Genomic DNA, 55719 nt, shown 5'->3' with positions numbered 1-55719 from the left:
CAAGAATCCCCTTCCTTCCCCGACTTGTCGGGCGCGAAGCGAGGTGGGGGAGCTTCAAAGATCTAATGATTAATCTATTATTTGGTTTAAGCGATGGCTTTTTTGGTTTAAGGAAATAATCAATTAAGCCAGCAATGGGATCTTTCAGGTAGAGAAACGATCGTTTCCAGCGCTGTTACAGCTAGCCCCACAACTGCTATGTACAATCTTTATTCTTTCAAACTCTCTCCCTATGAGCGGACGAATCCCATATCAAGCTCGTTTTCATCTAAGTCAACTAATGTCAGAACAATAGAACCATTACAAAACTAAATTTAAAGCGTTGATTTTTTTTACACCTTATTATGTTTTAACTATCTTGTGGGATTAATCCTTTGTATTTTAAGTATTTTTTTGATGGCATGGTAAATGCTTATATAGAATATGCACAGATGGCATAACTTAATAGGAATTTAAATATGAAATTTATACATAAATTAATTTTAACCTCCAGCCTCATTTTATCGGCTAACCAAGTAAGTGCGACTACAATTTCTGCAACCTTAAACTCTTGGGAAAATGGTTGGAGTGAGGGAGTTCTATATTCCGTTAACGGTGGCCTTGGTGCTGGCACCTCATCGGCAGGATTGTTTAATTTCACGAATAATACGACACAATCAGATTTTTTAGCTTTTTGTCTTGAGATAACCGAGCCAATTAACTTTGGTGATACAGCAGACTTTACTATTCACCCTGCCACAGATCCAGAACCTTTTGGAACAGGACCTGAAGTGGCAGAATACATAGGCCGCCTCTATACAAACAAATATGCCAGTGTTTCTGATGCCGCCACAGCTGCAGCCTTCCAGATTGCACTTTGGGAAATCGTGCATGAAGATTACAATACAAATGGTTTTGATCTAGGTGCTGGTGACTTTATTTTATTTCAACTCGGCGGTGGTGGTGCAGCCCTTGCCCAAGACTATCTTGACTCTTTAAATACGTGGACAAATGACGTTATTGTTGATGTCTATCATAACGATGGAGTACAAGACCTATTACAAGTATATCCAGAGCCACCCCCTATTAGTGTCAATGAACCAACCAGCTTATCGTTATTTGGATTTGGATTATTAGGGTTAGTATCAATACTTCGACGTAAAACTACTCATAAATCTAATAATTAACCTTAGATTGGCTTAGCCATCGCCATTAACTTATTTTCTGAATTGGTTATGTTAAGCGATGGTTTTTTGGTTTAAGGAAATAAGTAATTAAGCCACCAATGGGTAAAGAACCGACTGTTTCCAGCGCTGTTACAGCTAGCCCCACGACTGCTATGTGCAATCTTTATTCTTCCAAAATCGTCTTGTGTACAAACTTTACGGTCTATGTACAAACTATATTTTTCCAAAACAATCCAAGGATAAAAAATTGTAGTTTGCGATTATTCAGTTGGTCATGCAATTTTCGACTCGATCTTCTATGGGCGGAATAATAAAATGATTAACAAAAATTTATGATACATAACCAAACAAAACATTAAAGTATTGTTATAGTAATCGTATTAACACGTTTAAATTAAGGATATTCAATGAAGGATTTCATGAGCGTTGAGCTTACGCTTGCTCCCGCGGAAGATTTTTGGGGTAATAATGCATTAGTGAGCTTCGATGCCGGTGTCGCCTCTATTCACCTCAGTGATAATAGTGCCGATTACCCATTACAGGTACAACGTGCGGCACGTAAACTATCTAATCAAGGGATAGGTAAAGTGACCTTAAAGGGCGAGTTATGGAATACTGAATTACGTATTGCATTTGATCAAGGTTATTACACAGCAAAAGAAAATCAGCAAGCTTGTTTTGGTTTAGATCAAGCGAGCAGTGCTGAAAAGAAAGATTTCATTGCATTTCAACAAGCCAGTCATTGGGTGCGTAAAACCATTAATACCGATGCAGAAGAAATGTATCCGATTAAGTTAGCTCAAAGTGCTGCAGACTTATTATTACAATTGGCACCAGAATCGATTACGTACAAGATTATTGCGGGTGAAGAATTATTAACACACGGTTTTACAGGGATTCATACTGTGGGTCGTGGCAGTCAACATCCACCTGCAATGCTGCAATTGGATTTCAATCCAACGGGTAACGCTGATGCACCTGTGGCGACAGCATTAGTGGGTAAGGGCATTACCTTTGACTCTGGCGGTTACAGTATCAAACCATCAGAGCCGATGTCGGCCATGAAGAGTGATATGGGTGGCGCGGCGACATTGACTGGTGCGCTCGCATTAGCAATCAAGCAAGGCTTAAATCAACGTGTGCAGTTATTCTTATGCTGTGCAGAAAACATGATCAGCAGCAATGCATTTAAACTTGGCGATATTATTAAATACAAAAATGATATTACTGTAGAAGTGCTTAATACCGATGCTGAAGGCCGCTTAGTGCTAGCTGACGGTTTGCTTGCAGCAGAAGAAAACTCGCCACAACGTTTGATTGATGCAGCAACATTGACAGGTGCTGCTAAGATGGCGCTTGGCCGTGATTATAATGCGGTATTTGGTTTTGATCAGGGTTTTGTTAATTCGTTATTGGCGAATGCGAAAGCAGAAAATGAGTTTGCTTGGCAGTTACCATTAGAAAAATGGCATCAACAACAATTACCATCAAGCTTTGCCGATATGGCTAATATCCATGCTGGTGAAGGACGCGCTGGGGCATCTACAGCAGCTGCATTCTTATCGCGTTTTGTGCGTGAAGATGGGCAAGGTTGGTTACATTTAGATTTAGCGGGTTCGTATCAAAAAGCGGCCAATGATTTATGGGCAACAGGTGGGAAAGGCCATGGTATTCGTACTTTGGCTAAAACGCTATTAGACGCTTAGGCAATACAGGTTACGTAATAGATCACTACAGTAATTTGTGGTGAATAAAAAATCCCACTGTCATCAACGATAACAGTGGGATTTTTGTAGGTAACAACGATGAATTGTTACCTGTTATGAAGTAAAGACTAAGCTATCGCTTCCGTTTTTACTTTTTTATTTTTCGCTGGTTTAGCTGTGCCATTTGCACGTGCACGCCAGTCACCGTTTAGTTGGTTAACTAATGACTTATCTGCTGCAAGTACTTCAGGGTCAAAGTCATCAACGTTAATTGTACGTAAACGACCAACCTCTGCCTCTTTCAGTAGTTCCGCTTCATCTGCTGTGATCTGCTTGTTAGCCAGTGCTTCGTCAGCAAATTTGTCTAGATAGATAAATGGTAGTCTAACGCCATTCTCTTTACAAACACGGATGAAGATAGGTTCAGCAACAATGATGTCTCTCAAGGCTTTCTCTTGTAGGCCAACAGGGTTACCTTCTTCTTCAGTTAGGTACATGTCTGTTGCTAGACGGCTACGCGCTTCAGAAGGAACTTGTAGTAAACCTGCAACAATATGGTCTAACGTGTCAGTAGGGCGAGATAGACGCGTACCTGCTGGTAATACCATTGCACGAAGAGCGATACCTACAACACGAACAGGGAAGTTACGTAATAATTCATCAATTGCTTGCTCAGCTTTAAATAATGAATCTTGTAGTGCCCAATGAACGAATGGTAAATCATCTTTTTGACGCCCTTCATCTTCAAAACGTTTTAGCGTTGCAGATGATAAATATAGTTGACTTAAGATATCACCTAGACGTGCTGAAACACGTTCTTTACGTTTAAGCTCACCACCAAGTACACCCATCGCTACATCAGATAGGAAGGCTAAGTTGGCACTTAAACGGTTCATCTGTTGGTAATATTGTGCCGTTTCATCTTTAAATGGTGCAGCAGAACCTTTACCGTTAGTAATACCCATTACAAATGAACGGAAGAAGTTAGACATTGCAAAACCAACGTGACCGAATAATGCGGCATCAAAGTCTTGCAGCGCTTTCTTATTATCGTCAAGTGCAGCTGCATTTAATTCTGCTAATACGAACGGATGACAGCGGATAGCACCTTGACCATAAATAATCAGGTTACGCGTTAGAATGTTTGCACCTTCTACCGTAATTGCAATCGGTGCAGCTTGGTAACCACGACCTGCCATGTTATTTGGACCAAGGCAGATACCTTTACCACCTGAGATGTCCATTGCATCAATTGCACATTTCTGTGCGCGGTCGGTTAAATGCATTTTAATAATCGCAGTGATTACAGATGGTTTTTCACCTAAATCAATGGCACTTGTTGTTAACGTCGATGCCGCGCCCATTAGGTAAGCATTACCACCAATACGTGCTAGTGGCTCTTCGATACCTTCCATTTTACCAATCGCAACTTTAAATTGACGACGGATAGCAGTGTAAGAACCCATGCCTAGTGCGGCCATCTTAACTGCACCTGCAGAGCAAGATGGTAGCGTGATACCACGACCCACAGACAGACATTCAACCAGCATACGCCAGCCTTGACCAGCCATTTCTGGACCACCAATGATGTAATCTAATGGTACGAATACTTCGTTACCTTTAGTTGGACCATTTTGGAACGGTAAGTTAAGTGGGAAATGACGACGACCAGTTTCAACACCTGGGATATCCGTAGGGATAAGTGCACAAGTAATACCGATGTCTTCTTTATCACCAAGTAGGCCGTCTGGGTCGCGTAGTTTAATCGCCAGACCAAGTACAGTCGCAATAGGAGCTAAAGTAATATAACGTTTGTTCCAAGTCAGTTTCATACCGAGAACTTCTTTACCTTCGAATTCGCCTTTACATACGATACCGAAGTCAGGGATCGCACCTGCATCAGAACCAGCTTCAGGGCTTGTTAGTGCGAAACATGGAATTTCATCACCAGCAGCAAGACGAGGAAGGTAGTAATCTTGTTGCGCTTTAGTGCCGTAGTGTTGTAGTAGTTCACCAGGTCCTAATGAATTAGGTACACCAACTGTGCTCGCCATTACTGCGCTTGAGCCAGTTAATTTTTGTAGTACCATTGATTGTGCTAATGCAGAGAATTCTAGACCACCGTATTTTTTCTTGATGATCATGGCGAAGAAACCTTTCGTCTTAAGGAATTCCCATAATTCTGGAGGTAAATCGGCACGATTATGCGTGATATCAAATTCATCAGCCATGCGACATGCTTCTTCAACGGGGCCGTCAAGGAAAGCTCGCTCTTCAGCTGTTAATGCTGGCGCTGGCACATTGTGCAATTTTTCCCAATTTGGCTTACCGCTGAATAGATCAGCATCCCACCAAGTGGTACCAGCTTCTAATGCTTCAGTCTCGGTTTGAGACATTTCAGGCATGATTTTACGGAAGCCTTTTAAAATAGGCGTTGTTAAATAGCCTTGACGAATACTGGTGATATTTAATGGTATCGCAATTACAGCTGTTATTATCCAAATAGCTAATGGCACATCACCGAAATATGAAACGGCTGCAAGTGCAACAAAAAACGCACCGGTAAAAGCAGTTAATGATGCTCTTTGGTAAGATAATGTACCAAATATTGCCACTAAGGCTAATAGTGAAATTGTGGTTGCCATGATTTTCTCCTTTCATTAAGCAACTAAATAGCAAAGTCAGAGGTCAGACCAGAACGCTGGTTTGAGTATTAGTTCTAGTTGATAACTATTAAATTAGCAAGTTTTTTACATGTATTTTACATACTATTTATAGAACCTGCCGCTAAACGCTTGTTTTTAACCAATTGGGTTTACAAGTGTTCACTGATAATAGCGTTATTGAATTGATAATTTAATTGCCTATTTGCTTTTATTTTAGGTCAGTACGGTCAATAAATTGTGCACTTAAGTACTCACTATTGGGTATTAAGTGGATGTTAACTAAGCATTTTATCATGTCATTCGCTTATTTTTGGTTATGCTTAACCTTTTATTTATGTGGGTGATACAGGTACATTATTTTGTGAAACAATAGTACTATTATACAAATATATTTTAGGCATAGAGGCGATAATAAATGACAAGTTATCAAGGCTTAATTCAGCAAGAATTAGTCGAAGCAGCACAAGTTTTAAATGACTTTTTAGCTGACCCGAAAAATGGTGAAAATATCGAAGCAGCAGCAGCCTTATTAGCTGATTCATTTAAAGCCGGAGGTAAAGTATTATCTTGTGGTAATGGTGGCTCACATTGCGATGCGATGCATTTTGCGGAAGAGCTATCAGGCCGCTATCGTGAAAATCGTCCAGCAATGCCAGGAATTGCTATTTCTGATGTGAGTCATATGTCTTGTGTGAGCAATGATTTTGGTTATGAATATGTATTTTCACGTTACGTTGAAGGCATCGGCCAGAAAGGTGATGTGTTATTAGGGTTAAGTACCAGTGGTAATTCACAAAATGTAATAAATGCATTTGCGGCTGCGAAAGCAAAAGGTATGAAGACCATTGCATTAACAGGTAAAGATGGCGGTAAAATGGCGGGTATTGCTGATATTGAAATTCGCGTCCCGCATTTCGGTTATGCTGACCGTATCCAAGAGATCCACATTAAAGTGATCCACTTGTTGATTCAGTTAGTCGAGAAAATGATGGGTTATGCAGATTAAGCTATAGTCTTTCGTGAAATTAATTTAACCCTGTGTGGTTAATGTTAGTAAGCCATAAAAGTGAAGTTATCAGTATATGTGTGAATTATTAGGTATGAGCGCAAATGTGCCTACCGACATTTGTTTTAGTTTTTCTGGGCTGATGCAGCGTGGTGGTAAGACTGGACCACATTCTGATGGTTGGGGGATTACTTTTTATGAAGGCAAGGGTTGCCGTACTTTTCGTGATCCGAAACCAAGTTGCGAGTCAAAAGTCGCACAATTAGTCAAAGATTACCCGATTAAAAGCCAAGCGGTTATTTCGCATATTCGTCAAGCTAATCGTGGTGGTGTGGCATTAGAAAATACCCATCCTTTTACCCGTGAATTTTGGGGTAAAAACTGGACGTATGCGCATAATGGCCAGCTCACTGATTATCAAGGTTTAGCGACTGGGTTTTATACACCAATTGGTGAGACTGACAGTGAACTTGCGTTCTGTTGGATCTTACAAGAAGTAAGTAAACAGTTTCCTATTAAGCCTAATGATATGAAACCCGTGTTTCGTTTTATTGCGATCTTATGTGATCAGTTAAGAGCATTGGGTGTATTTAATCTGTTACTAACCGATGGCGATTTCGTATTTGCCTACTGTACTAATAACTTGCATCATATTATTCGCGAAGCACCGTTTGGTCATGCGCAGTTAATTGATGAAAATATTGAAGTTAACTTTGCGAATGAAACCTCAGATTCTGATGTTGTCGCGATTATAGCGACGCAACCGCTGACGGATAATGAAGTTTGGCACAAAATGCAGCCGGGGGAGTATTGTGTATTCTGTCGTGGTCATATTATGCTGACTAATGTTTAACGCATTAATCTCATTTCATTAATATGTCATGGAAGTCCCATAAAAAAAGCCTTTATGCAGTAATGCGATAAAGGCTTTTTATTATCTAGGATTAATGAATTAACTTAGTCTGCAGCGTAGCCGCTTTGTGCTAATTCTTTACCATCAAGTACGGCTTTACCGTCGATCATTGCTAAACGTTCAGCGCAGAACCATTGTATAACCATAGGGTAGATCATATGTTCTTGAGTATGTACTCGTGAACTTAAATCATCTAGGCTATCGTCAGAAAATACAGGTACTTTTGCTTGCAAGATCACGGGACCTGAGTCTAACTCTGGCGTTACAAAGTGCACTGAAGCACCGTGTTCTTCATCGCCATTATCAATTGCACGTTGATGTGTATCTAAACCTGGATATTTAGGGAGTAGAGATGGATGTATATTAAGCATCTTGCCAGCATAATGCTGTACAAAGTTATCACTCAGAATACGCATATAGCCTGCTAACACAATCAGATCGGGTTGATACTGGTCTATTTGTGTCATGAGTTCGGCATCAAATGCAGTGCGGTCAGAAAAATCACCTTGAGCCAGTGATATCGCGTCCACACCAGCAAGTTGTGCTCGTTCTAAGCCATAAGCAGTACTTTTGTTACTAAAAACAGCGGTTACTTTACCGTTAATAGAACCTTGTTCGCACTGATCTAGAATGGTTTGTAAATTACTTCCATTACCAGAAATTAATACTACGATAGATGCTTGTTTAGACATTATTTTATCTCTACTTGTTCTTCATTTTCTGCAGCGTCTGCAATATCACCGATTAGCCACGCATTTTCGCCGTGTTCAGTGAAGATTTCCAGTGCTTTTTCAACTTGTGATTCTGGTAGGGCAATGACCATACCAACACCACAGTTAAACGTACGGTACATTTCAGTACGTTCAACGTTACCTTTTTCTTGTAACCAGTTGAAAATTTCAGGCCACTGCCAGCTACTTTCATCAATGATAGCTTTTGTTAGCGCTGGTAGTACACGTGGGATATTTTCCCAGAAACCGCCACCAGTGATGTGTGATAAAGCATGAACTTCACACTCTTTCAACACAGCTAGCACAGACTTAACATAGATGTTAGTTGGTGTTAGAAGCGTATCACCTAGTGTTGAATCACCAAATGCTTGACTTGGATCTTCTTTTGAAACTTCAAGGATCTTACGAACTAAAGAATAGCCGTTTGAGTGAGGGCCACTCGATCCTAAAGCGATAAGTTTATCACCAGCCGCAACTTTCGTGCCGTCAATGATGTTTTCTTTATCAACAATACCAACACAGAAGCCAGCAATGTCAAAATCTTTACCATGGTACATACCTGGCATTTCAGCGGTTTCACCACCTGTTAATGCACAGCCAGATAATAGACAACCTTCACCGATACCGGTAACAACTGCTGTAGCTACATCTACATCCAGTTTACCTGTTGCGTAGTAATCTAAGAAGAAGAGTGGTTCAGCACCTTGTACAATAAGGTCATTTACACACATAGCAACTAGATCGATACCAACTGTATCGTATTTAGCTAAATCGATAGCGAGGCGTAGTTTCGTTCCTACACCGTCTGTTCCTGCGACCAACACTGGTTCTTTATAACCAGTAGGCAATTGGCAAAGTGCGCCGAAGCCACCTAGACCACCCATAACTTCAGGTCGTTTAGTCTTTTTTGCTACACCTTTAATGCGTTCTACTAATGCATTACCTGCGTCTATATCAACGCCTGCATCTTTATAACTTAGAGAAGTATTTTGGTTGCTCACTGGATCCCTCACAAACTAATCGTATCAATTGGATTAAAAAATCGCCGCCATGTTAACAATTTTAACCACAGAATAGAAACAAAATTATGCCTTGTTCGACCTGCAAATTGTTTTTATTCTTAACTCTGGCTTTTCCTTGGAATAAGCTATCATTATATGGCCATTATTGGTAATATTACGCCTTTTTGTATCGCACTTACTTTGATTTTATTAGGAGACTCCATGAAAGTTGTTGAGGTTAAGCACCCGTTAGTACGTCATAAATTAGGTTTAATGCGCGCTGCTGATATCAGCACTAAACGTTTTCGTGAACTAGCAACAGAAGTGGGTAGTCTACTGACTTATGAAGCAACGGCTGATTTAGAGCTAGAGCAGAAGACCATTGAAGGTTGGAATGGCGATGTTACCGTTGAGCAAATCAAAGGGAAAAAGGTCACTGTCGTACCGATTCTACGTGCTGGTTTAGGCATGATGGATGGTGTGCTAGAGCATATGCCGAGTGCACGTGTGAGCGTTGTTGGTATCTACCGAGATGAAGAAACTTTAGAAGCTATACCTTACTTTGAAAAAATTGTTCACAGTATTGATGAACGTTTAGCAATTGTGGTTGACCCGATGTTAGCAACAGGTGGCTCTATGATCGCAGCTTTAGATCTATTAAAAGCAAAAGGTTGTAAGCGCATTAAAGTGCTAGTCCTTGTTGCTGCACCAGAAGGCCTAAAAGCGTTAGAAGAAGCACACCCAGATATCGAACTTTACACTGCATCTGTAGATGAGCGTTTAGACGAAAAAGGTTACATCGTACCTGGTCTTGGTGATGCTGGTGATAAGATCTTTGGTACTAAATAACACCATTTATAAACAACTTAATTAGTTTGTATAATTGAATTCTATAGGCATCTGCATATTATGCTGATGCCTATATTTGACTACTCAACTTGACTACCCACTAAATACCCTCCCCAGACGAATAATATATTCAATAGATATATTTTTTCAATATCGATATCAAAATATCGCTCACTCTCGGTTTCTTTACTATCCATACAACTAATTCCTTCATTATAAAGACAACGCCTTGATACTTTAGTATGGTCAATGTTTATCTATACGGCTAATTAACCTGAGGCCATAGAATATGTTTGGACATAGTGGCTGGTTTGGTTATTATTTGAGGTAAATTAATAGCGTTGGCTATGGTACTATTCAAATAATTAATTTGAGTCATCACGTTACTCTTAAAAAGGATCGTATGAAGCGTTTATTTCCTATTTTATTATCATTGTTATCTCTTTTACCTTTGACTGCGCGTGCGGTTGAGGTTGAGCATCTTTATTCGGCATCTGTTATGGCTGTTAATAATCAGTCCAACCGTACGTTACAAAAAGTTGCTTTTGCAGAAGTATTGGTCAAGGTTTCTGGTAATGCGGAAATTGCGACTAATCCGGTGATCAAAAAAGCATTAATTAATGCGCGTGAATATTTAGTGAAGCAAGCTGAAGAGCGTGTTGATGGTGAGCGTTATTTACAAGCAAGCTTTAATGAGCAAAAGATAAATCGCTTATTACGCAGCAGTGAATTTGGTGTATGGAGTCAGAATCGCCCACAACAAGTAATATGGCTGGTGGTTGATGAAAACTTTAGTCGTAGCGTAAAAGGTGAAAATGATCGTGATTACGCTGATTTCATTGATGCGATTAAAGCACAAGCAAATAAACGTGGGATCCCGGTATTATTCCCTGTGATGGATCTTGATGATCAACTACAAGTAAGTAGTAGTGATTTATGGGGACAGTTTACAGATCCGGTTGAACTTGCTTCAACACGTTATGGTGCCGACAATTATATTATTGCTAAGATCATTAAGCAAAATGATGATTACCAACTAAATTGGAGTATGTATGGTCGTAACAATAATAATCAGCCGTATGAGGTTTGGTTAAATGGACAAGGCCAAGGTGAGCTTGCAGCCATAGGTACAAAACTAACAGATAGTCTTGCGAATCATCTGGGTGAACGTTATAGCGTGAAAGCATCGGGTAAAGATGAAGTGGTGTTCTTAAATGTAGATGCTGTCACTGACATTACTGATTATGCTAAATTGATTGCAATGTTTTCTGAATTATCCGCAGTTGCACAAGTTGATCTTGATACCGTGACAGGATCGAATGTGCAATTAAAACTAGTATTATTGGGTACGCAGCAAGATCTATTGACCGAGCTATCGTTAGATCAACGGATCCAAAGTACTGAAAATGCCTTTGGTGACACGAATTTTCAATGGAATGTGATAAATTAAGCAAATTTACATCGTGTTTTTTTACTAGTCGTTTTCTATCGGGCACTGAGGTGCTACAATGGCCTCACTAATCTTATGATTGTATGAAAGGGTGATATTGAACACTCCAGCACAACTTTCTTTATCTGTACAATTACCCGATGGTGAGACTTTCGCGAGTTTTTACCCCGGTGCTAATGTCCAACTACTGACAGCATTAAAAAATGCTGCTGTCGGCGACGGTGATCCATTTCTTTATTTATTTGGTAGCCGAAGTTCGGGTACCTCTCATTTACTCCACGCAACCTGTACCGAGTGTACGGACGCTGATCGTTCTGCCGCTTATTTACCGATGGCAATGTCTGCCATGATGTCTCCGTCTGTATTAGATGGCATGGAACATCTTGATATTGTTTGTATCGATAATATTGAATTGATCGCAGGGAACCGTGAATGGGAAGTCGCATTATTCAATTTTTATAATCGTTGGCGTGATAGTCATGATCAAGAAAATCCAGGATCACTCATTGTCACGGGCAATAGCGCGGCACGGCATTTAGGTATTCAATTACCGGATCTGCTTTCTCGATTAGATTGGGGCGTTAGCTACCAACTGCAGTTATTGGATGATGACGGCAAGCTAGCCGCGTTACAGCTACGTGCTGAATTTAGAGGACTGAAGCTACCCGTTGATGTTGGCCGTTTCTTATTAAATCGTTCATCTCGAGATATGGAAACCCTTATTTCGACATTAGATCGATTAGATAATGCGTCAATTAGTGCCCAGCGTCGTTTAACCATCCCGTTTGTGAAAGAAACCCTTTCTTTATAATGAACAAAGGTAAAACTACTTACAAGATATTGAAAAAGTAAAAGTAAAAGTAAAAAGGAAATAGGTTCGATGACACTATTTCCTTTTTTGTTATTTAAGTGATACGGTTAGCTTACACAAGGTTAATCTTTGTTTTGCGCTTTGTATGCTTCTTCTCGTTCTTTCTCTTCAGCCATCACTACTTTTAGCTTATCAAGACCTAGGCCTAACTCTTTGCCCTGCATACGGGCATAAATACCGTTACCAAACAACATGCAGTTGGCTAAGGCAAACTCTAGGATCGCAAGATAACGCTCATCTGGATCTGTATACATGATGGTTAATGAATGCATGTAATAGATCATGACAACAAAGTTACTCCAAGCTGCCGTGTAAGGTTTGCCTTTGATCAATCCGTAGAAGGGGAATAATAATGGCAAGATCCAAATAAAGGCTTTGGCTAATGGATTTGACTCGTGTGATGCCTGGCGCTCTAACCATTTCTGTTTTTCAGCTTCAACCTGCGGTAATAATTCTGGATTCACTTCTGCCATTGCTGTTAATTCAGCTAATGCTTGTGATTGGGTATGGTCTTGTAGTTTTTCTGGCGTTAGCCATAACTGCCATACGAACATGAGTATGATCAGGCCAAAGAAGCCAAACAGTCCCAGAAACCGGTACTGAGTAATACGTTTTTGTCTTTCTTGTGTTGTTTGCATTATTTGCTCGTTGTTAGAGAATGGCTAAAACATTTTCAGGTGGACGGCCAATCGTAGCTTTGCCATTTGCTAGTACAATTGGTCGTTCGATTAATTTCGGTGTTGCGATCATTGCTGCAATGAGTTCGTCATTAGACAAGCTTTCATCATCTAAACCAAGTGCTTTATATTCAGCTTCTTTAATACGCATTAATTGACGAGGTGTTAATGCGAGTAAGGTTAGGATTTCTTGCAGTTGTGCTGCTGACGGTGGCGTTTCGAGGTATTTTACGATGTTTGGTGTTACACCTTGTTCTTCTAATAAAGCAAGAGTTTGGCGGCTTTTAGAGCAACGTGGATTATGATAAATAGTGACACTAGTCATGCTTGGCCTTTTCCTTAAACAAGTCTTAAAACAAATGGGATCCTTAAAGTCCCCATTTTGCCTTGTTTCCTGTCCCTTGGCTAGTTTTGCAATGCCTGCATTTCTTGCTTTTCTAACTCAATTTGCTCCATATGCGCATCAATTCGAGCAATATCTGCTGAGCTTGTTGCAAGTGTTCGCGCTGATTGCAGTTCATTAAGGGCTTTTGGATAGTTAGCTTTAAGTTGTGCCAGATTTGCACGTTGGACATACATCTTTACCTTATCATCCGTTTGACGAAGTAAATCAATATAAATGCTCAAGGCAATCATATCTGTTTCATTGTCACGTAAGTAATTACGAATGAGCTTTTTAGCTTGGGTATACTGTTTCGCTTGTTGCAAGGCCACTGCTAAATTTATAGTGGTAACCGGGTTATTGGTGTATCTGTTATTGGCTTTTTGTAATCTCGCAATAGCTTCGTCATTATGCTTTAAGGCTAAATCAACATCGGTAAGGGTATCGAGGTAAAATAGGTTGTTTGGCTGTGTTTTAGCTAATTCGACAACGATCTTTTTTGCTTCTACATTTTTATCTAATTGCAGTAACGCTAATGCTTGGCCGTATTGTGCAGCTTCTTTGAGCTTGAAATTTTTGGTTTTAAGTTGATGCTGAAAAAATTGCAGTGCTTCTTTTGGTTTTAAGGTGCCATAACGGACTTGAATACGCGCTTTTGCTAATTGATAATCGAGACTTGGCGGATAATAACGATTTGGATATAGTGCTGCTCTATCACGTGCTTCGGTGATTCGGGTGGTTGGTAATGGGTGAGTGATCAGCATTTGTGGTGGTTTTGAGCTAAAACGGTATTGTGCAGATAATTTACCGAAGAAAGTCGACATTGCTGCAGGATCATAACCAGCATTCGCCAGCACTTGAATACCAATACGATCGGCTTCAAATTCATTGGCTCGGGTATAGTTAATGGCAGACTGCGCATTAATCGCTACTGTGGTTTGTAACATGGCGATGCCCGCAACTGGATTCGCAATACCTAATAATACTGCGCCAACTAACCCTGCAACAGTCAGTTGGGTATTACCTGCTTGCGCCTCTAAACTACGTGCAAGGTGGCGCTGAGTGATATGCGAGATTTCATGGGCGATAACCGATGCAAATTCAGATTCACTCTCGGCATATAAAAATAAGCCTGTATGCACTTTTACATAGCCACCAAGAAATGCCGCCGCATTAATTTCATCATCTTTAATGAGGAAAAAATTAAATGGAAAACGAACTGAATCGGTTTGATTAATGAGTTTTGCGCCAAGTTCGGCAATGTATTCTTGTAAAACTGGGTCGCTAACCATAGGGAAAGAACCACGCGCTATTTTAATAAAAGCGGCGCCGTATTGACGTTCTTGATCGATCGATAAAGCCGTCACACCCGCTGTGCCAATTTCGGGTAGTTTGTTGGTTGCTTGTACTGTGCTTACTAGACCTAACGTACCGAAAAATAATGCTGTACTGGTCAAGCGTAATACTTTTTTTAGATACAAATGGGTGACCTATGCGGTAATAACTAAGTAAATTTAGTTAACATAGTAGAACATAATATTAACCGATAACAGTGACAAATAGTAAGACGGCCTATATTAGTTATAGTTCCGTGGGATGTTTAGCCAATTTTTGTTGATGAAAGATAAGATATTTACGCTTTTGTGGAAAAAATGGTACTAATCCTGCTAAAATCGAGAAGTATTTATTTCAAATTTAAAATGAGAGTGAATTAAGATGGGCAGAGCGTTCCAAAACCGTAAATTATCGATGGCTAAAACAGCTGGCATGAAAACTAAGATCTACTCTAAATATGGTAAAGAGATCTACGTATGTGCAAAAACTGGTGGTGGCGACCCTGATAGCAACTTAAGTCTTCGCCGCATCATTGAAAAAGCGAAAAAAGATCAAGTTCCTAGTCACGTTATCGATCGTGCGATTGAAAAAGCATCTGGCGCTGGCGGTGAAGATTATGAACGCGCAAGTTATGAAGGCTTTGGCCCGGGTAACTGCATGGTTATTGTTGAGTGTCTAACTGACAACGGTAAGCGTACTTTCACTGAAGTTCGTCAAGCATTCGTTAAGAATGGCGCGAAATTAGGTGCGCAAGGTTCTGTATCACACATGTTTGATCATCAAGCTGTATTTGAATTCAAATTTGATGACGAGGATGCGGTATTAGAAACATTGATGGAAGCGGAAGTCGATGTAGCTGATGTTGAGAACGAAGACGGTACGATCACTGTTTATGTTCCACATACTGAATTCTACAAAACGAAAGTAGCATTATCAGAAGCGTTTTCTGGTATTGAATTTGATGCAGAAGACATTACATTCTTACCACAAGTTGAAATTGAAGTGACGGGTGATGACGTTGAAATGTTCGAACGTTTCCTTGCAGCATTAAACGACAGTGATGATGTACAAGATGTATATCACAATGCGATCATTGATTAATTAGTCAATGATGTGCGGTTATTAATACCGCGCATAAAAAAGGCCGATTACCGCTTCTTTATTAGAATGGGTAATCGGCCTTTTTTGATCTGCTAGCTGTCACGTATCTAAAGACGAGACAAACTAAGCAAATTACATTTTTTTGCAGTATGCAGAAATAATCACCATTGCAGTACCGTTAGCACGGCCTTGAATGTGTAATGGATTATCTGTTAAACCAATATTACGCACAGCTGTACCACGTTTGATCACTAAGCTTGAGCCTTTAACAGGTAAATCTTTGATGATGTTTACGTTGTCGCCAGCTTTTAAAATAGTACCGTTTACGTCACGCGCTGGTGAGTCTGTCATTGCTGCAATTAACACGCCTTTTTCAGCCCATGCTTTTACGTCTTCTTCTAGATACATCATATCAAGTAGATCACGTGACCAGTCTGCATCTAGGCGGCTTAACATGCGGTATGCAAGTACTTGTACTGCTGGTACTTGGCTCCACATGCTGTCGTTTAGGCAACGCCAGTGGTTTTCATCAAGAGTATCTGAGTTGTTGATTTGCTCAAGGCAAGTATCACAAAGCATTACTGCACAGTCAGAGCTTTTTTCTGGTGATTCAGGTAGCTCATAAGCGGATAGGTTAGATTCTGATGTGCACATTTCACATTTAGAACCACTGCGTTGTAATAGCGTTGTTTCGATAGTCATTGAATTAATCCTCTAAATTTTGTGGGGCTATTATGCCACAGCGTGAGTATTTTGGGTATCTTGCAATAGGTTTCAATCGGATGATGTAGGTTAAATGGATAGATGTGCTTGGCTAAATTCATAATCAATACCTTCGCGAGTTGAATTACCCCCCCGAATCTGGCTACACTGGTTTTTTATCAAGTCGGAGTTCACATGGAAGCAAGCGTATTATTTGATGAGTTAGCCACGGATGATGGTCATGTCATTGGTATTATTACCCTTAATAAAGCACGACAGTTGCATGCTCTGAGTGCGGATATGTTTCCATTATTACGTCAGCAGTTACTTGCTTGGCAATGTGATAACCGAGTGGTCAGCGTATTACTGACGAGTACTGGTGAGAAAGCATTTTGCGCCGGTGGTGATGTTAAATCATTACAACAAGCGTTAGTCGTCACTGAAGGCCATGAGGCTAAGCAGCAGGTTGCCAGTCAATATTTTATGGCCGAGTATCAAGTCGACTATTTATTGCATCATTTTGGCAAGCCACTGATCGTTTGGGGTGATGGCATTATTATGGGCGGTGGATTAGGGCTGTTTATGGGGGCTAGTCACCGTGTGGTTACTGAAACTGCACGTATTGCCATGCCAGAGATCACTATCGGTTTATTCCCAGATGTTGGCGCGACTTGGTTCTTAAATCGTTTACCACACCCAGGTGTCGGATTATTTTTAGGGTTAACAGGCGCCAGTATTAATGCCAAAGATGCGCAATATTTAGGGTTAAGCGAGTATTTAATTCCTGCTACAAAATATACGGATGTGCTGAATGCATTAACCACGCTTGATTGGCAAAGTGATACTGCGTTACATCACCAACAAGTTGATAAGTTACTAGCACAGTACTACGTGGATGCTGATTTCGCTAACTGTCATTTAGTCAATCATCAAGCTTTGTTTACTCAGCTGAGTGCTTATACAGAACTGACTGACGTGATGGCATGTATCCAAGCGCACGAAAGTGGTGATCCGTGGTTACAAACCAGCGTTAACAAATTGCTATTAGGTAGCCCAATATCAGCGCATATCTTATACCGACAGGTAAACCAATATTCTGAACTATCGTTAGCGGCCTGTTTTCAGCTGGAATTAGATTTAGCCGTGAATGTCTGTCTAAATGCTGATCTTGTTGAAGGTGTAAGGGCTTTGTTAGTCGATAAAGACAACCAGCCGAATTGGTTATTTAAACAGATTAAAGACGTATCTGTTGATTTTGTTGATGGTTTATTTGTATCGCCTTGGAAAATAGAATCGCACCCACTGCGTACGCTGTAATTGATATCTAAATTACTTAATTATGTGACTTGTATATCAAAGTGAGTAGATAATTTATTTTGATTTTATAAACCCCTTTATTTTGTAAGGTTTAAAGTTATAATCACCTCAAAGTGGTTAGTTTGTTGGTGGGTTGCGCTATCAAGTAACGACACTGAGATAATTATTACTTACAGTGAATTTTAAAAGTGTACTGCGGCAATAATTATTGATTTATTTTGGAGATATATTATGAGCACTGCATTCTTTATTCCTGCTTACAATCTAATGGGCGCTGGCTGTCTAATTCAAGCGGCTGACGCAATCAAATCTCATGGTTTCAAAAAAGCATTAATCGTGACCGATAAAGTGATTAATAGCATTGGCATGGTGAAACAAGTTCAAGACTTATTAGATGCGAGAGGCGTTGAATCAGCCGTTTTTGATGGTACTCAGCCGAATCCAACGACAGCGAATGTTGCTGCTGGTCTTGAGCTATTAAATTCAGAAGTGTGTGATTTTGTGATTTCATTAGGCGGTGGTTCCCCACATGATTGCGCTAAAGGTATTGCACTTGTGGCGACCAATGGTGGTCATATCGCGGATTATGAAGGCTTAGATCAATCAGAAAAAGCCCAGCTTCCACTTGTTGCAATTAATACCACGGCAGGCACAGCATCTGAAATGACGCGTTTCTGTATTATTACCAATGAAACAACACACATTAAAATGGCGATTGTGGATAAAAATACCACACCGCTCATGTCAGTGAACGATCCGGAATTAATGTTAGCTAAACCAGCGTCATTAACCGCTGCTACGGGTATGGATGCATTGACTCATGCGGTCGAAGCGTATGTATCTACAGCGGCAACGCCGATTACCGATGCCGTTGCGATTAAAGCGATGGAATTAATTCAAGCGCATTTACGCACAGCGGTAGCACACGGTGAGAATATCGAAGCGCGTGAGCAAATGGCGTATGCACAGTTCATGGCTGGTATGGCATTTAATAATGCTTCACTCGGTTATGTACATGCAATGGCGCATCAGTTGGGTGGTTTTTACGACTTACCACACGGTGTATGCAATGCGGTATTACTACCATATGTACAGGCGTATAACGCACAAGTTTGTCCAGCGCGTCTACGTGATGTAGCTAAAGCGATGGGGGTTGATGTGGCAGACATGACGCCAGAACAAGGTGCAGATGCAGCGATTGCGGCGATCAAAGAATTAGCGTTAGCGGTAGGTATTCCTGCAGGTTTAACAAGCTTAAAGGTAAAGGTTGAAGATATTCCTGAGCTGGCTAAAAATGCATTAAACGATGCATGCGGATTTACGAATCCAAAACAAGCGAGCCATGAAGAAATCTGCGCAATTTTTAACGCTGCCATGTAATCCATTTTAATCGTCAGTATAAAAATAACGCCAATAAAGTAATCTTATTAAGCCAAGCTATCAATATTGATAGCTTGGCTTTTGGTATTTAGGGCTACTTTTTATGTAAATTGAAGGCTAATTGGCTCTCCAGACTTGCTGACCTGTACGGCTAAAGTTATAACCACCTAGCTGATCTCCTTTAGCTTGGATCTTCATATCAGATAGCGACTGTAGCAATTGTTGTTGCAAGGTGCGAAAGTAGATATTTTTTGGGATCACCAATTCAAAAGCTTCGGTACTCAGTGGAATAAAGCCTAAACCAAATTCGCCTGCAGTGCTTTGACTTGCACAGCCCACATCTGCTTCTCCACGGGCAATGCAGGAAGCTAACTCTCGTTCACTGTGGCAGGTTTCCGCTGCGGTAAGCATATCGACGGTGTAAGCATGATTATGTAGCCATTCACCTAAGGCGCGCATACTTCCAGCACCTTCTTGGCGCAGTGCCCAGCGCCAGCGTGAAGTCAGTAACTCTTGTAAATTTAAAGAGCGTGAGTTTACTAAATCGGCCAACTCTTTATTGACTACTAACCCTTGTTTACGCTCAAAGGCGTGGATCAGTACCCAGTTTTTATGCCCTGGATATTGCTGTAATAATGCGGGATGACGTAAGCGTGCTTCTTCTGCATGTCCCCAATGGATAGCACAAATATCCACATGACCTTTACTGAGCATCGCTAAACCTTGGCGAGTGCCAGTTGAGGTATAACCAACCAGTGCGGTGCTGCCAAGCTTTTGTGCCATCTTCCCCACGACGAGTTGTAAGAGTGGATCATCAGAACCTGCGATGAGTAAGCGGTCATTCAGTACACCATTATGACAAGATTCCAGTAGCCATTTATCCAACATTGCTTTGGGAAATAACCATTTACCCGTTACTTTCGTTGCAGGTAAATGGCCATCGTTAGCCAGTGTGTAGACCTTTTTTTCATTCAGGTCTAAATACTCAGCGACTTGCTTTACATTCATAAAAGCAGGGAAGTGTTCGCTCATGCACTTTTACCGATTAGTGTTGATGACTGCTCTTGTGCGAGCGCTTCTGCGTCAGGGCCTTTGACATCTAAAATCAGGTTCGCCATACCGTTATATACTTGAAAGCGATTACCTTTGGCGCGAGCAACCATGGTTATACCCAGTTTTTTCGCTAAGTCGTAACCCATTTGTGTGGCACCCGAGCGAGACAATAATACCGGGATCCCCATTTGTGCTACTTTAATCACCATCTCAGACGTAAGGCGGCCTGTGGTATAGAAGATCTTATCTTCACCGGTTTGACCTTTTAGCCACATCTCTCCAGCCAAGGTATCAACTGCATTGTGACGGCCTACATCTTCGACAAACGATAAAATCGTGGTGTCTTTACACACTGCACAGCCATGTACTGCCCCGGCCGCTTTATAAGTTGCGTTGTGGTGAGTTAATGCTTCTAACAAACCATACAGTTTTGATTGACGTAATGTAGGTTGTGGCAGTGTGATACCTTCTAATTTTTTCATTACGTTGCCAAACATGGTGCCTTGACCACAGCCTGAGGTAACTGTTTTTTTCGATAACTTACCTTCTAAACCATCAGTATTTTCACGGGTGATCACGGCTGCAGAATTTGTATCCCAATCAATAATCACAGATTCAATCGCGGCAATGTCTTCAATGAAACTTTGGTTTTTTAAATATCCAAGCACGAGGTCGGCAGGGCGGGCACCGAGCGTCATCACTGTTACGATTTCTACCCAGTTTAAATAAATCGTTAACGGATGTTCACATGCGATCTCTTTGGTCATGGTATCGCCATATTCATCCATAATGTCGACGGTCATGGTGTGCTCAACTGAAGAATTAGTTCTAATTATTTTTGGTAATTGCGGCATCCGAAAGTCCTGCTGGTTTATATATCTATCGAGAGGTAAAGCAAAGTTCATTCCAACTTAACCATTTTATTTGTCACTTATCTTGAACTTGGTCTAAATTTTGCTGAGTAGGGTGAGTTATATAAGAAATTATAAAATACTAAATAATTATAAAAATAGAATAAAGGAGCATGTGTGCAACAAATTGATGAACATAAGCGCTTAGAAAAAGACGAATCAAGTTGGCCAATCAGGTTTCGTCTTCGCTCTGAAGAAAAGCAAATTGGACGCTGGACGACGCTATCTTGGTCTATTGATAATGTCGAATTATATGACCATAACCGCACACAAGGTGATGCCAGCACTGGCACCTGTTATGAGCGTGTATTAACGTTATACCGCGATGAACGGACAGATTATCGTTTTAACCTCAGTTCACAAGACCCGCATCTGTTTATTGTTTGTGAAGAAAATAATGAGCAGTTATCGCCGCTACTTATCACTGTCGCGCAAAGTGTCGCAAGCAGTTACATGGATGGCGACTACCAAGTGTTACATATTCAGATGCCCTTACCCGTGCAAGCTTGGATGGAAGCATTCATTGGGCGTCATGGCGAACTGATTGAATTTAAAAAGAAACGTTATAAAGATAAAAAAGGACGTTCAAGTGGCAACTAACTTTTTTCAACGTTGGTCTAGCCGTTCTCTGACGGCTAAAGAAAAAGCTTCAGCAACGTTATCGGAAACGAATGCTACCGTTGCAGAATTAACCGAAGCTGATCAAGTTTTTGAGCCGATTTATGATGCTAACACAGAACTAAATCAAGCCGTTACGCCGGATGACGTTGTTGATGATGCGGTAGATCGTGTTGTAGATCAGCAGAACGATATTGCAGACAAGAACAGTGATGACGTATTAACAATTACTGATGCAGATAGTGTGACATTTGACAGTGGCGTCGCTTCATTTCTAAAGCAGGGGGTTGATAAGTCAGTAAAAAAAGCCGCGCTGGCTAAATTATTTCATTCAGATGAATTCAACTATATCAGTGATATGGACGATCATACTGAAGACTTTTCTAATATCCCTAAACTCGACGATAGTATTGCAAAGCAGTTACGTGGTTGGGTTAAGACAGTATTAGAAGAACCTGATCAAGCAGAAGACACCGGTATTGAACGAACAGAAGAAGCAGAAATGTCAGCTGTTGAAGATGAAACAGTTGAACCCGTCACGGAAGATTTCAAATTATCGCAAGGCTGCGATGAGCCACATCACAAGATTATTCAGCAAGGTGAGACATAAAGGGACTAATAACCCTTATTTCAATTGGGACAATTTGATACAGGTGTGATCATTTGTAGCGACAAAATGTCTCAGTTGGAAATGGCTCAACTGTCCTTATCTGACTTTAGCTCTTTATAGGTCATTTTTTTCCGTTAAAAGTTGGTTCGGTTATTGCTCTATTAGCTACAGCATAAAGTACGGTAAAAATCGTACGGCAGAAAGAGCCGCGGGCACTAAACTCGCAGTTTAATCGGCACCAATTTTAGCGGTGACGAGTATACAGGAATAGCAATGTTAAAAAGTATTCTAGAAACATTTACAGATAGCAATGGTCAAGCACGTTTAAGTGCAATCGCTGGTACGGTTGAATTATCGAATTTGATCCCGCCAACGGTTTCTTATGAGAGCCGAGGGAATCTATTGATCATTGGTCCGCACGATACTATTACTGCGCTGGCCCCGCAATTTTCAACACTTAATTCAGTGACACTCCTTGCGACTTCGTGGGCAGCTGAAAACACGGCGAAAACAAGTCATGACATTAAGGTATTTTTTAGTAATGACGTGACAATAAAAGGTTATCTAGGCGCATTCGAAGTGAATTGCCGTGTCGCAGGTACGTTACTTGATACCTATATCAATCTAGCGGAAGTAACGATCGGGGGTGATAGCTTTGATTTAGTGGTTGATATGAGTGCCAAGAGCATCATCAACACCGAGATCCCGGCACCTGGTTATTACCCTGTCGGTAGTGGTAAAGCGGCGATTGCAGATGTGATTGAAACCTTACCTGACATGCTTGGCACGTTTGATAAGCCTAAGTATTTCCGTTTAAACAATGACATTTGTGCGCATTCATCCCGTGGTGTGAGTGGCTGTACGCGTTGTGTTGATGCGTGTCCAGCGGGTGCGTTATCAAGTAATGGCCATGCGATCGAGATTAACCCGTTCTTATGTCAAGGGGTTGGTACTTGTGCAACGGCTTGTCCGACAGAAGCGATCACGTATGCATTACCAGATCCAGAGAAAACCCAGAACTTCATTTACCGTTTGTTAAACAGTTATCAAATGGCGGGTGGTGTTAAGCCGACGATCTTATTCTTTGGTAACCGTGATGAAGAAAACGTTGCAGCACAATTACCGTCATTACCATCGAATGTGATCCCGATTGCATTGGAAGAGTTAGCGACTGTGGGTGTTGATACGTGGTTTAGTGCGCTGATTTATGGTGCGCATCAAGTACTGCTCGCCACGAATATAGCTTATATGCCTGCGACAATTGATCGCGTTTTAAAAGATGAGTTAGCCATTGCGAATAACTTCTTAACTGAACTTGGTTTTGAAGCAGATCGCATTTGCTTGTTTGAACTTAGCTCCGCGGCTGAATTCGTGGCGTTCCCTGCATCTTTGTTGCCTGTTGTAGATAACAAGATCGCTGTGATGGATAGCGGTGTATTGGCCGAGCAATTATCAGGGACTAAGCGTGAAAAACTGTTTAGTGCATTAGATAAGTTGCATGCGCAAAGCACAGTTAGACCAACAGTGTCTAGCGTACCTGAAAATGCACCTTACGGGAGTGTTGAATGTAAAACAGATGATTGCACGCTATGTATGGGGTGTGTGGCGGTATGTCCAACCCGTGCATTAAATGCTGTTGGTGGACGCCCCGGTTTGCAGTTTAGAGAGCAAGATTGCGTGCAATGTGGCTTATGTGAAAAAGCCTGCCCAGAGCAAGTGATTAGTCTTAAACCGGGTGTTAACTGGGATGCAGAAAGTCGCCAAAGTACCGTGATGATCCATGAAGAGGAGCCAGCTTGCTGTTTAAGTTGCGGTAAAGCATTTGCGCCAGCGTCGATGATTAAAATGCTGACCGAGAAATTACAAGGTCATTCACAATTTCAGGGTGATGCTATTCGCCGTTTATCTATGTGTGAAGACTGTCGTGTACGCGATATTTTTTCTGACATGGCTGATGATCCAACAAGTCAGTTGCGAGTGTAAAACGAAATGATGGAAACGCAAAAAATGTCACAGCCAGTTGCTGAAGAAACAACATTACGTATCGATATCTATAGTTTACTTGCTCATCTATTACGTAAGGCACCAGATGCTGACGTTATTGATTGGTTAGCGAATTTAGATGTGGATGCACCGAACGAACTCATTCAAACCACGGGTATGTCGGCGGCTTGGCCGTTATTAAAACTCGCGTCACAAAAGACCTTATTAACCGCGGTTGAAGATGAATACCAAGATCTGTTTATTGGTATTGGCCATGGTGAGATCGTGCCGTTTGGTTCTTGGTTCCTCACCGGTTCATTAATGGAAATGCCATTAGCGCATTTACGCCATGATTTGAAAAAGCTGGGTTTTCAACGCGATGAAGACGTGAAAGAACCGGAAGATCATATTGCTGCATTGCTCGAAGTCATGACGATGTTAGTCGCAGAAAGTAATCAAAAAGTACAAGCCGAATTCTTTAATCGCCATATCGATACCTGGTTTGAGCGTTTTTGTCAGGATTTAAAGGTAGCGAAAAACGCAGTGTTTTATAGCGCCGTCGCCGAGCTAGCTTTGCAATTTTTAAGTATTGAAAAAATACGTTTTATCGACGTAAAAAAATAATAACGATAGAGGATCAAACTGGATGAGTAAACAAAATAAGCCGGATAAAAACCGCCGCCAATTGTTAAAAAATATTGGTTTAGGAGCCGTTGCAGGTGCTATTGCAACAGGTGTATCGACCTCTGTTAATGCATCTGTCGACACGCGAGATCAGAAAGATAAGCAGGAAAAGACAAAAGGTTACCATGAAACTCAACACATTCGTGATTACTACGATTCTCTATAAGCGGAGCTCTAAATGAAATTAACTAAACGTTCCGATACGGTCAACAAGGACGAAAAACAACTCGGTATTTCGCGCCGTTCGTTTATGCGTAACTCTTCAATTGCTGCCGCTGGTGGTGTAGTCGGTGTTGGTATGTTCGCACCGGGTATGATGAAAAAAGCCGAAGCAAAATCTGTCGATCCAAAATCACCCGTTGAAATTAAACGTACGATTTGTTCTCACTGCTCTGTGGGCTGCGGTATTTATGCCGAAGTACAAGAAGGTGTATGGACAGGTCAAGAACCCGCATTTGATCATCCGTTTAATGCGGGTGGTCACTGTGCTAAAGGTGCCGCACTACGTGAACACGGCCATGGTGCTAAACGTCTAAAATATCCAATGAAGCTGGTTAACGGCAAATGGATAAAAATGAGCTGGGAAACTGCACTTGAAGAAGTCAGCCAGCAAGTACTTAAGATCCGTGAAGAATCAGGTCCAGATTCTGTTTATTGGTTAGGTTCTGCAAAACATAACAATGAGCAAGCGTATTTGTTCCGTAAAATGGTATCGATGTGGGGTACCAATAATGTCGATCACCAAGCCCGTATTTGTCATTCTACCACCGTAGCTGGTGTCGCAAATACCTGGGGTTATGGCGCGATGACGAACTCGCTAAATGACATGCATAACTGTAAATCTATCTTATTTATTGGCTCAAATCCAGCTGAAGCGCATCCAGTAGCGATGCAACATATCCTGATCGCCAAAGAAAAGAACAACTGTAAGATTGTGGTTGCCGATCCTCGCCGTACCCGTACCGCAGCAAAAGCGGATCATTACGTCTCATTACGTCCAGGCTCAGATGTTGCTTTCGTTTGGGGGGTGTTATATCACGTCTTTAAAAATGGTTGGGAAGATAAAGAATTTATTCACCAACGTGTTTACGGCATGGAAGATGTACGTGCAGAAGTCGATAAATGGACACCCGCCGAAGTTGAACGTGTATCAGGCGTACCAGAAGCGGAAGTTTATGAAACAGCAAAACTACTGTCTGAAAACCGTCCTGGCTGCGTAGTTTGGTGTATGGGTGGTACGCAACATACCACAGGTAATAACAATACCCGTGCTTATTGTATTCTGGAACTTGCGTTAGGTAACATAGGCAAGCCAGGTGGTGGTGCGAACATTTTTCGTGGCCACGATAACGTACAGGGTGCGACTGACTTTGGTGTATTATCAGATAACTTACCGGGTTATTACGGCCTTTCTGAAGGCGCATGGAAACATTGGGCTGGCGTTTGGGATGTGGATTATGAATGGTTGAAAAACCGCTTTGATCAAAATGCTTACCGCGGCAAAAAACCAATGAACCACGCGGGTATTCCGGTATCTCGTTGGATTGATGGTGTATTAGAAAATAAAGACAACATCGAGCAGAACGATAATATCCGCGCCATGTTCTATTGGGGGCATGCGGTTAATTCACAAACCCGTGGCCCAGAAATGCGCACGGCGATGGGCAAGCTGGACATGATGGTGATTGTTGACCCGTATCCGGGTGTTGCAGCCGTCATGAACGGTCGTACTGACAATGTTTATTTACTACCAGCGACGACGCAGTTTGAAACCACAGGTTCCGTCACCGCGACCAACCGTTCAATTCAATGGCGAGACCAAGTGATTGAGCCGCTGTTTGAGTCTAAACCTGATCACGAGATCATGTATTTACTCGCTAAGAAACTTGGCTTAGCCGATCAATTGTTCAAGCATATTGAAGTGAAGAACAACCAACCCGTGATCGAAGACATTACCCGCGAATATAACAAGGGGATGTGGACCATAGGTTATACCGGACAAAGTCCCGAGCGTCTTAAAGAACACCAGAAAAACTGGCATACATTCCACAAAACAACGCTTGAAGCTGAAGGCGGTGTTGCTCATGGTGAGACTTACGGTCTACCTTGGCCATGTTGGGGTACGCCAGAGATGAAACATCCAGGTACGCATATTCTTTATGATACATCGAAACCAGTGGCGCTCGGTGGCGGTAATTTCCGCGCACGTTTTGGTGTTGAACGGAATGGCGAAAGCTTGCTGGCTGTTGATAGCTACTCAAAAGATTGTGAGCTGGAAGGTGGCTTCCCAGAATTCAGTGACAAACTACTCAAGCAACTTGGCTGGTGGGATGAACTGACTGCTGACGAGAAAGTGAAAGCAGCAGGAAAAAACTGGAAAACTGACGTATCTGGCGGTATTCAACGTGTGGCAATTAAACACGGTTGTATCCCTTACGGTAACGCGAAAGCGCGTGCAGTGGTATGGACCTTCCCAGATGCCGTGCCGCTTCATCGTGAACCGTTATACACACCGCGTCGTGATTTAGTTACTGATTATCCGACTTGGGATGACAGTGAAGCGATGTTCCGTTTACCAACCTTATACAAATCAATCCAAGATAAAGATGTATCAGGTGAATACCCTATCGTGCTTACTTCCGGCCGTTTGGTTGAGTATGAAGGGGGTGGTGATGAAACCCGCTCAAACCCATGGTTAGCTGAATTACAACAAGAAATGTTTGTTGAAGTTAATCCAAAAGATGCTAACGATTTAGGTTTCAGAGATGGCGAAATGGTGTGGGTTGAAGGTGCTGAAAAAGGCCGTATTCATGTTAAAGCAATGGTTACACGTCGTGTTAAACCAGGTCTTGCCTTTATTCCGTTCCACTTTGGTGGTTATTTCCAAGGTGAAGATTTACGTGGCAATTACCCTGAAGGCTCAACGCCATATGTATCAGGCGAGTCAGCAAATACAGCAACAACCTATGGCTATGACCCTGTGACACAAATGCAGGAAACGAAAGTAACCCTCTGTAAAATATCTAAAGCGTAAGGAGTCATTCAAATGGCTAGTATGAAATTTCTATGTGACTCTAAACGTTGTATTGAATGCAATGGTTGTGTAACCGCATGTAAGAACGAAAATGATGATGCACTTGAATGGGGTATCCAACGTCGCCGCGTCGTTACTCTGAATGATGGTGAGCCGGGTGAAAGCTCAATCTCAGTGGCATGTATGCATTGTACCGATGCGCCGTGCATGGCCGTTTGTCCTGCTGATTGCTTTGAGCGTACTGAAGATGGCATTGTGCTGCACGATAAAGACTTGTGTATCGGTTGTGGTTATTGCTTGTTTGCCTGCCCATTTGGCGCACCGCAATTTCCAAAACAAGATGCCTTTGCTGAACGTGGCAAGATGGATAAATGTACCTTCTGTGCAGGTGGACCGAATGTAGAAGACGGCTCTGAAGAAGAGAAGAAAAAGTACGGTGCCAACCGTATTGCAGAAGGCAAATTACCTATGTGTGCATCGCTTTGTTCGACTAAAGCCTTGCTTGCTGGTGATGCGGCGAAGATCTCTGATATTTACAGTGAACGTGTTGTTGCACGTGGCGCTAAAAATGCGGGTTGGGCAAGTACTGTCGACCTTGCTTATGATGCGAGTAAACCGCAAGAAAGCTAATGCTGGCAGGCTGGTTAATGTAAATTAGCCAGCTGTCAGGACTTGGTTACGAACCTACAATAATTATTTTTTAATATAAATATAGGTTAGCTGTAATATAAACATAGACTGTTTGTTTAGTGATAATCAGGCGTCTATTTAGCGCTGTGGTTTAAACACAGTGAGGAGATTTAATGACTAAGCGAATTCAACATTGGTTCACTTTGTTAGTGAGTGTATTAATGCTGAGCTTTACCTTGTCGGCATTTGCTAGTGAAACCGCGGATAACAATACAACCAGTGAACGCTTAGGTGAGTCAGCGGTGGAAGGTGAGCTTACCGGTTTTGCTGGCGCTGATTATTGGCGTGCAGTACGAGATGGGCAAGAGGGTTACACTACATCAAAATCCGCAGAGCACGGTATCTTAATTAGTTCATCTGGACAGGCGTGGTCGATTCTTAAAGAAAAGTGGATATCACCATTAGGTGCATTGGCGATATTGGGTTGTATTGGGTTAGTGATATTAGCTTACTTTACCATAGGTCCATTAAGATTAAGTAAGCAGCGAACTGGGCGTAAAATTAAGCGTTGGAGTCTCATAGATCGCACATTGCATTGGAGTATGGCGTTTACCTTCTTAAGTCTTGCGTTGACTGGGTTAACACTGGTATATGGTAAACATTTGATTAAGCCAATTATCCCTCGTGATATCTGGGCAATGCTAATTTATGGCGCGAAACAGTACCATAACTATGTTAGTCCATTATTTGCGGTTTTACTGTTCACGGTAATGATCAAATGGTGGCGTAAGAGTTTATTTACCAAAGTGGATATTAATTGGTTTAAGAAAATGGGCGGCATGGCCGGCAAACATAAAGGGTCGCATCCATCAGCTGATTTTTCTAACGGTGGTGAAAAAGCGCTGTTTTGGTTACTGATATTTGGTGGTGTGTTTATTGTCTTTAGTGGTTTTATTCTCGATTTTCCGATCTTCGGACAAACTCGTCTTGATATGAAGTTATCTAACTTAGTTCATATATTAGCATCACTGATGCTTATTTGTGGTTTTGTATTTCACATTTATGTCGGTCTAGTGGGTATTGAAGCGTCACTAGAAGGTATGGTGACGGGTGAAGTTGATGAAACATGGGCAAAAGAACACCATGATATTTGGTATGAAAAAGTAAAAGACTTACCAGAGAATCAACCAAAAAGTGAGTCATCATCAACGTTAGATGATAAGTAATAAAAAGTAAGAATAGGCGTAAAATAAGAGTCGACGTGATAGGGGAATAGTGGCGTGATGTGAGCACACCACTATTTTTTAATCCTATCTCGTTGCTAAAATAGGATTAAATGAGTTACGAGTACTAAACGCGACCTTGTAATGGGATCACGCGAACCGAATCACCAATTTCTGCATTCGCCTGTTCAGGTAATATTTCAACTAAACAATTAGCCTCACTCATCGAGCGTAAGATACCTGAGCCTTGTTGCCCGGTACTTTTCACTGTTAATCGACCGTTAGCATTAAAACCAAAAATACCGCGGGTATACTCAGTACGATTAGGACGAGAGCGGAAGCGTTCTGTGGCAACAGCATTGAATATTTGTGGCTGCCAATTTTCCATACCTTGTAGCTTACGGATCGCTGGTTCAACAAATTGTAAGAACACCACCATTACCGCAACTGGGTTGCCCGGTAAACCAAAGAATGGTGTTTCGTTTATTTGACCAAATGCCAAAGGTCGGCCCGGACGCATATTAATACGCCAGAAGTTAATTTTTCCGAGTTTATCCAATACCGTTTTGATGTAATCGGCATCACCAACAGAGACGCCGCCTGAGGACAGGATCAAGTCAGCTTGTTCACTACCCTGTAGTAATGTAGCTTCTAATGCGGCTTCACTGTCTTCGATAATGCCTAAGTCGATCACGTCACAACCTGCTTGGGTTAACATCGCGTGCAGGGTGTAACGATTAGAATCGTAAATACAGTTATTCTTTTGTGCTTCGCCTGGATGTTGCACTTCATCACCGGTTGAAAAGATAGCAACACGTACCTTACTTTTCACGGTAACTTGGTTAATGCCGAGTGAAGCAATCATGCCTAACTCTGGCGCCGAAATCTTGCTACCTGCGGCCACGGCTGTTTGACCTAACGCTAAATCTTCGCCTGCTTGACGTACATTTTGACCGGGGTGGATGGCTGCCATTGTCAGATCAAAACGCACCGTACTGTTTACCATATTATCTACTGCACTATCTGTCTGTTCAGCTTGTTCGCGCATGACGACTGTGTCGGCACACTCAGGAACCGCAGCACCTGTCATGATCCGTACTGCTTGGCCTTTTTCAAGTGGTAAGTCGTAACTGTGTCCCGCCATCACGTGGTCGACAACGTTATAGCATTCACATTCTAAATCATCACCGCGGATTGCATAACCATCCATTGCTGAATTAGTGTGTTGCGGTACATTCACTGGTGAAAGTACGTCATGTGCGACAATTTGACCCAAAGCTGCTTTTAAATCAACAGTCTGTGATTGATCAAGTGGTACAATATGACTAAGAATACGATCACGACCTTCTGCGACAGACAGCATACCCTGTGGTGTTAGGTCGCCACACTGTAACCCCTGAGGTTGTTCAGGCTTTACAGCACCTACTTCGCCTTGAATAAAGCTGATCACAAACTCGGTTATCTGCTCAAGATCGTTAATATCGAGCTTAGGTAATGGCGTCTTTTCTGCTAAAGGTGCTGGCGCAGATACATTCGCTGCGATAGCAATAATGTTATTGTCCGTTGGATGTAACCAAGGCTTACCGACTTCAGTGCGGTGTAATTCAATTTTAGGGAAATTCAGTTGTTTAAAACCTTCCACCAAAATTAGGTCGAGCTGAGTTTGATCTAACTGTGCGATCAAGTGCGGTAGCGTCGCTTCTTCATCCGGCGTTTCAGTCACTAATGCACGGCGACAACGGGATGAAATCAGCATCTGGCTAGCACCCGCTTTACGCAGGCGGTAGCTGTCTTTTCCCGGAAGGTCGATATCAAAATCATGATGCGCATGCTTAATCACGGCAACACGAATACCACGCGCAACTAACTTAGGCAGTATTGCCTCGAGCAATGTCGTTTTGCCTGTACCGCTGAATGCAGCAAAGCCGAGTAAAGGGAGTGACGCGTAGATTTTATTCATAGATGTTGACTCATAGATGTAGACTCATTGTTGTTGACTCATTCTGTTTGTCCAAACTGGTGTAATTCTGCTGGGGTATTTAAGTTTATAAAAGCGTTGGGTTGATCACTAAAGTCGACTGTGAGCATGTTACATTGACGGTATAATAGAATGATCTTGCGGTCCCCGTTCGCTAAAAAGGCTTCTAGTTTTGGCAAAATACGACGGTGTAATAGCGTCACCACTGGCTGAATATGCTCACCATCATGGGCTACCACAATATCAGTGTTGGTTTCACACGCGGCAGCCATACGGACGACTAAATCGCTTGGTAGCTGTGGGCAATCACAGGGGACAAAACCAATCCATTCTGCATCGTTTAAATGTAAAATAGCAGCATGCATACCACCTAAAGGCCCCGGATAACCTTGTAGCTGATCGCCAAATACAGAACCATATTGGCTATAAACGTCTTGATTTCGATTTGCGTTAATGGCGATTTTGTTGGTTTGTGGCGAAAGTGTATCGATGACATGTTCGATCATGGCTTTATCGGCTAATTTAACTAAACCTTTGTCATTACCGCCCATACGGCTGGCCTGTCCGCCCGCTAAAATTACCCAACTTGTTTGTTCCGCCGAAGGCATAAGTATCCTTATCTTTTTTGATGAGCTGTAGATCTGCTCGTTCGATTAGTTTGCTATTGCTAATGCACCATTGACGGCGACAAAGTGCGGTAAGCGCATTTTGCTGGTGGCTGGTGATGACTAAGGTTGAACCGCGCTCGAGTAAATCTTTGGCTAGCACCACCTGGCGCTCAATGGATTCTGTATCCATGCTGGCGCTTGATTCATCCATTAATAATACACTGGGTTTGAGTACCCAAGCTCTTGCCATTGCGACGCGTTGGCGTTCACCACCAGACAATACCGAAATATGTTCATTAGCGAGAGTTTCTAACCCTATCATACGTAGCGCTGTTATCGCTTCACTTCGTTGCTCTTGGCGGCCTTTTCGGGTGAATTTTAATCCATAACGAACGTTATCAAGTACGCTTCCGTCAAACATGTAGGGGGTTTGGTGCATATAAATAACACCATTTTTGGCGTTACTTTTAAATAAACGGCGAAACCAAGTATTGCACTGTAAGTTTACTTTACCCGTGGTTGGGCTTTGTAAACCAGATAATATTTTTAATAACGTGGTCTTACCTACGCCATTAGCACCAGTGAGATAAATGGCTTCTTGCGGACCGAACTTAAGATGAGGAATATGAAATAGCAGACGATCTTTAAATCGAATCGAGATATCTTCTGCTTGAATAGTAATTTGCGACACTATCTATTCCTTAGCTAATTGGTGCGCAAGTGGGCTTTACCACGAGCGAAGGATAATAAGACATTAAGTCCTAGCGCAAGGATCAATAAGACCATGCCTAAGGCTACACCTTGTGCAAACGCGCCTTTCGAGCTTTCTAATGCGATTGCCGTGGGAATATTCCGCGTTGAATTTAAAATATTACCGCCAACCATCATAGAGCAACCAACTTCAGTAATAATACGACTAAATGCGGCGATAATGGCGGCAAGGAGTGGGAAACGACATTCCCACATCAAACTTAATAATGCTCGGGGTAGACTTGCACCTAAGGTTAATGCTGTTTCCCAAGCACGGCGATCGCTGTTTTGAAACGCGGCGTGCATCATGGATACTAAAATTGGAAAACAAACCATCATTTGTCCCAAGATCATCGCCTTTTGGGTAAATAGCATTTGCCAATTACCGAGCGGACCTGCACGAGATAGCATCATGTAAAGTAATAAGCCAATCACTACCGTCGGGATGGATTGACAGGTATTGAATAATGATAGCAATAGCCAACGACCTGGGAACTTCCCGTAGGCGAGAGCAAATGCGATCAACAATGCTGGTATTAATACCAACGCAATCGCCAGTAAAGACACTGAAAATGACACACCGACAATTCCCCACAGTGCCATATCGCCGTTGAAGAGAAGTTGTACGGCTTGTTGGGTGGTTTGCCAAATATCCATTAAGTATCTAGGTTTCTAATTCGGTTATTAAGACTTGGCATTCGCAACAAACAATTGCTCGCCGCTACGTTTATAACTGTTGATCATGGTTTGTGCTTTTGGATTGACTAACCAATCACTGAATATTTTTGCACCTCGGTAATTGATATCTGGATAACGGCTTGGGTTCACTAAGATCACTTGGTATGGGTTAAATAAACGTTTATCACCTTGTACAACAATCTTAAGGTCTAGTTTATTTTGGTAAGCTAACCAAGTTCCACGGTCTGTTAACGTGTACGCTTGCAGCTCAGATGCCATGTTCAGCGTTGGTCCCATGCCTTGACCTATCGCTTTGTAGCCAGCAAAGTTTGGTTCCATTTTAGTTTGAGCCCAAAGGCTAAGTTCTTTTTTGTTGGTGCCTGAATCATCACCACGAGAAATGAAGGTTGCGTTGTAAGATGCAATGCCAGCTAATGCTTTCACAACATCTGTTCCAGCATTGATTTTTGCTGGGTCAGCTTTGGGGCCAACAAGGACAAAATCGTTATACATGAGTTGACGTGGTAGTACACCGTAACCCGCTTCAACAAATTTCGCTTCTGATTTTGCTGCGTGCGTCATGACCAAATCAACATCGCCATTTTGACCCATGCGTAGTGATTTACCCGTACCAGCTGCAAGTACGTCAACCGTATAACCTGTGTCTTTTTTGAATTCAGGTAACAAAAAATCAAGCAGCCCTGAATGATAAGTACTGGTTGTGGTGGCCAAACGGATTTTCATGTCGTCTGCGGCATTGACTCCGGCTGCCGTTGCAAGTGCGAATAAGGCAAGCGATGTTTGGATAAATTTCATCGGTTTTACAGTCATTAGGTCTTCCTGACGTTAAAGTTATTTATATAAGTTAGTTGAAAAGTCACCGTATTTCTCGTTATGTAGCAAATTAGATGCCAAATTAAAAATAAACCAGATAAAACACTATAAATACCAGTAAGTGGTTAATTTAAAAGGTAAATAATATTTTGATTAAATTGAGCGTAAATAAAGGGTTGAAACAGTTTTGACTTTGTTAGTCGATATGGGACAAAATGTCGCAACTTAAAAATTACGGTAGTTATTTATATTTATGTCAGAATTTACTTCTTCTCCCTCTTGGGCTGCGGTCTCTGTACTTGTTGTTGATGATGAACCGGGTATGCGCGCGATCTTAAAGAAAGCGTTAAGCAAAAAATTTGCCCAAGTTGATACTGCTGGTAGCATCGAAGAAGCAGAAGAACTCCGTAAGCGCTGCCATTTCGATTTACTTATTGTTGATATTAATTTACCTGGGCGATCTGGTATTGAGTGGCACGAAGCATTTGATCCGCAAACGCGTCGTAGTGATGTGATCTTTATGACTGGCTATGCCGATTTAGATACCGCGATTAAAGCGTTACGGGCTGGTGCTTCAGACTTTATTTTAAAACCGTTCAACCTCGAACAAATGATGCAATCGGTAAGTCGTTGTATCGAACGCCGTTTAGTGGAACGTCAGAACTTTGCGCTGCAACGTGATATTGAACGTACATTTCCTATCGATATTATCGGTGATGCCGCTAAAACCTTATCAATGAAAAAGCTGATAACCCAGATTGCCCCATCCATGGCAGCTGTATTAATTGAGGGTGAATCGGGTACCGGTAAAGAATTAGTGGCGCGGGCTTTACATCAACTTAGTTTACGTAATGGTCCTTTTGTACCATTAAACTGTGGTTCGATTGCACCTGACCTATTAGAAAGTGAATTGTTTGGTCATATTCAAGGCGCGTTTACGGGCGCTAAAAAAAGCCGAGAAGGGCTATTTCGCGTTGCCAACGGCGGTACCTTATTCCTCGACGAGATTGGTGAAATGCCACTTGCCATGCAATCGTCGTTATTACGGGTATTAGAGCAAAAAGCGATTAGACCTGTTGGTGGTGAGCGTGAAATTCCCATTGACGTGCGCATTGTCGCGGCAACCAATCGTAATTTAAAAGTGGAAGTCGAAGCGGGGCGTTTTCGTCAGGACCTGTATTACCGTCTAAATGTATTAACGGTAGACTTACCACCCTTGCGTGATCGTGTTGAAGATATTCCAGCATTAGCTCATCATTTTACACTCAAATTATCTAATGATTTAGGCATGAAAAGTGTCAGTTGGACACATGAAGATATACTTGCGATGCAAGCATATGATTGGCCAGGTAATATTCGTGAATTACGGAATATGATGGAACGTTGTATTTTGCTCGGTAAACCGCCTGCTGAATATTGGCGAGAGCTGCAAGGTGATGCGGTCCCACTGCCAAGAGCGGCTATTACGCGATTTGACCAAATACGTATGGATGAAGCGAATCTCGAGAGCCCTTGTCGTTGCTCGTCTGAGGTCATCGGTGATGAAGATCAATATTGTTATCCAACGACATGGACATTAAAAGAAGTAGAAAAAGCACATATCATGCAGGTAGTTGACTCTCACGAAGGGAATAAGTCAGCGGCTGCGCGTAAGCTTGGCGTGGCACGTAAAACGTTAGAGCGTAAATATAAAGAATGGATTGATGAAGCCGCCTTATGAAAATGAAGCAATTTATACTGTTATGGATTAAGCGTTTTAGAACCATGGTACGTTATCGTTTGCTAGTGCTTACATCGGTGCCCATAGTGATCACGCTGTTTGCTTTATTTGTACTGACCATGTATTGGACAATGACGTATACATGGCAAAACGCATTAATGAATGTGAAATCGGATCTGGCTGTTGCGCATAACAGTATAGAGTTATTGCAAAAAGAACAACGGATGAAGTTGACATCACTGTCTTCATCTTATGATTTCCAACATTTACTACGCACAAATGAAAATAAGTTACCAGAATGGGTTAAACGCCAAGCTGAAAATTACGCATTAGATTTTGTGGTATTACATCCTGCGTCAGCATTAGATTCGTTCCCGTTGGTGAATCAACAGTTATTACTTACCGCTAAACCACAAACGTTTTTTCAAGTACTTAATCATGATGAATTGTTGGCATTAAATAGTACGCTGCCTTTGTCAGCTCAGATCCCGTTATTACGAGAAAATAAATTGGAGTATCGAGGGCTTATTAGCCGTAATTTGCTCCCTATTTTTAATCGTGATAATCAATTAGAGTGGATTATTGATGGTGGCATATTACTGAATAATAGCACCCAACTTGTTGACCGTATTCGAGACCTTGTTTACAGCGATGGGACATTGCCGCTAGACAGTATTGGGACGGTGACACTCTTTATGGATGATATCCGAGTCAGTACCAATGTCCTGCTTGATAGTGACCAGCTTAATAGCCGTGCAATTGGCACCCGCGTTTCTCTAGAAGTAAAACAGCAGGTGCTTATTGGAGGAGATAATTGGGTTGGTCGGGCATTCGTTTACGATGATTGGTACATCTCCGCTTATGAGCCGTTACGAGACTATGGTGGTCATGTGATCGGTATGCTCTACACCGGTTATTTAGAGTGGCCATTATTGGAAACGTTTCTAACCAATATTGCTGAATTTAGCGTGGGTATTATAGCGGTATTGTTACTTTCTGGTGGCTTGGTATATCGTGGCGCACGGGATTTATTCATACCGATTGAAAAGATCCATAATGTGGTGAGAGTAGTGCCATTAGGGTTAAATCGTCGTATTGGTGATCTGGGGTTATGTCAGGATCATGAATTAGCGATCTTTGGTCAGCAATTTGATTCGATGTTAGATCAGTTGCAACAGCGTAATGATGTAATTAAACGGGCTTCGCTGGAGCTTGAAGATAAGGTTCATAGTCGAACGCAGAGCTTACATGATAAAACCCAAGAGTTAGAGCAATACATTAAGTTGCTAAATCAAACGCGCAGTAAGCTAGTGATGAGTGAAAAGTTGGCTGCTCTTGGTGAGTTAACCGCCGGTATTGCTCACGAGATTAACAATCCAACCGCGGTGATTCTAGGCAATGTGGAATTGTTGCAACTCGAACTTGGAGAAGACAGTCAACGAGTCACTGAAGAGCTTGAGGCGATACATGAGCAGATTGATCGAATTCGTAATATTACTCGAAGTTTACTGCAGTATAGCCGTCAAGGTGGGGTACAAGACGAGATCACTTGGCAGCACTTAAATTTGATTGTAAAAGAGAGTTTAACTTTGGTCGGTTCAGGCACTAAATCTGCCGATGTGCAAATTGAATCGCAACTTGATGCTAAATGTTGTGTCGAAGTGAACCGTCATCAACTTTTACAAGTATTAGTTAACCTGCAAATGAATGGCGTACATGCCATGGGTGACAAAGGGTTGTTGAAGATTAAAACTGAGGACTGGCATGATAATAACGGTAATATTATTGGTGCGGCAGTACATATTAGTGATCATGGGTGTGGTATCAGTGAAGACAATTTAGCGCGTATTTTTGACCCGTTTTTCACTACACGTCGTAGTGGTACAGGGTTAGGTTTATCTGTGAGTCAAAGTATTATTAGCGAAGTTGGCGGCAAAATAACGGTAAAATCTGATCTTGGCATCGGGTCGACATTCTCTATTTATTTACACGAAAAAGCCGTCGTTCATAATGATTTATTACTGCCTGTTGAGGTGTATTAGCACGGTGAGTTTATCTGTAATTGAAGGGAAATATAATTATTTTAGCTGTTTATACGGTTGATTATAAAAACTGTCATATTTCTGAAATAGAAAATACATAATTGCTTGCTAGTTTATATCGGTCTTAAATAATTATTGAGTAGATAGAAGCATGAGCAAAGATACATTTGACCCAACTAAATATAATAATAGTAATAATGAACCATTTGCAGCAGTAATGGAGAGAGAATTATCTCGCCGCAGTATATTAAGAGCAGGCGTGGGGATGGCTGCTGTTGGTATGTTAAGTGGTATTGGTTTAACAGGTTGTTCAAATACTGGGAATGATAAAAATCTGACGACTACACCAAAAGTAGAATTAGGGTTCGACTCTATTTCGGGGGCTAAGCTAGACGCTGTTGTTGTGCCTAAAGGTTACAGTGCACAAGTACTTGCACCTTGGGGTACGCCGCTTAATGACTTTGCTCAAGAGTGGCAAGCAGATGGTTCAAATACCGCATTAGATCAAGCTAATTCACTGGGTATGCATCATGACGGCATGCATTATTTTCCACTAAATGGCAGCTCTACTGATGGTTTATTATGTATTAATCACGAGTATATAGATCAAAAGGCATTACACCCTGCAGGACCGACTAACGATTCGAATAGCTTACGTACAATTCTTGACGAGGTACGTAAAGAAATTAATGCGCATGGTGTTACCGTTGTACGTATTAAGCAAACTAATGGTATTTGGGATGTAGTTAAAAATGATAGCCATAATCGTCGCTTTACAGGTGCTACTATTATGGATATTAGCGGCCCTGTTGCTGATAAGGAATTACTCGTAACGGCTTTCGCTACAGATGGCGATAAAGTACGTGGTACGCTTAATAACTGTGGTAATGGTTATACGCCATGGGGTACCTACCTGACTTGTGAAGAAAACTGGCCGGGTTACTTTGTTAATACTGGCACGCAAACCGCAGATCAATTACGTATCGGCATTGACGATAAGAATACCCGTTATGGTTGGGATAATTTAGCGGGAAATATTGATGAAGTTGCTGATGAATTTAGCCGTTTTGATATTACGATTAAAGGCGCGAGTGCGACTGATGACTACCGTAATGAAGCTAATGGTTATGGTTATATTGTTGAAATAGACCCTTATGATAATCAATCGAATGCGATTAAACGTACCGCATTAGGGCGTTTCCGCCATGAAGATTGTGTTTATGGAAAAGTGACTGCAGGTAAACCGATAGTATTTTATTCTGGCCATGATTCTCGTTTTGAATATATTTATAAATTCGTTTCTGATGCGTTGTGGGATCCTGCTGACGCCAGTCGTACTGACCGTTTAACGGTGGGTGATAAGTATATGGATCAAGGTACTTTGTATGTCGCACGTTTTGACGATAATGGGGTCGGTGTATGGTTACCACTAACGATGACTGCGGTTACGAAAGATAAAGGTGTGTTAGCAGATCACTTCGCTAATCTTGCTGATATGATTTTAAATACAGCAGGGGCTGCGGATCTTGTTGGTGCGACGCCAATGGATCGTCCTGAGTGGGCGGCCGTTGATCCTGTTAATGGTGCGGTATACATGACCTTGACGAATAATACCAAACGTACAGATACAACCAATCCTGCTAACCCAAGATTAAATAATAGCACTGGGCATATTATTCGTTGGCAAGAAGGTGATGATGTTGAGCAATTTAGCTGGGATATCTTTGTATTTGGTGCCGCAGAAGATGCAGCACCAGAAATTAATATCTCTGGATTAGACGAGCGAAATCAGTTTGCAAGTCCAGATGGTCTTACATTTGATTCACGCGGTATCATGTGGATCCAGACGGATAATGGCGCACCAGAATTAACTGAGTACACAAATGATCAAATGCTCGCTGTCGTGCCAAGTCAGCTAACGACTGATACTGAAGAATTAGAGACAATTAACAGCGAGAATCAAACTGCGCTAAAACGTTTCTTTGTTGGCCCTAATGGTGCAGAGGTTACAGGCTTAGCTTTTAGTCCTGCTCAAACGGACCTGTTTTTGAATATCCAACACCCTAAAAATTGGCCGTACAGTAATGACGCGTCGATGGAAACACCGAGTAATCAAACTGTTCGACCACGGGCTGCAACGGTTATTATTCGTAAAAACGACGGTGGTGAAGTTGGTGTTTAGTTAACCCCTATATTTGTTATTGATAGCCAGCCTTCGGGTTGGCTTTATTGTTTATAGGGGATGATTTACGGTAGGATAGCGCTATAAATACTCAGAAGATAACAGCTGGCAGAATATGACCAAAACAGAAAAGAAGATTGATAACACTTTATGCAAAGTGCTTACTGGTGTTTGTGAAGATGCAAAAGATGAAATTCAAGGGTTTCAATGGTTAACACATACAGTTAATTACAATAATTTTCCGGCATCTTTAAAAATAACCTGTGTGTTTGATAGCAATGCTGATATTGCGCAATTAACGGCATCGCAGCAAGATCAGCGTTTACATGGTTTATTGACTCAAGCACTTAATGCTGTTGATGTGAGACTCAAAAATATCAACAAGCAAGTGAAGTTTGATAGTGAAGAAAATTGTACTCGTGACAATGCGGGTAATTGGGCGAAGCGCTTAGGTTAATGTCCTCTCATTTGATGACAAGGTGCATTCATACGTTAGCGTTAGTTTGTAAAGAGCTAAAATTAGTATATGTTCAACTACTATGATAAAAGTTAGGACTTGTTTCAGGGTAACGTGGAGATATAAACTATGATGAAATGCGATCAGTATGACTATATTGAAATAGTGTGTATGCACAAATATCCGGTTAAGTTAACGCTTAAATCGGGTGCTGAAATATACGGTATTGGGCTCGATACGCAACGTAACGAAAATCGCGACGAATGTATTAAGATGACGGTTGATGATGTTATTCGTTTGATTGTACTCGATACGATCTTAACGCTCGATGTGACAGTCGATAACCCTCATTTTCAGAGTGTTACTTTTGATTATGATTAAAGATAAAAAGCCTTGTCTGCGATAAACAAACAAGGCTGATATTCAGTGATTGCTGTCGTTATAAATTAAATTTACTTACAACGTCTTTTAATTCGGTATTCATGGTACCGAGTTCTTGAGTTGTCGCTGTAGTATGTTCTGCATTATTTGATAGTTCATTCACGATAAGTTGTATTTCATTCATATTTCGCGTTACTTCGGCACTTACTGTACTTTGTTCTTCTGCCGCAGACGCTATTTGAATGGTAAGCTCACTGATGGTTGAAATCGCCACTTCCATATTATCTAGATCTTGGTTTACTTCTTGGGTATCCGTTGCAGTGGTAATACAGCGCTCTTTGGTTTTATCCATCGCACTGACTACCGCATTTACCCCAGAATTAAGCTTCGTCAACATGGCATTAATTTCAGATGTACTGTTTTGTGTGCGTGCTGCTAATGCTCTGACTTCATCGGCTACCACGGCAAAACCACGCCCTTGTTCACCAGCGCGCGCTGCTTCAATTGCCGCATTTAATGCTAACAAATTGGTTTGTTCGGCAATCTCACCAATTACGGTTAATACTGCACTGATTTGCTGGGTATGCTGCGCCATATTTTCGATATTGACAACTGTGTCTTCCACATCATCGAGTAAAGTCTGTACATTATTTGACGCGCGAACCACGGTCAATTTAGATTGTGAAACGGAGTCATGTACTTGTTGTGTTGCGGCCGCTGCTTCTGCCGCGTTCGTTGCCACAATATTTGCTGTGGTACTCATTTCTTCCATCGCAGTAACGGCTTGCTCCGTTTCTTTCGCATGACCGAGAATAATGCAGTGTGTGAGTTTAGTTTGTTCTTCGACCTGTATTAACGAGTCCGAAATTTTTACTGATGAATTATTCACTGACAGCATTAGCGTATGTAAGTAGTTAATAAAATTATTCACTGAGTTGCCAATATCACCAACTTCATCATTTGCTTTGATTTGCACACGTGTTGTTAGATCTGCATTACCTTGTGAAAGTAGGTCAATGCTTTCACGTAATACAATTAAGCGTTGTGACAGGCGTTTAAAGGTGATGTAACAAAAACAAATGATAGCCAGCATGAGTGGTAATTGGATTGCTGCAATAATCGATAAAATAACTGACTCATTTTCATGTAAAGATACCACTGGCACTGCTAATGCAATGGACCATGGTGTACCTTCTAATGGTTCAAAATACAGCGCGTACTCTTCGCCATTCTCTGCATCATAACTAATATATTGTTTGTTATTTTGATTGTTTAAATTGCTATTTACGGCATTAATAAATGCAGAGCGTGATGCCAGAGATGCGGTGGTTTTTAATAATAAATCTCCCGAGGTTGCTGCTGTATTATTCAGGATCTTACCATCTTGTTCGACAACCAGAATGTAGCCACCGAACTCTCGCTCTAAGTCTTTAGCAAGTTGATTAAAGAAACCGAGTGTTACGTCAATCGTCGCCGCACCATATAGACGACCGTCTTTATAGATACCCATACTACAGTTGGTACGTGCTTCGGTACTGGCGGAATCTTTGTATGCAGGTGCCCAGGCACAGGTGCCTCTTGGGGCATTTTGTCCGGCTCTGTGCCAAGACTGTTCAAAATAATTTGGCGCTGCAGCGGTATTCCAATAATCATTGCTGATCAATTGGTTGTTACTATCACGATGCACAAAAGAACTGAATTTACGCGTGCCTTCTTGACGCTGATCAGGTAATGGCCAAATACCACCACCGAATACGTTGCTATCACCATATTGGTCGACTAATGCTGGCAGTAATTTATCAATTTGTTCACTCGATAATTCAGGGATAACTTGCGTGATATTTTTTTGTTGAGCTTCTACTTTATTCAGTTTATTAAAAATGTTTGCAGATACGTTTTGTAATGACTTGTGAATGATGTCTTCTGAAGATTCAAGTAACTGTGGCGAGACAAACGTTTTAATACCGATGGTTGTTAAGACCAAGATTGCGAGCATAAACGCAATGAAGTAGGAAGAGTAAATATTTTTAATCGAACTCATGACTGAATTACCTTGTGATGACCATAAATTAAAGCTATTTAGGGTATCGGCCGAATGATCGGTATCACAAGGTTTTTTATTTATTATTTTTATTAACCCGATCTTAATTTGTGACGGACTGTCATTTAAATCAGTTGTTTATCTAAATTTAATCGATGGTTGAACGTATTTCTCCATCGGTAAAACGGGTGACTAGCTTGTCGCCAGATTTTAGTTTGGCCACTGAGGTAATCACTTGGTGTTTGTCATTCTGCGTAATGGAATAACCACGGGTTAATGTGGCTAATGGGCTCACAGTCTGGAGTTGTTGTACAAGGTTTTGTAAGTGGTTTTGTTCTTGTTGTAAACGGCGTTGCATTGCACTGTGTAAGCGAGTTTGTAAATTGGCTTGTTGTTGCTTCATCGCGGTTAATTTATGCACTGGAGAGTGAGACTGTAAGCGACCCGTTAGTTGGGTTAGATGTAATTTTTGCTTACCAATATGGCTATTAACTGCTTGGTTTAAACGTAGGCTCAGTTCATCGAGCTTTTGACTTTGTTGCTGCAATTTACGCTGGGGGTGTTGGTTCATCAACGCTTGTTGTAAGTAACGCTGTTGATGTTGCTTTTTCGCTAACTGTGTTTGTATGGCTTTGTTTAAACGTCGGCTCAGGTTAGTCACCTGTTGTTGCAGGTGTGCTTGATCCTGACTCACGAGTTCGGCTGCGGCAGAAGGGGTTGGTGCGCGCATATCGGCGACGAAATCGGCGATAGTGACGTCTATCTCGTGGCCAACAGCGCTGATAATCGGTAATTGACTGTTAAAAATAGCATGGGCAACAGAGGCTTCATTAAAGCACCATAAGTCTTCTAATGAACCGCCACCGCGGCCGACAATCAACAAATCAACTTCATTACGTTGATTGGCAATATTAATGGCATTAACAATCGCGGGTGCTGCTTGTGCGCCCTGCACCAGTGTTGGGTAGATGATCACGGGCAGATTTGGGCTACGGCGTTCTAGTACGGTAAGGATATCGTGTACCGCCGCACCGGTTGCCGAAGTCACAATACCAATGCGTTTGGCGTGTAAGGGCAGGGGTTTTTTATGCGCTTGGGCAAAATAACCTTGTGCATCTAACGATGCTTTTAACTGCTCATATTGCTGTTGTAATAAACCGTCGCCTGCCGGGCTTAATGATTCAATGATTAACTGGTATTCACCCCGCGGTTCGTACATGGTGACGCGTACTTTGGCTAATACTTGCTGGCCGTTGGCTGGACGGAATGTTACTCGACGGTTGCTGCCTTTGAACATTGCACAGCGAACTTGTGAGCGGCTATCTTTAAGCGATAAGTACCAATGTCCAGATGCCGGTGCGACAAAGTTGGAGATTTCACCCGTTAACCACAGCGTCCCCATCTCTGATTCAAGCAATTGCCTAACGCTGGCATTTAAGTGAGTCACTGTATAAATATTGGTATTGTTCAAAATAAGGCTCTCTAAGCGTTAAGCTGTTAAAAGTAGGTGTAATTGCGTCGGTACATTGTAGCAGATTTGCTTTTTAATGGGGATTAAGATCAATGACAACTAAAAAAAGTTGAAATATAGTTTGCTTTTACCCTCAACCATCAATATACTTCGTCCGCAATATTTATACCAATTATGTCGTCCATTTTATACCTTTAACAAGGTGAGATATTGCCCATGCTAAGAATTGCCAAAGAAGCCCTTACCTTTGATGACGTACTACTTGTACCTGCTCATTCAACTATTTTACCGAACGATGCTGACCTAAAAACTCAACTAACAAAAAATATCCAACTAAATATCCCTATGCTTGCTGCTGCGATGGACACAGTAACTGAAGGCCGTTTAGCGATCGCGTTAGCTGAAGAAGGTGGTATTGGTTTCGTTCACAAAAACATGTCTATTGAACGCCAAGCAGCTGAAGTACGTTTAGTTAAAAAATATGTAAGTGGTATTGTTGCTGAGCCCGTTACTGTAAAACCTGATATGACTATTGCTGATGTAGCTGAACTAGCTAAGCAATACGGTTTTGCTGGCTTTCCTGTAGTAACCGAAGCCAATGACCTAGTGGGTATCATTACTGGTCGTGATGTACGTTTTGTTGATGATTTAACTACCCTAGTTGAATCTGTGATGACACCGAAAGATCGTTTAGTGACTGTTGGAAAGAAAGCTTCTCGTGAAGAAGTTCTTGGCCTAATGCACAAACACCGTATTGAAAAAGTACTTGCAGTAAATACAGACTTCAAACTAACGGGTATGATCACGGTTAAAGATTTTAAACAAGCAGAGAAAAAACCAAATGCATGTAAAGACGAATTAGGTCGTTTACGTGTAGGTGCTGCTGTTGGTGCAGGTGGTTCTACTGCAGAACGTATCGACGCATTAGTAGAAGCCGGTGTTGATGTATTATTAATTGATTCATCTCACGGTCACTCTCAAGGTGTTTTAAACCGAATTAAAGAAACACGCGCGGCATACCCTGATTTAGAAATTATCGGTGGTAACGTTGCAACTGGCTCTGGTGCACTAGCATTAGTTGACGCTGGCGTTAGCTGTGTGAAAGTAGGTATCGGCCCTGGTTCAATCTGTACTACCCGTATCGTTACTGGTGTAGGCGTACCACAAATTACTGCAATCAACGACGCAGTAACAGCATTAGAAGGTACTGGTATTCCAGTTATCGCTGATGGTGGTATCCGTTTCTCAGGTGATATCGCGAAAGCACTTGCTGCTGGTGCATCATGTGTGATGGTTGGTTCTATGTTCGCTGGTACTGAAGAAGCACCGGGTGAAGTTGAACTTTACCAAGGTCGCGCATACAAATCTTACCGTGGTATGGGTTCATTAGGCGCTATGTCTAAGGGTTCATCTGACCGTTACTTCCAATCAGAAAACGCAGCTGACAAATTAGTACCAGAAGGTATTGAAGGCCGTGTTCCTTATAAAGGCAAATTGAAAGAAATCATCCATCAACAAATGGGTGGTATTCGTTCTTCAATGGGTCTAACTGGTTGTGCAACGATTCATGAAATGAACACCAAAGCTGAATTTGTTCGTATCACTGGCTCTGGTATCACAGAAAGCCATGTGCATGATGTTATTATGACTAAAGAAGCGCCAAACTACCGTTCAAACTAAGCTTAGCTGAACAGATAGTTAGAAACTGATAATGTAAGAGGAGACAAGTGTCTCCTCTACTATTATTACAACCACTACTAAATATATTTACAGGAATATCTTTAATGACCACAAATATTCATGAGCAAAAAATCCTAATCTTGGACTTTGGTTCTCAATATACGCAGTTAATCGCTCGTCGTATCCGTGAAATCGGTGTTTACTGTGAATTATGGACATGGGATGTAGATGAAGCGGCAATCCGTGAATTCAATCCAAACGGTATTATCCTTGCTGGTGGCCCAGAAAGTGTAACTGAAGCGGGCTCACCTCGAGCACCTGAATATGTATTCAACGCAGGCGTTCCTGTATTGGGTATCTGCTACGGTATGCAAACTATGTCTGAGCAACTTGGTGGCAAAGTCATCAAAGGTACTGGCGAAGGCGAATTTGGTTATGCACAAATCGAAATGCAAGCACAGTCTGCGCTATTCAACTCTATCGAAGATGCAGTATCTGAATCAGGTAAAGCACTATTAGACGTATGGATGAGCCACGGTGATAAAGTTTCTGCTATTCCAGAAGGCTTTGTAACAGTTGCTAATACAGCGACTTGTCAGTTTGCTGCGATGGCAAACGAAGAAAAACGTTTTTATGGCGTTCAATTCCACCCAGAAGTAACACATACTCGTCAAGGTGAGCGTATGCTTGCTCACTTTGCAAAAGATATCTGTGGCTGTGACGGACTTTGGACTTCAAGCTCAATCATCGATGATGCAATTGCCCGTATGAAAGCGCAAATCGGTGATGATGAAGTTATCTTAGGTCTATCTGGTGGTGTTGATTCATCTGTTGTTGCGATGTTATTACAACGTGCAATCGGTGATAAGCTGACTTGTGTGTTTGTTGATAACGGTTTACTTCGTTTAAACGAAGGTCAGCAAGTAATGGACATGTTTGGTGATCGTTTTGGTCTGAAAATTGTGCATGTTAAAGCTGAAAACCGTTTCCTAGAGCAAATGGCTGGTGAAAGTGATCCAGAAGCTAAACGTAAAATTATCGGTCGTGTATTTGTTGAAATTTTTGATGAAGAATCAAAGAAATTAACCAATGCAAGATGGTTAGCACAAGGTACTATCTACCCTGATGTTATCGAATCTGCAGCGACTAAAAATGGTAAAGCACACGTGATTAAATCACACCATAACGTAGGTGGTTTACCTGACGATATGGAAATGGGTCTAGTTGAACCATTACGTGAATTATTTAAAGATGAAGTGCGTAAGATTGGTCTTGAATTAGGTCTTCCATACGACATGCTTTACCGTCACCCATTCCCTGGGCCAGGCCTAGGTGTGCGTGTACTTGGCGAAGTGAAGAAAGAATATTGCGACCTATTACGTCGTGCTGACGCTATCTTCATTGAAGAGTTACACAAAGCGGAACTTTACCATAAAGTAAGCCAAGCATTTGTGGTATTCCTACCTGTACGCTCTGTTGGCGTAATGGGCGATTGCCGTAAATATGATTGGGTTGTATCACTACGTTGTGTTGAAACAATTGACTTTATGACAGCTCGTTGGTCACATCTTCCATATGATTTAATCGGTCATGTATCAAACCGTATTATTAATGAAATTGATGGTATTTCCCGTGTTGTTTACGATGTATCTGGTAAACCACCTGCAACAATTGAGTGGGAATAATCCTCATTGATTAAGCAGTAAATACGGATATAAATATGAAAAGCAGCTCTTGAGCTGCTTTTTTGTGCGTGTTTAAAGTGCCTTAATTGGAACTAATCTCTTCTATACTTGATATTCTTCTTGTTGATAACTAGACTAGCGGACTATTTCAATTTTAAGTTCGATTTTAAGGTACCTTCATGCAGGTTTCAGATTTCAATTTTAGTCTCCCTGACGAGTTAATTGCCCGTTATCCGAAAGCGGATCGCCGTTCAAGCCGTCTGCTCCAACTAAATGGTAATAGCGGAGAGCTGGCTGATAAGCAGTTTGTTGATATCCTCGATTTAGTGGAAGCTGGCGACCTGATGGTATTTAATAATACGCGTGTTATTCCTGCGCGTATGTACGGTCAAAAAGCTTCAGGTGGTAAAATTGAAGTACTTGTTGAACGTGTTATCAGTGAGCACTCTGTACTTGCGCATGTACGTTCTTCTAAGTCACCAAAAGTAGGTGCTCAACTTATCTTAGAAGGCACTGTTAATGCCGAGATGGTTGCGCGCCACGATGCGTTATTTGAACTTAAATTTTTAGATGAACGCCATGTATTAGAAATATTGGAAGACATTGGTCATATGCCATTGCCGCCTTATATCGATCGCCCTGACGAAGATTCAGATAAAGAACGCTACCAAACGGTTTATAATGAAAAACCCGGTGCTGTAGCGGCGCCAACCGCGGGCTTACACTTTGATGAAGCATTGTTAGCTGAACTCGCCGAGAAAGGTGTAAACACGGCATTTGTGACGCTACACGTTGGTGCGGGTACTTTCCAGCCAGTCCGTGTGGATAATATTCTTGATCACCATATGCATTCAGAATATGCCGAAGTATCTGAAGAAGTTGTCGCCAAAATTGCTGAAACAAAAGCGAAAGGTGGTCGCGTGATTGCTGTAGGGACAACGTCAGTGCGTTCTTTAGAAAGTGCAGCGCAAGCAACAATGGCGAAGGGCTTACCGCTTGCGCCATTCTTTGAAGACACCGAGATCTTCATCTATCCGGGTTACAAATTCCAGCTTGTTGATGCCATGGTCACTAATTTTCACTTACCAGAATCAACGTTGATTATGTTGTTATCTGCATTCGCGGGTTATGACCATGTGATGTCTGCTTATCAACATGCTATTGCTGAGAAATACCGTTTCTTCAGTTATGGCGACGCCATGTTTGTCACTAAACAAACGGTAAAATAAATTCGATTAGTCGTGAGTTGATACGTATCCGTTCAGGGCTAGTTTGTTAACGATCAACAATTGCTATTGAAGTACGTTGTTTGAATTTTTTGAGATAAGTAATGTCAGACTGTTTCTCTGACTTGAGGTTTATATGAAGTTAAAATACGAATTAGATAAAACGAATGGTAACGCACGTCGTGGTCGTTTAATCTTTGAACGTGGTGTAGTTGAAACACCAGCATTCATGCCAGTAGGTACTTACGGTACGGTAAAAGGCATGACACCTGAAGAAGTTGATGCAACCGGCGCTGATATCCTATTAGGTAATACTTTCCATTTATGGCTACGTCCTGGTCAAGAAGTGATGAAGCTACACGGTGGTTTACACAATTTCATGAACTGGCAGGGTCCTATCCTGACTGATTCAGGCGGTTTCCAAGTATTCAGCCTAGGTAAAACGCGTAAAATTACCGAAGCCGGTGTGCATTTCCGTCATCCTGTAAACGGTAGCAAGATCTTCTTAGATCCAGAAATCTCAATGGAAATCCAAGATGACTTGGGTTCTGACGTAGTGATGATTTTTGATGAATGTACGCCATACCCAGCGACAGAATCAGAAGCTGACAAATCAATGCGTATGTCATTACGTTGGGCACAACGCTCACGTGATCACTTCGATAAGTTAGAAAACAAAAATAACTTATTCGGTATTATTCAAGGTGGTGTTTACGAGCATTTACGTGATATTTCGGTAAAAGGCTTATTAGACATTGGCTTTGACGGTTATGCAGTTGGTGGCCTAGCAGTAGGTGAACCAAAAGAAGACATGCACCGTATTCTGGAGCACACTTGCCCACAACTACCTGAAGACAAACCACGCTACTTAATGGGCGTTGGTAAACCTGAAGATTTGATTGAAGGTGTGCGTCGCGGTGTGGATATGTTTGACTGTGTAATGCCAACGCGTAATGCACGTAATGGTCATTTGTTCACAAGTGAAGGCGTTATTAAGATCCGTAATGCTAAGCATAAAACCGATACCGGTACACTTGATCCTGAATGTGATTGCTACACATGTAAGAACTACTCGCGTTCATACCTGAACCATTTAGACAAATGTAATGAGATTTTAGGTGCGCGTTTAAATACAATGCATAACTTGCGTTACTACCAAAACCTGATGCAAGGTATCCGTGACGCGATTGATTCTGATACGTTTGAAGCGTTTGTTACAGATTTCTATACTAAACAAGGCCGTGAAGTGCCACCTTTAGCGAAGTCTGACGCTTAATTATTAAGCAAACACTAATCTGATTGTCGATCAAAGTTTGGTAAACCTTTCTCATTAGTAGTAATGTAATGTGATTGGTTTATGATATCAATATCAAAATTTATAAAGGAAAATAAAAATGAGTCTTTTCATTGCAAATGCAGTTGCTGCTGAAGGTGTTTCTGCTCCAGCTGGTGGTGGTTACGAAATGTTGATCATGTTAGGTATTTTCGGTGTGATCTTTTACTTCATGATCTATCGCCCACAAGCGAAACGTCAAAAAGAACAGAAGAACTTAATGTCATCGTTGTCAAAAGGTGAAGAAGTACTTACTGTTGGTGGCATCGTAGGTAAGATCACAAAGATTTCTGACGGTAATGATTATGTTGTGATCAGTATTGCTGAAGCAACTAACGTTACTATTAAGCGTGACTACATTGCCGCTGTATTACCAAAAGGCAGCATGAAGTCGCTTTAATCTTTTCCGTATCCCAGTAAGGTAATATTGTGTTAAACAAATATCCTCTGTGGAAGTATCTAATGGTGATCGCTACGATCGCCATTTGTTTACTCTATGCCACACCGAATCTATACGGGGAAGACCCCGCTGTTCAAGTCTCTGCTGCACGTGGTGCTGTTATTGAAGTATCAACACTCGATAAAGTTAAAGCAGAACTCGATAAACAAGAAATCAGTTATAAAAGTGTTTCATTAGAAAAAAACCAAGTGTTAATTCGTTTAAATGACAGCGAACAACAACTCCTTGCTAGTGAAATATTAAAAGAACAACTTGGTCAGAAATTTATTGTTGCTTTAAACCTTGCCCCTGCTACGCCTGAATGGTTACAAGCCGTTGGTGCTGGACCACTAAAACTGGGTCTGGACTTACGTGGTGGTGTTCACTTCTTACTCGAAGTTGATATGGAAGAAGCGTTAGTTAAAGCACAAGATCAAATGTTGCAAGATTTCCGTACCGATTTACGTGAAGAAAAACTGCGTTATACCGCAATACGTAAAAACAGTAACGGTGTCACAGCGCGTTTTCGTGATGCTGAAACACGTGACCAAGCAGAGCAATTTCTTAAGTCTAAATATGCCGACCTACTGTTAACCGACAGTGAAAATAATGGTCAATTTAGTCTAACGGCAAAAATGTCAGAAGCTAAACTTGCCGAAATAAAAGAATATGCCCTTCAACAAAATATCACTATTATCCGTAACCGTGTAAACCAATTAGGTGTTGCTGAGCCGCTAGTACAGCGTCAAGGTGCAGACCGCATTGTGGTAGAATTACCGGGTGTTCAGGATACCGCTGGTGCGAAAGAAATTTTAGGCGCAACAGCAACGTTAGAATTCCGTTTAGTTGATAATAAAGCAGACCCTTACAGCAGCCGAGTACCTGCTGGTAGCCAAAAATATACCACACGTGACGGCCGTCCAGTTGTGCTGAAGAAACAAGTTATCTTAACAGGTAACCACATCACAGGTGCAACATCGAGCTTAGATGAGTTTAGTCGTGCACAGGTTAATATCGATCTTGATTCGCAAGGTGGCAGTAAAATGTCTCGTGCGACGAAGAAAGCAATCGGTACATCAATGGCAACTGTATTCATTGAATACAAGCCAACGGGTGAGAAAACGGCTGATGGCAAATCGAAACTGAAAAAAGTTGAAGAAGTCATTAACGTGGCGACAATTCAAGCACAGTTAGGCCGTAGCTTCCGTATTACAGGCTTAGACAGTAGCAGCGAAGCTAAAAATCTGGCGTTGTTATTACGAGCAGGTGCATTAGTAGCGCCAGTTCAAATCGTTGAAGAACGTACCATCGGTCCTAGCTTAGGTAAGCAAAATATTGAAAACGGCTTAGCTGCGATGATTTATGGCATGATCGCTATTGTTATCTTTATGGCTATCTACTACCGTAAATTTGGTCTTGTTGCCAATGTTGCATTATCTGCAAACATCATCATGATCATTGGTATCATGTCGATGATCCCGGGCGCGACAATGACGCTACCTGGTATTGCCGGTATCGTATTAACAATCGGTATGGCGGTTGATGCAAACGTACTGATATTTGAACGTATTCGTGAAGAGCTAAGGGACGGTCGTAGCATTCAACAAGCGATTCATTGTGGTTATGATAATGCGTTATCAACTATTGCTGATGCGAATATTACTACGTTATTAACGGCGATCATTTTGTTTGCAGTTGGTACTGGTGCGATCAAAGGTTTCGCTATTACGCTAGCAATTGGTATTGCTGCTTCTATGTTTACTTCCATCATAGGTACACGTGCGATCGTGAATTTCCTTTGGGGTAATAAAAAAATCGATAAACTTTCAATCTAAGGGGATTAATTATGTTTGAAATTATTAAAACAAAACGCACGATCCACTTTATGAAAATGGCGAAGCCCGCGTTTATTTTATCAGCGCTGTTAGTTATTTTATCGATATCTTCTATTGCGATTAAAGGTATTAATTGGGGGCTTGATTTCACTGGTGGTACGGTGATTGAAGTGGGTTATGATAAACCTGCTGATCTTGAGGTTATCCGTCCGCTGTTATCTGCGGAAGGATTTGGTGATGCGGTGATCCAACATTTCGGCTCTAGTCGTGATGTTTTGATCCGTCTTGCCCCACGTGAAGGTTTGGACAATGAGCACCTTGGTAGCCAAATTATCAGTGCATTACAGGTCTACGATAAGAGTGTAGAAATGCGCCGTATCGAGTTTGTTGGTCCAAATGTAGGTGATGAATTAGCCGAGCAAGGTGGCCTAGCGCTACTTGCTGCGTTAATTTGTATCTTGCTTTATGTTGGCGTACGTTTTGAATGGCGTTTAGCATCGGGTGCGGTATTGGCACTGGCGCATGACGTTATTATCACGTTGGGTATCTTCTCGGTATTACAGATTGAATTTGATTTAACTATTTTAGCGGCGCTATTGACCGTTATTGGTTATTCATTGAATGATACTATCGTTGTATTTGACCGTATCCGTGAAAACTTCCGCCGCATGCGTACTGATGACTCTGTGGAAATCATGGACGTATCATTAACGCAGACATTGTCACGTACGTTAATCACGTCAGGTACAACATTAATGGTATTAGTATCATTATTCCTGAAAGGTGGCGCACTGATCCACGGCTTTGCACTCGCATTGCTGATTGGTATCGTGGTTGGTACATATTCTTCGATTTACGTAGCAAGTGCATTAGCACTACGCTTAGGCGTAAGTCGTGAAACGATGTTACCACCAGTGGTAGAAAAAGAAGGCGCAGACCAAGACCCAATGATGTAAGCCTTAGGGAAACCTAGCTAACTTATTGGTCTTTGGACTGTCATAAAACCCGCCTAGTGCGGGTTTTTGTTGTTTTATGCGTTGTATGATTTAATTATAAGATATAAAGTGAAATTGTAGTTCGGTAAGCATTTGCTATTAAACAAAAAAGGATAACAACATGGCTCATAGTCAGCGATTTTTAGATTTATGTAATGAAGCACGTAAAGTAGTCAAAGAATGTAGCTGTGATGATGTGAAGCAGTGGCAAGACGAAGGTAAGCAATTTGTACTGGTTGATGTGCGCGAAGAAAGCGAATGGGCTGCAAGTCGTATTAGTGGCGCTGAATACATGGGCCGTGGCATCATCGAGCGTGATTTAGAAGCTAAATACCCAGCACTTGATACCTGTATCGTACTGTACTGCGGTGGCGGTTATCGTTCTGCATTATCAGCTGAGTTCATCCAACGCATGGGTTATACAGACGTAATCTCAATGGATGGCGGCATCCGTGAGTGGAAAATGAAAAACTACCCAATCAGTAAATAGATTATTTTTATTATCAAATGAATGTTGTAATGTGACGTGCAACATTCCTATTGCTTCCGCCCCTTTTTTAGCCACTTCAAACCCGCAGGTTACATCATATATCTTATAGTTCTGTCGCAAAGTTGACGAAGTGAAGCGATATATTGATAATGCAACGTCACAATAACGGAGTATTATTAACATGAAACTTAACTTTTCAGGATGCTATTTCCCGCAAGAGATCATCATGCAAGCACTTCGTTATTACTTAGCGTACAAATTAAGTTACCGTGAAATAGAAGAGATTTTTGCTGAGCGAAATATCCGCCATTACTTGAAGCCAATTTCAGAAAAAGAAAACGTAAAGTAGCTGATTCATGGCGCATGGATGAGACCTATATTAAGGTCAAAGGTAAGTGGGTCTACTACTATAGAGCCGTCGATAAGTATGGCGATATTATTGATTTCTATTTGAGTGAAACGCGTAATGAACAGGATGCACGGGCCTTCTTTGATAAAGCGATAGGCAGTAGTGGATTGCCAAGTAAAATTGTTATCGATAAAAGTGGCGCGAATGCAGCAGCGTTAGATACCATCAATATTAGCCTTTGGTTAGGTGGATACATGTTGCGTATGATCGAAGTATTGGCAGTTAAATATCTCAACAATATTGTTGAACAAAGTCATCGAAAAGTGAAAGGTAAAATGCATCAATGTTTAGGATGGAAGTCTTGGATTGGTGCAGAATCAACATTATCAGGTGTTGAAGTGTGCGCCATGATTAAGCAAGGACAGATGATTAACTCAGAAGGAATGACGCCATGGGAGCAGTTTTATTCTTTAGCGGCATAATTGTATCTAAGGAAAAGTACCTATTTAATTTAGAACGCACAATCTGAGTTTGCGACAGAACCGT

At 41.6% G+C, this 55719-nt stretch carries 48 protein-coding genes and 1 pseudogene; 32 read left to right on the top strand and 17 right to left on the bottom strand.

The features are described from left to right. The first annotated feature begins 458 nt into the window (after positions 1-458). Both AKG98_RS13560 and pepB read left to right on the top strand, forming a co-directional pair. Complete coding sequence (locus AKG98_RS13560) at positions 459-1166, top strand: PEP-CTERM sorting domain-containing protein (RefSeq protein WP_067046609.1); 708 nt, start codon at positions 459-461, stop codon at positions 1164-1166. A 407-nt stretch (positions 1167-1573) separates the two neighbouring features. Continuing rightward, a complete protein-coding gene (gene pepB / locus AKG98_RS13555; protein ID WP_067046608.1) occupies positions 1574-2872 on the top strand; it encodes an aminopeptidase PepB in 1299 nt (432 codons plus the stop codon). A gap of 128 nt (positions 2873-3000) precedes the next feature. Here pepB and fadE read toward each other — a convergent pair whose 3' ends face one another. Continuing rightward, entirely contained in the window at positions 3001-5517 is a 2517-nt protein-coding gene (gene fadE / locus AKG98_RS13550; RefSeq protein ID WP_067046606.1) for an acyl-CoA dehydrogenase FadE, read from the bottom strand. Positions 5518-5953: 436 nt separating this feature from the next. On the opposite strand from fadE, the gene lpcA reads away from it, so the two are divergent. Together lpcA and AKG98_RS13540 are read left to right on the top strand one after the other, a co-directional pair. After that, on the top strand, positions 5954-6544 hold the full coding sequence (gene lpcA / locus AKG98_RS13545; protein WP_067046604.1) for a D-sedoheptulose 7-phosphate isomerase: 591 nt from the start codon (positions 5954-5956) through the stop codon (positions 6542-6544). 76 nt (positions 6545-6620) lie between these two features. Then, positions 6621-7397, top strand: coding sequence for a class II glutamine amidotransferase (locus tag AKG98_RS13540; RefSeq protein ID WP_067046602.1), 777 nt, complete (start codon positions 6621-6623; stop codon positions 7395-7397). 104 nt (positions 7398-7501) lie between these two features. Here AKG98_RS13540 and purN read toward each other — a convergent pair whose 3' ends face one another. Then, the gene (purN, locus tag AKG98_RS13535) at positions 7502-8149 is read right to left on the bottom strand and encodes a phosphoribosylglycinamide formyltransferase (RefSeq protein ID WP_067046600.1); all 648 of its coding nucleotides are present in this window, start codon (positions 8147-8149) and stop codon (positions 7502-7504) included. Further along, entirely contained in the window at positions 8149-9189 is a 1041-nt protein-coding gene (purM, locus tag AKG98_RS13530) for a phosphoribosylformylglycinamidine cyclo-ligase (RefSeq protein ID WP_067046598.1), read from the bottom strand. The genes purN and purM overlap by 1 nt, the downstream gene beginning before the upstream one ends. A gap of 222 nt (positions 9190-9411) precedes the next feature. On the opposite strand from purM, the gene upp reads away from it, so the two are divergent. Then, on the top strand, positions 9412-10038 hold the full coding sequence (gene upp, locus AKG98_RS13525; RefSeq protein ID WP_067046596.1) for a uracil phosphoribosyltransferase: 627 nt from the start codon (positions 9412-9414) through the stop codon (positions 10036-10038). Between the two features lie 80 nt (positions 10039-10118). On the opposite strand, the gene AKG98_RS13520 is transcribed toward upp, so the two are convergent. Next, positions 10119-10235, bottom strand: coding sequence for a uracil phosphoribosyltransferase (locus tag AKG98_RS13520; protein ID WP_067046593.1), 117 nt, complete (start codon positions 10233-10235; stop codon positions 10119-10121). 206 nt (positions 10236-10441) lie between these two features. Here AKG98_RS13520 and AKG98_RS13515 point away from each other — a divergent pair, with 206 nt between their 5' ends. Continuing rightward, complete coding sequence (locus AKG98_RS13515) at positions 10442-11488, top strand: DUF2066 domain-containing protein (RefSeq protein ID WP_067046583.1); 1047 nt, start codon at positions 10442-10444, stop codon at positions 11486-11488. A 97-nt stretch (positions 11489-11585) separates the two neighbouring features. Next, positions 11586-12299 (top strand): DnaA inactivator Hda, encoded by a 714-nt coding sequence (gene hda / locus AKG98_RS13510; protein ID WP_067046580.1) that lies wholly within the window; start codon positions 11586-11588, stop codon positions 12297-12299. A gap of 122 nt (positions 12300-12421) precedes the next feature. Here the strand turns inward: hda and AKG98_RS13505 are convergent, their stop codons facing one another. The 3 genes from AKG98_RS13505 to AKG98_RS13495 all read right to left on the bottom strand — a co-directional run bounded on the left by AKG98_RS13505 (position 12422) and on the right by AKG98_RS13495 (position 14899). Then, positions 12422-12997 (bottom strand): DUF2069 domain-containing protein, encoded by a 576-nt coding sequence (locus AKG98_RS13505; protein ID WP_067046579.1) that lies wholly within the window; start codon positions 12995-12997, stop codon positions 12422-12424. Positions 12998-13010: 13 nt separating this feature from the next. Then, positions 13011-13361, bottom strand: a complete 351-nt coding sequence (gene arsC / locus AKG98_RS13500; protein WP_067046577.1) for an arsenate reductase (glutaredoxin) — start codon at positions 13359-13361, stop codon at positions 13011-13013. Between the two features lie 80 nt (positions 13362-13441). After that, the gene (locus AKG98_RS13495) at positions 13442-14899 is read right to left on the bottom strand and encodes a M48 family metalloprotease (RefSeq protein ID WP_067046575.1); all 1458 of its coding nucleotides are present in this window, start codon (positions 14897-14899) and stop codon (positions 13442-13444) included. A gap of 235 nt (positions 14900-15134) precedes the next feature. On the opposite strand from AKG98_RS13495, the gene AKG98_RS13490 reads away from it, so the two are divergent. Further along, the gene (locus AKG98_RS13490) at positions 15135-15854 is read left to right on the top strand and encodes a YebC/PmpR family DNA-binding transcriptional regulator (RefSeq protein ID WP_067046572.1); all 720 of its coding nucleotides are present in this window, start codon (positions 15135-15137) and stop codon (positions 15852-15854) included. A gap of 132 nt (positions 15855-15986) precedes the next feature. Here AKG98_RS13490 and AKG98_RS13485 read toward each other — a convergent pair whose 3' ends face one another. Then, positions 15987-16556 carry an alkylphosphonate utilization protein gene (locus AKG98_RS13485; RefSeq protein WP_067046569.1) on the bottom strand — a complete coding sequence of 190 codons (570 nt, stop codon included), beginning with the start codon at positions 16554-16556 and terminating at the stop codon, positions 15987-15989. A gap of 195 nt (positions 16557-16751) precedes the next feature. Between AKG98_RS13485 and AKG98_RS13480 the strand changes: the two genes are divergently transcribed. Together AKG98_RS13480 and yiaY are read left to right on the top strand one after the other, a co-directional pair. Next, on the top strand, positions 16752-17873 hold the full coding sequence (locus tag AKG98_RS13480) for an enoyl-CoA hydratase/isomerase family protein (protein WP_067046564.1): 1122 nt from the start codon (positions 16752-16754) through the stop codon (positions 17871-17873). A 231-nt stretch (positions 17874-18104) separates the two neighbouring features. Then, positions 18105-19253, top strand: a complete 1149-nt coding sequence (yiaY, locus tag AKG98_RS13475; RefSeq protein ID WP_067046561.1) for an L-threonine dehydrogenase — start codon at positions 18105-18107, stop codon at positions 19251-19253. Between the two features lie 117 nt (positions 19254-19370). Here the strand turns inward: yiaY and AKG98_RS13470 are convergent, their stop codons facing one another. Both AKG98_RS13470 and AKG98_RS13465 read right to left on the bottom strand, forming a co-directional pair. Next, positions 19371-20285 (bottom strand): helix-turn-helix transcriptional regulator, encoded by a 915-nt coding sequence (locus tag AKG98_RS13470; RefSeq protein ID WP_067046552.1) that lies wholly within the window; start codon positions 20283-20285, stop codon positions 19371-19373. Next, positions 20282-21160 (bottom strand): formate dehydrogenase accessory sulfurtransferase FdhD, encoded by an 879-nt coding sequence (locus AKG98_RS13465; protein ID WP_067046549.1) that lies wholly within the window; start codon positions 21158-21160, stop codon positions 20282-20284. Before AKG98_RS13465 ends, AKG98_RS13470 begins: the two co-directional genes overlap by 4 nt. 174 nt (positions 21161-21334) lie before the next feature. Here AKG98_RS13465 and AKG98_RS13460 point away from each other — a divergent pair, with 174 nt between their 5' ends. The 8 genes from AKG98_RS13460 to AKG98_RS13425 all read left to right on the top strand — a co-directional run bounded on the left by AKG98_RS13460 (position 21335) and on the right by AKG98_RS13425 (position 30002). Continuing rightward, positions 21335-21817 (top strand): DUF3305 domain-containing protein, encoded by a 483-nt coding sequence (locus tag AKG98_RS13460; RefSeq protein ID WP_067046547.1) that lies wholly within the window; start codon positions 21335-21337, stop codon positions 21815-21817. Then, positions 21807-22445, top strand: coding sequence for a DUF3306 domain-containing protein (locus AKG98_RS13455; RefSeq protein WP_067046545.1), 639 nt, complete (start codon positions 21807-21809; stop codon positions 22443-22445). The genes AKG98_RS13460 and AKG98_RS13455 overlap by 11 nt, the downstream gene beginning before the upstream one ends. A gap of 273 nt (positions 22446-22718) precedes the next feature. After that, positions 22719-24428 carry a 4Fe-4S dicluster domain-containing protein gene (locus AKG98_RS13450; protein WP_067046539.1) on the top strand — a complete coding sequence of 570 codons (1710 nt, stop codon included), beginning with the start codon at positions 22719-22721 and terminating at the stop codon, positions 24426-24428. A 24-nt stretch (positions 24429-24452) separates the two neighbouring features. Then, positions 24453-25052 (top strand): molecular chaperone, encoded by a 600-nt coding sequence (locus AKG98_RS13445; RefSeq protein ID WP_228140298.1) that lies wholly within the window; start codon positions 24453-24455, stop codon positions 25050-25052. A gap of 22 nt (positions 25053-25074) precedes the next feature. Next, the gene (locus tag AKG98_RS13440) at positions 25075-25278 is read left to right on the top strand and encodes a twin-arginine translocation signal domain-containing protein (protein WP_067046536.1); all 204 of its coding nucleotides are present in this window, start codon (positions 25075-25077) and stop codon (positions 25276-25278) included. 12 nt (positions 25279-25290) lie between these two features. Next, positions 25291-28146, top strand: a complete 2856-nt coding sequence (locus AKG98_RS13435) for a formate dehydrogenase subunit alpha (protein WP_067046534.1) — start codon at positions 25291-25293, stop codon at positions 28144-28146. Positions 28147-28158: 12 nt separating this feature from the next. Continuing rightward, on the top strand, positions 28159-28776 hold the full coding sequence (gene fdh3B / locus AKG98_RS13430) for a formate dehydrogenase FDH3 subunit beta (RefSeq protein ID WP_067046532.1): 618 nt from the start codon (positions 28159-28161) through the stop codon (positions 28774-28776). Positions 28777-28949: 173 nt separating this feature from the next. Continuing rightward, entirely contained in the window at positions 28950-30002 is a 1053-nt protein-coding gene (locus tag AKG98_RS13425) for a formate dehydrogenase subunit gamma (RefSeq protein ID WP_067046530.1), read from the top strand. Positions 30003-30126: 124 nt separating this feature from the next. Here the strand turns inward: AKG98_RS13425 and AKG98_RS13420 are convergent, their stop codons facing one another. From AKG98_RS13420 to AKG98_RS13400, 5 genes are read right to left on the bottom strand one after another with little or no spacing between them, the layout of a single operon-like run. Then, positions 30127-31959 (bottom strand): bifunctional molybdopterin-guanine dinucleotide biosynthesis adaptor protein MobB/molybdopterin molybdotransferase MoeA, encoded by a 1833-nt coding sequence (locus tag AKG98_RS13420; protein WP_067046528.1) that lies wholly within the window; start codon positions 31957-31959, stop codon positions 30127-30129. A gap of 38 nt (positions 31960-31997) precedes the next feature. Then, positions 31998-32585: a molybdenum cofactor guanylyltransferase MobA gene (mobA, locus tag AKG98_RS13415; protein ID WP_067046525.1), complete on the bottom strand. Its 588-nt coding sequence runs from the start codon at positions 32583-32585 to the stop codon at positions 31998-32000. Further along, positions 32518-33276 carry an ATP-binding cassette domain-containing protein gene (locus tag AKG98_RS13410; RefSeq protein ID WP_067046522.1) on the bottom strand — a complete coding sequence of 253 codons (759 nt, stop codon included), beginning with the start codon at positions 33274-33276 and terminating at the stop codon, positions 32518-32520. Before AKG98_RS13410 ends, mobA begins: the two co-directional genes overlap by 68 nt. Before the next feature lie 14 nt (positions 33277-33290). Beyond that, entirely contained in the window at positions 33291-33992 is a 702-nt protein-coding gene (locus AKG98_RS13405) for an ABC transporter permease (RefSeq protein ID WP_067046519.1), read from the bottom strand. 27 nt (positions 33993-34019) lie between these two features. Continuing rightward, on the bottom strand, positions 34020-34844 hold the full coding sequence (locus AKG98_RS13400) for a substrate-binding domain-containing protein (protein ID WP_067046516.1): 825 nt from the start codon (positions 34842-34844) through the stop codon (positions 34020-34022). A 256-nt stretch (positions 34845-35100) separates the two neighbouring features. Between AKG98_RS13400 and AKG98_RS13395 the strand changes: the two genes are divergently transcribed. The 5 genes from AKG98_RS13395 to AKG98_RS13375 all read left to right on the top strand — a co-directional run bounded on the left by AKG98_RS13395 (position 35101) and on the right by AKG98_RS13375 (position 41629). Beyond that, on the top strand, positions 35101-36567 hold the full coding sequence (locus AKG98_RS13395; protein WP_067046513.1) for a sigma-54 dependent transcriptional regulator: 1467 nt from the start codon (positions 35101-35103) through the stop codon (positions 36565-36567). Then, positions 36564-38609: a HAMP domain-containing sensor histidine kinase gene (locus AKG98_RS13390; protein WP_067046511.1), complete on the top strand. Its 2046-nt coding sequence runs from the start codon at positions 36564-36566 to the stop codon at positions 38607-38609. Before AKG98_RS13395 ends, AKG98_RS13390 begins: the two co-directional genes overlap by 4 nt. A gap of 151 nt (positions 38610-38760) precedes the next feature. Next, positions 38761-40791, top strand: coding sequence for a PhoX family phosphatase (locus AKG98_RS13385; protein WP_067046508.1), 2031 nt, complete (start codon positions 38761-38763; stop codon positions 40789-40791). A gap of 115 nt (positions 40792-40906) precedes the next feature. After that, a complete protein-coding gene (locus AKG98_RS13380) occupies positions 40907-41248 on the top strand; it encodes a Fis family transcriptional regulator (RefSeq protein WP_067046504.1) in 342 nt (113 codons plus the stop codon). Between the two features lie 129 nt (positions 41249-41377). Further along, entirely contained in the window at positions 41378-41629 is a 252-nt protein-coding gene (locus tag AKG98_RS13375) for a Rho-binding antiterminator (RefSeq protein ID WP_067046502.1), read from the top strand. A gap of 58 nt (positions 41630-41687) precedes the next feature. Here AKG98_RS13375 and AKG98_RS13370 read toward each other — a convergent pair whose 3' ends face one another. Continuing rightward, positions 41688-43670: a methyl-accepting chemotaxis protein gene (locus AKG98_RS13370; protein WP_067046498.1), complete on the bottom strand. Its 1983-nt coding sequence runs from the start codon at positions 43668-43670 to the stop codon at positions 41688-41690. A 148-nt stretch (positions 43671-43818) separates the two neighbouring features. Further along, a complete protein-coding gene (xseA, locus tag AKG98_RS13365) occupies positions 43819-45144 on the bottom strand; it encodes an exodeoxyribonuclease VII large subunit (protein WP_067046495.1) in 1326 nt (441 codons plus the stop codon). Between the two features lie 213 nt (positions 45145-45357). On the opposite strand from xseA, the gene guaB reads away from it, so the two are divergent. From guaB to AKG98_RS13320, 9 genes and pseudogenes are all read left to right on the top strand, one after another. Then, the gene (gene guaB / locus AKG98_RS13360) at positions 45358-46821 is read left to right on the top strand and encodes an IMP dehydrogenase (protein WP_067046492.1); all 1464 of its coding nucleotides are present in this window, start codon (positions 45358-45360) and stop codon (positions 46819-46821) included. A 104-nt stretch (positions 46822-46925) separates the two neighbouring features. Next, positions 46926-48506 (top strand): glutamine-hydrolyzing GMP synthase, encoded by a 1581-nt coding sequence (guaA, locus tag AKG98_RS13355; protein WP_067046489.1) that lies wholly within the window; start codon positions 46926-46928, stop codon positions 48504-48506. Between the two features lie 179 nt (positions 48507-48685). Continuing rightward, complete coding sequence (gene queA / locus AKG98_RS13350; RefSeq protein WP_067046486.1) at positions 48686-49735, top strand: tRNA preQ1(34) S-adenosylmethionine ribosyltransferase-isomerase QueA; 1050 nt, start codon at positions 48686-48688, stop codon at positions 49733-49735. Positions 49736-49868: 133 nt separating this feature from the next. Then, positions 49869-51008, top strand: coding sequence for a tRNA guanosine(34) transglycosylase Tgt (gene tgt, locus AKG98_RS13345; RefSeq protein ID WP_067046483.1), 1140 nt, complete (start codon positions 49869-49871; stop codon positions 51006-51008). A gap of 118 nt (positions 51009-51126) precedes the next feature. Continuing rightward, positions 51127-51465, top strand: a complete 339-nt coding sequence (yajC, locus tag AKG98_RS13340) for a preprotein translocase subunit YajC (protein WP_067046480.1) — start codon at positions 51127-51129, stop codon at positions 51463-51465. 29 nt (positions 51466-51494) lie between these two features. Continuing rightward, a complete protein-coding gene (gene secD / locus AKG98_RS13335) occupies positions 51495-53339 on the top strand; it encodes a protein translocase subunit SecD (RefSeq protein ID WP_083543969.1) in 1845 nt (614 codons plus the stop codon). An 11-nt stretch (positions 53340-53350) separates the two neighbouring features. Next, on the top strand, positions 53351-54295 hold the full coding sequence (gene secF / locus AKG98_RS13330) for a protein translocase subunit SecF (protein ID WP_067046473.1): 945 nt from the start codon (positions 53351-53353) through the stop codon (positions 54293-54295). Positions 54296-54455: 160 nt separating this feature from the next. Beyond that, positions 54456-54824 (top strand): rhodanese-like domain-containing protein, encoded by a 369-nt coding sequence (locus AKG98_RS13325; protein ID WP_067046471.1) that lies wholly within the window; start codon positions 54456-54458, stop codon positions 54822-54824. A 181-nt stretch (positions 54825-55005) separates the two neighbouring features. Further along, positions 55006-55655 (top strand): annotated as a pseudogene (locus AKG98_RS13320) (IS6 family transposase). Positions 55656-55719: the final 64 nt, after the last annotated feature.

The organism is Moritella sp. JT01 (assembly GCF_001574435.1).
GTDB lineage: Bacteria > Pseudomonadota > Gammaproteobacteria > Enterobacterales > Moritellaceae > Moritella.
Note: the sequence above shows the minus strand (reverse complement) of the source record. Positions and strands in the feature narration are given on the sequence as shown.

Coding starts and splice junctions, on each gene's coding strand:
- AKG98_RS13450 (WP_067046539.1), top strand. CDS start 22,719: ATGTTAAAAAGTATTCTAGAAACATTTACAGATAGCAATGGTCAAGCA.
- AKG98_RS13435 (WP_067046534.1), top strand. CDS start 25,291: ATGAAATTAACTAAACGTTCCGATACGGTCAACAAGGACGAAAAACAA.
- AKG98_RS13465 (WP_067046549.1), bottom strand. CDS start 21,160: ATGCCGCAATTACCAAAAATAATTAGAACTAATTCTTCAGTTGAGCAC.
- AKG98_RS13470 (WP_067046552.1), bottom strand. CDS start 20,285: ATGAGCGAACACTTCCCTGCTTTTATGAATGTAAAGCAAGTCGCTGAG.
- mobA (WP_067046525.1), bottom strand. CDS start 32,585: ATGCCTTCGGCGGAACAAACAAGTTGGGTAATTTTAGCGGGCGGACAG.
- yiaY (WP_067046561.1), top strand. CDS start 18,105: ATGAGCACTGCATTCTTTATTCCTGCTTACAATCTAATGGGCGCTGGC.
- AKG98_RS13485 (WP_067046569.1), bottom strand. CDS start 16,556: ATGACTATCGAAACAACGCTATTACAACGCAGTGGTTCTAAATGTGAA.
- queA (WP_067046486.1), top strand. CDS start 48,686: ATGCAGGTTTCAGATTTCAATTTTAGTCTCCCTGACGAGTTAATTGCC.
- AKG98_RS13440 (WP_067046536.1), top strand. CDS start 25,075: ATGAGTAAACAAAATAAGCCGGATAAAAACCGCCGCCAATTGTTAAAA.
- fadE (WP_067046606.1), bottom strand. CDS start 5,517: ATGGCAACCACAATTTCACTATTAGCCTTAGTGGCAATATTTGGTACA.
- pepB (WP_067046608.1), top strand. CDS start 1,574: ATGAAGGATTTCATGAGCGTTGAGCTTACGCTTGCTCCCGCGGAAGAT.
- AKG98_RS13540 (WP_067046602.1), top strand. CDS start 6,621: ATGTGTGAATTATTAGGTATGAGCGCAAATGTGCCTACCGACATTTGT.
- AKG98_RS13405 (WP_067046519.1), bottom strand. CDS start 33,992: ATGGATATTTGGCAAACCACCCAACAAGCCGTACAACTTCTCTTCAAC.
- AKG98_RS13480 (WP_067046564.1), top strand. CDS start 16,752: ATGGAAGCAAGCGTATTATTTGATGAGTTAGCCACGGATGATGGTCAT.
- yajC (WP_067046480.1), top strand. CDS start 51,127: ATGAGTCTTTTCATTGCAAATGCAGTTGCTGCTGAAGGTGTTTCTGCT.
- AKG98_RS13505 (WP_067046579.1), bottom strand. CDS start 12,997: ATGCAAACAACACAAGAAAGACAAAAACGTATTACTCAGTACCGGTTT.
- AKG98_RS13445 (WP_228140298.1), top strand. CDS start 24,453: ATGTCACAGCCAGTTGCTGAAGAAACAACATTACGTATCGATATCTAT.
- tgt (WP_067046483.1), top strand. CDS start 49,869: ATGAAGTTAAAATACGAATTAGATAAAACGAATGGTAACGCACGTCGT.
- secF (WP_067046473.1), top strand. CDS start 53,351: ATGTTTGAAATTATTAAAACAAAACGCACGATCCACTTTATGAAAATG.
- AKG98_RS13385 (WP_067046508.1), top strand. CDS start 38,761: ATGAGCAAAGATACATTTGACCCAACTAAATATAATAATAGTAATAAT.
- AKG98_RS13375 (WP_067046502.1), top strand. CDS start 41,378: ATGATGAAATGCGATCAGTATGACTATATTGAAATAGTGTGTATGCAC.
- AKG98_RS13395 (WP_067046513.1), top strand. CDS start 35,101: ATGTCAGAATTTACTTCTTCTCCCTCTTGGGCTGCGGTCTCTGTACTT.
- AKG98_RS13370 (WP_067046498.1), bottom strand. CDS start 43,670: ATGAGTTCGATTAAAAATATTTACTCTTCCTACTTCATTGCGTTTATG.
- guaA (WP_067046489.1), top strand. CDS start 46,926: ATGACCACAAATATTCATGAGCAAAAAATCCTAATCTTGGACTTTGGT.
- arsC (WP_067046577.1), bottom strand. CDS start 13,361: ATGACTAGTGTCACTATTTATCATAATCCACGTTGCTCTAAAAGCCGC.
- AKG98_RS13325 (WP_067046471.1), top strand. CDS start 54,456: ATGGCTCATAGTCAGCGATTTTTAGATTTATGTAATGAAGCACGTAAA.
- AKG98_RS13560 (WP_067046609.1), top strand. CDS start 459: ATGAAATTTATACATAAATTAATTTTAACCTCCAGCCTCATTTTATCG.
- AKG98_RS13425 (WP_067046530.1), top strand. CDS start 28,950: ATGACTAAGCGAATTCAACATTGGTTCACTTTGTTAGTGAGTGTATTA.
- AKG98_RS13400 (WP_067046516.1), bottom strand. CDS start 34,844: ATGACTGTAAAACCGATGAAATTTATCCAAACATCGCTTGCCTTATTC.
- purN (WP_067046600.1), bottom strand. CDS start 8,149: ATGTCTAAACAAGCATCTATCGTAGTATTAATTTCTGGTAATGGAAGT.
- guaB (WP_067046492.1), top strand. CDS start 45,358: ATGCTAAGAATTGCCAAAGAAGCCCTTACCTTTGATGACGTACTACTT.
- AKG98_RS13520 (WP_067046593.1), bottom strand. CDS start 10,235: ATGGATAGTAAAGAAACCGAGAGTGAGCGATATTTTGATATCGATATT.
- upp (WP_067046596.1), top strand. CDS start 9,412: ATGAAAGTTGTTGAGGTTAAGCACCCGTTAGTACGTCATAAATTAGGT.
- AKG98_RS13390 (WP_067046511.1), top strand. CDS start 36,564: ATGAAAATGAAGCAATTTATACTGTTATGGATTAAGCGTTTTAGAACC.
- lpcA (WP_067046604.1), top strand. CDS start 5,954: ATGACAAGTTATCAAGGCTTAATTCAGCAAGAATTAGTCGAAGCAGCA.
- fdh3B (WP_067046532.1), top strand. CDS start 28,159: ATGGCTAGTATGAAATTTCTATGTGACTCTAAACGTTGTATTGAATGC.
- AKG98_RS13380 (WP_067046504.1), top strand. CDS start 40,907: ATGACCAAAACAGAAAAGAAGATTGATAACACTTTATGCAAAGTGCTT.
- AKG98_RS13490 (WP_067046572.1), top strand. CDS start 15,135: ATGGGCAGAGCGTTCCAAAACCGTAAATTATCGATGGCTAAAACAGCT.
- AKG98_RS13515 (WP_067046583.1), top strand. CDS start 10,442: ATGAAGCGTTTATTTCCTATTTTATTATCATTGTTATCTCTTTTACCT.
- AKG98_RS13420 (WP_067046528.1), bottom strand. CDS start 31,959: ATGAATAAAATCTACGCGTCACTCCCTTTACTCGGCTTTGCTGCATTC.